Origin of the sequence: Nonomuraea sp. NPDC050663, assembly GCF_044456985.1 — a bacterium.
In the GTDB taxonomy this organism is placed as follows: domain Bacteria; phylum Actinomycetota; class Actinomycetes; order Streptosporangiales; family Streptosporangiaceae; genus Nonomuraea.
Window position 1 is genome coordinate 1 of record NZ_JBITGL010000015.1, and the last position, 54,062, is coordinate 54,062.

The window sequence follows — 54,062 nt, forward strand, 5'->3', positions numbered from 1 at the left end:
CCCGGTGGGCCCGGCGGCCCTCCTCCCACGCGCAGGGGCCGCGACGACGACGGTCCCTCCAAGCCCGAGAAGGCGCGGTGGCGGCGGTTCCTGCCGAGCTGGAAGATCGTCATGGCGGGCGGCGTCATCCTGGTGGCCGGCCTGTTCGGCATGATCGCGGTGGGCTACGCCAACACCCCGGTGCCGGAGAACTACAAGGAGTCGGCGACCGCGCAGGGCAGCATCATCTACTACAACGACGGCAAGACGCCGATCGCCGAGCTGGGGGAGAAGCGGCGCATCGTCCCCTTCTCTGACATCCCCAAGCACCTGCAGGACGCCGTCATCGCCGCGGAGAACCGTGAGTTCTGGGAGGACTCCGGCATCTCCTTCAGCGGCCTGGCCCGCTCGGTGTGGATGACCGCCACCGGACAGCAGATCCAGGGCGCCTCGACCATCACCCAGCAGATGGCGCGTGGGTACTACGAGGGCATCGGCACGGAGGTCTCGCCCAGCCGCAAGATCAAGGAGATCTTCGTCGCGGTCAAGCTCAACAAGAGCAAGCCCAAGGAGTGGATCCTCGAGCAGTACCTGAACACGATCTACTTCGGTCGCGGCGCCAGCGGTGTCGAGGCGGCGGCGAAGGCGTACTTCAACACGAGCGCCAAGGAACTGACCGTGCCGGAGGCCGCCTACCTGGCCGGGCGCATCCAGAACCCCTCGCGCTTCGACGAGGCCGAGGCCAAGGACAACATGGCGCTCACCAAGGAGCGTTTCAACTACGTGATCGGCGGCCTGCAGACCATCGACGCGGCCAAGTACGGCGAGTTCAAGGGCGCCAAGTTCGAGGACCTGAAGTTCGCGTCCTTCAAGCCGAAGGAGGCCTACACCGGGCTCAAGGGCTACATGCTCAACATCGTCGAGCGCGAGCTGGAGTCCAAGTACGGCATCAGCGAGGAAGCGCTCCGGTCGCGCGGTCTGAAGGTCGTCACCACCTTCGACAAGCAGCTCATGATCGAGGCCAAGCGGGTCGTCGACGCGCGCACCCGCACCTTCGGGCCTACCGTGCACGCCACGGTGGCCTCGGTGAACCCGAAGAACGGCCGCGTGGTCGCCTTCTTCAGCGGCGACGACTACACGAAGAACTACACCAACCGGGCCTTCGACACGGTCAAGCAGGCCGCGTCCGCCTTCAAGCCGTACGTCCTGGCCGCCTGGCTGGAGCAGGGCTGGTCCCTCGACAGCTACATCGAGGGCATGAAGACCTACAAGGCTCCGGGCACCAAGGACATCAGCAACGCCGGCAACAGCGCCTATGGCTCGATCAACCTCGCCACCGCCACGGCGAAGTCCGTCAACACGGTCTTCGTGCAGATGGGCGAGAAGGTCGGCATGGACAAGGTCGCAGAGATCGCCAAGAGCGCCGGAGTCGGCGAGCGGGCGCAGTCCGCTTACAGCAAGGGCATCGACTGGGCCGTCGGCGAGCACAACTACGCCGTGACCATCGGCAGCGCCTCGGTCACGGCCGTGGAGCAGGCGGCGGGCTACTCCATCTTCGCCAACGGCGGCAAGTACACCCCGTGGCACACGGTCATCTCAATCACCACCTTCGACGGCACGAAGGTCGGCGAGGAGAGCAAGGCCTCCAGGACGGTCCTCACCGAGGGCGTGGCCGCCGACGCGACCTACGCGCTGCAGCAGGTCGTCAAGGCCGGTACCGGCGGCGCCGCCAACATCGGCCGCCCGGTGGCGGGCAAGACCGGTACGAACAACGAGTCCAAGGACGCCTGGTTCGTCGGCTTCACTCCGCAGCTCTCGACCGCTGTCGGCATGTACAAGGAAATGCCGTTCACTACGAACTGCAAGAAGGAACTGAAGTACGACAAGTACGGCAACCCGCTCATCCACAAGAAGAACCCCAAGTACGAGGTCTGCTGGAGGGAAGTGTCGCTGCCCGGCGCCATCGGCGGTGGCGGCCTGCCCACGCAGATCTGGCACGACTTCATGGCCGCCGCCATGGACGGCAGGAAGGTCGAGGACTTCCCCGCCAAGGCCGGCACCGGCGTGCCGAACAACCTGGCGCCCAAGCCCGAGCCCAAGCCCGAGAAGACCGAGGACCCCTTCGGCGACGACGGGAGCATGGACAACTGCGTGCTCGGCATCTGCACCGAGGACGACGGCGTGCCTGAGTACGGCGACGGTGGCGACGGCGGCGAATTCGATGAGGGTGGCGGCGACGCCACGAACGAAGATCCGTCCACAATGGGTGGCCAGACCGTGCCATCGCCACCCGCCGGAGCCGCGAGTGTGCCCGAATCGACCCGTGAGGACGAATGACAACCTCCACGGAGGTGCGCTTCCCGCTCTACACGCGGGCGGTGCCGTACCTGCCCCTGGGGCTCTTCGCAGCCCTGGGGGCGATTCTCGCCTACGTCCAGAAACTGCCCTGCCGTACGGGCGGCTGGAACGCGGGTCAGACGACCTACACGAACTTCTGCTACACCGACATCTTCCCGCTGTACTTCGCGCGGCAGCTCGCCACCCAGAACCCCTACTTCGCCAACGTGCCGCCCGACCAGCACGTGGAGTACCCGGTGGTGCTGGGCGAGGTCATGCAGTTCTTCGCGCTGATCGCGCGCAGGCTGGCGCCCGGTAACGAGTACGAGCAGGGCGTCTGGTTCTACGACCTGACCGTCATCCTGCTGGGCCTGTGCCTGGTGATCGGCGTGCTGCTCATGGCCGCCGTCGCCGGCCCGACGCGGCGCTGGGACGCGCTCTGGTACGCCCTGGCGCCCGGCGTGATCCTGGCCGCCTACATCAACTGGGACCTGATCGCCGGCGCGTTGTCGATGGGCTTCCTGCTCGCGTGGGCCCGCCAGAAGCACGTGCTCGCGGGCGTGCTGCTCGGCCTGGCCATCGCGACCAAGTTCTACCCGCTGATGTTCATCGGCGCGCTGTTCCTGCTGACGGTGCGGACCATGAAGTGGCGGCCGTTCCTGGTGGCGGCCGGCTCGGCGGGCGGCGCGTGGCTGCTGGTCAACCTGCCCTTCATGATCCTGGCCTGGGACGGCTGGCGCCGGTTCTACGCCTTCTCCTCCGAGCGCGGCGTCGACTGGGGCTCGCCCTGGCTGTTCTTCCAGAACAAGGGCTGGCCGGTCCTCGGCACGACAGACGTCAGCATCCTGGGCATGGTCTCGCTGGCCATCCTGTGCCTGGGGATCGCCGTCCTGACGGTCATGGCGCCGCAGCGTCCGCGGCTGGCGCAGATCTGCTTCCTTGCGCTGGCCGCCTTCATGATGACCAACAAGGTCTGGTCACCGCAGTTCGTGTTGTGGCTGGTGCCGTTCGCGGTGCTGGCCCGTCCGAACTGGAAACCGCTGGCGTTGTGGCAGATCGCGGAGATCTGGTACTTCATGGCGATCTGGCTCTACCTGCTCTACCAGGACGAGGCCACCAAGTCGCTGGGCATCGGCGACGACACGTACTTCACGGCCGTGTGGGGACGGATCATCACGATCGGGATCATGATGGCCTTCGTCGTGCGCGACATCCTGCGTCCGGACAAGGACGTCGTACGGCAGGCGGGCATCGATGACCAGGGCGGAGGCGTCTTCGACCGCGCCCCCGACCGGTTCCCCGCGTTCCGATGACGTAAACCTTCCGTCATCCAGAAATGTTATCCACAGGCTGTGGAGTAACAGAGGTTCTTCCGCGGTATCAGAGGTTCTTCCGAAGGAAGGCGATGTCCTCGGCCTGACCCTCGGCGGGCGTCTCGACCACGATCGGGGCGCCTGCCGTACGGCAGACCTCCAGGATCAGCTCGGGGTCGATCTGGCCGTTGCGGAGATTGGCGTGACGGTCGGCCCCCGAGTCGAAGGCGTCACGCGAGTCGTTGCAGTGGATCAGGTCGATGCGGCCCGTGATGGCCTTGACCCGCTCCACCAGGCCGACCAGCTCCTCTCCTCCCGCGTGGGCGTGGCAGGTGTCGAGGCAGAAACCGACGTCGAAGCCGTCGAGGGTCTCCCACAGGCGGGCGATGCTGTCGAGCCTGCGCGCCATGGCGTTGTCGCCGCCGGCGGTGTTCTCGATCAGCACCGGGATGGGCTGCTCCAGGCGCTCGAAGACCTTGCGCCAGTTGTCGAAGCCCTTCTGCGGGTCTTCGTCCTTGCCCAGGTGGCCGCCGTGGACGATCAGGCCCTTGGCTCCGATCTGGGCGGCCGCGTCGAGATGCTGCTGCAGGAGCTTGCGGCTGGGGATGCGGATGCGGTTGTTCGTCGTGGCGACGTTGACCAGGTAGGGCGCATGGACGTAGACGTCGACGCCCTCGACCGGCTTCTCGGGCAGGACAGGCGCCTTGTAGCCCTGCGGGTCGCCGAGGAAGAACTGCACCACCTCGGCGCCGACGGCCTCGGCGTGGGCGGCGGGGTCGTCGTTGTGGACGTGAGCTCCGATGCGCACCATGGCACCGAGCCTATCTGTTTGCCGGGCACGCAAAAGGGAAGTCGGTGTTCGCCCCCTGGCATCCAAGGAGACCCGATATGGCGTACTACCGTCGAGGCATCAGCCTCGTGTTCCTGATCTACATACTGATCGGCATCTACGTGGCCTGGGTGTACGACTACATCACCCCGGCGCTGCTGCGCGAGGTGGCCGAGGCTCTGCTGGCGATCTTCCTCTGGTTCCTCCCCCTGCTGGGAGTCGACCTCAATCTCAGCTAGAGGGGTCCGTCAGAGGAACCCACCACGGGCGATCCCCAGCGTGACGCCGACGAACGCGGCGACGATGCCGATGATGTTGACCGAGCGCTGGGTGGTTGTCTCGGAGACGTACTGGGAGTAGAGGCCGACGCCGAAGCCGAGAGCGCCCGCCCACGACGCGATGATGTGGCCGCCCTCGAAGAAGGTGGCGACGAACGAGACGAGTCCGAGCACCAGCGTGGCGATCGCCAGCCTGCCCTCGATGCTCTTGGCGCCGAGATCGAACTGCTGGCTCTGGCTCTCCGACGGTTGGAAGACGTGCGGCACAGCTGATCACCCCCAATGGGTTTTCCTACTGGCCTTCCCATCGGTTCGCTGCTGGTAACCTGGCAAAGCTGCGTTGTGACCTCCCGCGGGCCGAAAGGGGCCCGGTGCTGGAGAAACGTCAGCGTCCTCCTGCCACGGCACAGGGTCGTGGCCGCAAGAGTCCAGAGGAGGTTGGAGTCCCGTATGCGTCGTTACGAAGTAATGGTCATCCTGGACCCTTCGCTCGATGAGCGCACGGTCGCACCGTCCCTCGACCAGTTCCTCACTGTCGTCCGCACCGACGGCGGCACCGTGGAGAAGGTCGACGTCTGGGGCCGTCGTCGTCTGTCCTACGACATCAACAAGAAGTCCGAGGGCATCTACGCCGTCATCGACCTGACCGCGACCCCGGCCACGGTCAAGGAGCTCGATCGGCAGATGAACCTCAACGAGGCCATCATGCGGACCAAGGTCCTCCGCCCCGAGCTGCACTAACTCCCCGATTTTGTCGGCGGAGAGCCGTACTCTGAGCCATAACCCAGAGACCGCAGGAAGGCAAGGCCATGGCAGCAGGTGACACCGTCATCACCATCGTCGGCAACCTCGTCGACGACCCGGAGCTTCGCTTCACCCCTACCGGGCAAGCCGTGGCCCGGTTCCGCATCGCATCCACTCCGCGGTTCATGGATCGCCAGACCAACGAGTGGAAAGACGGCGAGAGTCTCTTCCTGACCTGCAACGTGTGGCGTCAGGCGGCGGAAAACGTCGCCGAGTCGCTGCAGCGTGGCATGCGGGTCATCGTTCAGGGACGGCTCAAGCAGCGGTCTTACGAGACCAAGGAAGGCGAGAAGCGCACCGTCTACGAGGTCGAGGTCGACGAGGTCGGCCCGTCCCTTCGTAACGCGACCGCCAAGGTCAACCGCAGCTCCCGTCAGGGTGGCGGCGGTGGCGGCGGCGGTTTCGGTGGCGGTCCCGCCGACGACCCGTGGGCCTCTGCCTCGCCCGCCCCGTCCCAGGGCGGCGGCGGTTACGGCGGCGGTGGCGGCTACGGCGGAGGCGGTGGCGGCCAGCAGCAGGGTGGTGGCGGCGGCTTCGGCGGCGGCAACGACTTCAGCGACGAGCCTCCCTTCTAATTCCACAGTCCATTTCGGCCCATTCCCGCTTCACGGCGGGGCTCTGAAAGGAGCACCACGATGGCTAAGCCGGCACTGCGCAAGCCCAAGAAGAAGGTTTGCCTGTTCTGCCACGAGAAGATCTCCTACGTCGACTACAAGGACACGGCGCTGCTGCGGAAGTTCATCTCCGACCGCGGCAAGATCCGTGCGCGCCGGGTGACGGGCAACTGCACCCAGCACCAGCGCGACGTGGCCACCGCGATCAAGAATGCCCGTGAGGTGGCTCTGCTGCCTTACACGAGCACCGCGCGCTAAGGGAGGTTTCTCGAAATGAAGCTCATCCTCACCACCGAGGTCTCCGGCCTCGGCGCCCCCGGTGACGTCGTTGAGGTCAAGGACGGCTACGGCCGTAACTTCCTCCTGCCCCGCGGCTTCGCGATCCTGTGGACGCGCGGCGGCGAGAAGCAGATCGACTCGATCAAGAAGGCTCGCGACGCCCGCGAGATCCGCGACCTCGGCACCGCCAAGGAAGTCGCCGGCCAGCTCGGCGGCCTCCGGGTCAAGCTGACCACCCGCGCGGGCGACGCTGGTCGCCTCTTCGGCTCCGTCACCACCGGTGACATCGCCGACGCGGTCAAGAAGGCCGGCGGGCCGCTGCTCGACCGTCGCCGGATCGAGATCGTCAACCCGATCAAGAGCGTCGGCAGCCACCGGGTCAGCGTCAAGCTGCACCCTGAGGTTTCTGCCAACCTCGACGTCGAGGTTGTCGCCGGCTGACACCGGCACCTGCTTTGACAGGCCCCCGTCCGAGCATTCGGGCGGGGGTTTGTGCTTCCCGCCGGAAGGCTTGGGCCTCCCAAGATCGCGCGCTTCGCGCTGGGCGGGTCGGGCTGTGCTGCGTGGGGGGCCGAGCCCCCCACACCCCCTGCCGAGGCTGCCGCCCCGGGCCCCGCATGGTTGCCGTTGTTGGTGAGGGGGAGTGTTGCCTTGGCCGAGGCCGTTGATTGAGGGGTGGCGAGGGGGCTCAACCGCCGACGGGCGCGAGGTGCCGGAGGTGGTGCGAGGCGCTCGTGCGGTGCTGCGAGGCGCTCGTGCGGTGGTGCGATGTGAGCGCTCTTGGGAGGCGTTCCGACGCGAGGCGACCCTGGCGGAGGGCCGGGGCGGGACGAGGCATCCTCCTCCGCCGGACTGACCGTGAGCGACGGCACTACCGAAGTCGGGAGCCCCGACACGCCGCCTGTCATTCCTTGAAGACCATCCTCCCGGTGGAGCGACCGCTCCCCCGCTCAGCTCACCAGGTCTTCCCCGCCTGCTCCCGGATCGTGTGGTTGATCCGGTTGAAGAAGTTCGTCAAAGCGATCTCCAAAATGACCGCATTCAACTCCCCCTCCGAAAGCACCCCCGCCACCCCCTCCCAGATCTCGTCCGTCACCCCAGGCGCCCCGTCCTGGATCCTGGTGGCCGCCTCGGTCAGGGCGAGTGCCGCCCGTTCCTCGTCCGTGAAGAACGGCGTCTCCCTCCATGCGGCCACGCTGTGTAGCCGTTGGTCCGTCTCGCCGTCGCGCTTGCCCGCCTGCACCGACGCGAAGACGCACGGGCTGCAGCCGTTGATCTGGCTGGTGCGGAGGTGGACGAGTGTCAGCAGGCGGCTGTCGACGCCCGCTGAGGCGATCACCTTGTAGAGCTGCTGGATCGCCTGGGTGACCTCGGGACTGCCCGAGCTCTTGAGTCGTGCTTGCATCGTTGCTGCTCCCTCATCGGTTACGTGTGCCCGTCCGGGCTCGTCATCCTCATGACGGAGCAGAATCGAGGAAGGTAACACCATGTCCGACACCACACCCGCTGATGTGCTGGCCGAGGCGTTCGCGCGCAGCGTGAGCGGTTGCGGGCGGTCGCCTATCGGGTGCTGGGGTCGTATGCGGACGCCGACGACGTGGTGCAGGAGGCGTGGTTGCGGCTCGCGCGTCAGGATGCGGAGACGATCGGCAATCTCGCCGGCTGGTTGACCACGGTGGTGGGGCGGATCAGCCTGGACGTCCTGCGGTCGCGGCAGATTCGGCCGGAAGCCTCCCTGGACGAGCGGCTGCCTGAGCTTGTGGTGACGTTCGACGACGGGGTCGCGCCTGAGGATGACGTGGCGCTGGCTGATTCGGTCGCGGTCGCGTTGCTGGTCGTTCTGGATTCGCTGGGGCCGGGGGAGCGGCTGGCGTTCGTGTTGCACGACATGTTCGCGGTGCCGTTCGAGGAGATCGGGCGGATTCTTGGCAGGTCGGGTGATGCGGCGAAGATGCTGGCCAGCCGGGCTCGGCGGAAGGTGCAGGCGGCTGAGCGGCCGGCGGGTGCGCGGCGGGAGCAGCGGGCTGTGGTGCGGGCGTTTCTGAAGGCGGCGCGGTTCGGGGATTTCGAGGGGCTGTTGCAGGTGCTCGATCCTGAGGTGCGGTTGAGCGACGACACGGGGGAGGGGGTCGTCGTCACGCTGGGGGCTACTCAGGTCGCTGCCGGGGTGCGCATGCCGAGCGAGCCGGGCGCGCGTGGGCGTGCGGTGCTGGTCAACGGGGGGCCTGGGTTCATGGCTTGGCGGGGGGATGGGTCTGCGCTGTCGCTGCTGGCGTTCACGGTGGCCGGGGGGGCGGATCGTGGAGATCTCGGTGGTGTCGGATCCGGGGAAGCTGGCGCTGATCGACCTGCCGAGTCCAGCTTGAGACCCCGCCCAAGCTGGGACGCGGAAGGCTGCACGAGCCCGGAGACGGAAGGCTTCACGCCCGGGCTCTCAGCCCCTTCACCACCCCCACCACCGGCCCCACGGCCAGCACCACCGCCAGCACCGCATACCCACCGGAAAGCCCCACCACCGTCGCAACCCCGGCCACCACCAACGGCCCCCCAGCGTCCCCCAGTTCCCGCCCCAGCTCCGCCGCCCCCATCGTCTGACCCATCCGCTCGTCCGGCGTCCGGGCGGCCAGCGCCGCGAACCCCAGCGGCGTGATCAACCCGGTCCCCACCCCGATCAACACGGCCGCGGCGAGCATCCCCACCACCCCGGGCAGCGCCGCGCACCCCAGCCCCGCGGCCGTGATCGCCAGCCCCCACAACATCCCCGCGCGCACGGACAACCGCCCAGCGTCCAGGGCACGCCCGGCCCTGGGCTGAACGACGGCGGCGCAGGCCGCGAGGACGGACACCGCTGCGCCGGTGGCGACGGTGCCCAGCCCGGCGACACTCCCGGACACGGGCAGGAACCCGACCCCGACCGACAGCGCGGCGGTGGCGCCGGCGAGGGCGGCGGTGGGCAGCAGGAAGGCGGGGTCGGCCAGCCGCCTGGCCAGGTCGAGCACCGTCTGCCTGGCCTTGGGCAGCGGTGGTACGGCGGGTACGGCCAGGGCCGCCCAGATGCAGACCGCGACGCCGAGGAACGCCAGCACCGCGAACAGCAGCCGCAGCCCGCCCGCCCACACCAGGACGCCGCCGAGCAGGGGGCCGAGGGTGTAGCCGATCGACTTGTAGAAGCCGTAGCTGCCGAAGGCCCGGCCCAGCTTGGCGGCGGGGTTGAGGCGGGCGACCAGCGCGGAGGCCGACGGGGAGAAGGCGGAGGCGGCGGCGCCCTGGCCGAGGCGGGCGGCCCACAACCAGCCGGGGCTGTCGGCGATGACGTACGCGAGGGAGGCGAGGGCGAAGGCGATCAGGCCGCCGAGCAGGACGGGGCGCGCGCCGATGCGGTCGGCGAGGGTTCCGAACAGCGGTTTGAGCAGCACTTCTGCGCCGTCGTAGAGGGCGAGCAGGCCGCCGAGGACGAGGAGTGAGGTGACGGCGTCGTCGGAGAAGCCGCCGAGGTTGGCGGCGATGCCGTGCGCGCCGAAGGCGGTGGTGAAGCCCGCGGCGTACAGGGGCCACATCTGGTGGGGGACCGTGGCCTGGGTGCCGCCTGCCTGGGTCATCGAGCTCCTCTGCCTGGTGTCATCAAGGCCATGACCCCCAAACCCAACCAATCTGAGTTACAGCAGGTCAACCCACCCCCTCCCGAATGATTCCCTATCCAGTTGCCGTAGAATGCGCCCAGTTCCCTCGCTAGTACTCCGGAGGCATGATCATGGCCCGTCCCTCGCTGCTGCTCGCGACCGGCGCACTCGCGCTGGCGGCCGTGGCCTGTGCCCCCGCCGACAACACCACGAGTTCCACCACCGCCGCCTCGCCCGCCGGCAGCGCGAGCGCTCCCGCCACGGCCTGCACCAAGGAGCAGCTCAAGCTGATCACCCCGGGCACGCTGACGATCGGCACCGACAAGCCCGCCTACGAGCCGTGGTTCAAGGACGACGACCCCACCAACGGCCAGGGGTTCGAGAGCGCGGTCGCCTACGCCGTCGCCGGCGAGCTGGGTTTCGACCGCAGCGAGGTCAAGTGGGAGACGGTCAAGTTCGACACCGCCTTCGCGCCGGGCCCGAAGAAGTTCGACTTCGACATCAACCAGGTCTCCATCAGCCCCGAGCGGGCCAAGGCGGTCGACTTCAGCAACGGCTACTACACCGTCAAGCAGGCGGTCGTCGCGATCAAGGGCGGTAAGTTCGCCGCGGCGAAGTCGCTGGCCGAGCTCAAGGACGCCAAGATCGGCGTGCAGGTCGGCACCACCTCGCTGGAGGCCGTCACCAGCGTGATCCAGCCGGGTGCGCAGCCGCGCGTCTACAACGACCAGATCGACGCGGTGAACGCCCTGAAGAACAAGCAGGTCGACGCGATCGTCGTGGACCTGCCGACCGCGTTCTACGTGACCGCGGCGCAGGTCGAGAACTCCGCGATCGTCGGCCAGTTCAGCGCGACGGGCAGCACGCCGGAGGAGTTCGGCCTGGTGATGGAGAAGGGCAACACGTTGAAGAGCTGCGTCGACAAGGCCGTCGACGCGCTCAAGAGCAAGGGCGAGCTCGACAAGATCGAGCAGGAGTGGCTGAGCGCCGCCGCGGGCGCGCCCGAACTCCAGTAGCAGAGGGCGAAGAGCGCGCACGTGAGCTACGTCAAGAGCGAGCGCCAGGCCGAGCGCGAGAAGATCCGCAAGTCGCGGACCCTCCGCTCGGCCTCCACAGCCACGATCTCGACGATCATCTTCCTGGTCCTCGTCGTCTACGTCGTGACCAACGCCCCCGGCTGGCAGCGGGTCGAGGAGACGTTCTTCAGCTGGGAGAACTTCACCAAGGCCCTCCCTGACGTGGCCGAGGGCTTCCTGATCAACATCAAGATCTTCTTGATCGCCGAACCGTTGATCCTGATCGTCGGTCTCCTGGTGGCGCTGGTCAGGGGCCTGAAGTCGCCGGTCTTCTTCCCCTTGCGCGCCCTGGCGATCGCCTACACCGACCTCTTCCGCGGCATCCCCACCCTGCTCCTGGTCCTGCTCATCGGTTTCGGCCTGCCCGCGCTGAACCTCCAGGGCACCCCCAACGACCCGGTGACGCTGGGCATCATCGCGCTGACGTTGTCGTACGGCGCCTACGTGGCCGAGGTGTTCAGGTCGGGCATCGAGTCGGTCCACCCGAGCCAGGTGGCCGCCGCGCGGAGCCTCGGCCTGCCGTACGGCAAGACGATGCGGTTCGTGGTTCTCCCGCAGGCGGTCAGGCGGGTGATCCCGCCCCTGCTGAACGACTTCGTCGCCCTGCAGAAGGAGACCTCGCTGGTCGCCACGATCGGCGTGGTCGAGGCGGTCAGGCAGGCGCAGATCCACGTCGCCAAGACCTTCAACTACACCCCCTACCTGGTCGCGGCGCTGCTGTTCGTGCTGCTGACCATCCCGATGGCCAGGTTCACCGACTACCTGGCGGCCAGATCGCAGCGGAGGCGGGGGGCATGAACGTCCTGACCATCGAGGGCCTGTGGAAGGGCTACCGGGGCCGCCACGTGCTGAAGGGCATCGATCTGGAGGTGGCCCCGCACGAGGTGGTCTGCCTGATCGGCGCCTCGGGGTCCGGCAAGTCGACGCTGCTGCGATGCGTCAACCTGCTGGAAGAGGTCGACGACGGCACGATCCACCTGGAGGGCGTGGAGATCACCGACCCCCGGGCGAACGCCGACGACGTGCGCAAGCGGCTCGGCATCGTCTTCCAGGCGTTCAACCTGTTCCCGCACATGTCGGTGCTCGACAACATCACGCTCGCCCCGCGCCAGGTGCACAAGGTGCCGCGCGCGCAGGCCGAGCAGCAGGCGCGCGACCTGCTGGAGAGGTTCGGGCTGGGCGATCGGGCGACCGCCTATCCCGACCAGCTCTCCGGCGGCCAGCAGCAGCGCGTGGCGATCATCCGCGCGGTGGCGACGCAGCCGAAGCTGCTGCTCCTCGACGAGGTCACCTCGGCGCTGGACCCGGAGCTGGTCGTGGAGGTGCTCGGCGTCATCAAGGAGCTCAAGAGCGCCGGCATGACGATGGTCATGACTACCCACGAGATGGGCTTCTGCCGGGAGATCGCCGACACCGTCTGCTTCCTCGACAACGGCGTGCTGATCGAGAAGGGGCCGCCTTCGCAGATCTTCACCGACCCGCGGGAGCCGCGCACCCGCGAGTTCCTGCGCAGCGTCATGGAATCGGGCCGCTTCTGAGAAGGACTAGCGCCGGTGCCGCCCTCCCTTCGGAGGAGCCGCGGCAAGGAGGCTGTGCCGCCTGCCGTACAGCAAGTAGACGAGCAGTCCGAAGGCCATCCACAACGCGAACCACCCCCAGGTCAGCACCTTGAGGTTCAGCATCAGCCACAACGTCGCCAGCATCGAGAGCGCGGGTACGGCAGGCGTCAGGGGCACGCTGAAGCCGCGCGGCAGGTCAGGGCGGCTGCGCCGCAGCACCACCACGCCCGCCGCGACGAACAGGAACGCGAAGAGGGTCCCCATCACCACCAGTTCCTCGAGCGTGAGCACGGGAACGAGCACCGCCACCAGTGTCGTGATCACGCCGAGCACCACGGTGGTGCGCGCGGGGGAGTGGAAACGCCGGCTGATCCGCGCCAGCCCGGATGGCAGCAGCCCGTCGCGCGCCATTGAGAACAGCACCCGCGTCTGGCCGACGAGCAGCACCAGGATCACCGTCGTGAGCCCGAGTATCGCGCCGACGTCGATCACGTGCACCATCCACCCCTGACCGACCTGGGTGAAGGCGCTGGCCAGCGGCGCGTCGGGCGAGATGGCCGTGTAGGGCGCCATGCCCACCATGACGACGGCCACCGCGATGTAGATGACCGTCGCCAGCCCGAGGCTGCGGATCATGCCCTTGGGTACGGCACGCGGCGCGTTGGAGGTCTCCTCGGCGGTCGTGGCCACGATGTCGAAGCCCAGGTAGGCGAAGGCGATCGCGGGAGCGGCCGCGAAGACGCCCAGGTACCCGAAGTTGTGACTCTGCCCGAGCAGCACGTCGATCACGGTGTCGGGCGGCGACGTCGAGGGTTGCGGGTCGGCGACGAAGTCGCCCAGGTTGGCCGGGTCGAAGTGCATGAAGCCCACGACGATCACGGCGAGGATGGCCGCCAGCTTGGCGATCACCATGATCCACAAAGCCCGCAACCCGATGCGCGCGCCCAGGGCGACGACCCCGGTGAGCAGCAGCAGGATCAGGGCGGTGCCGACGTTCTCGTGCACGGGTACGGCGAGCGCGCGCGTGGCGAACATCGACCACACGTGCGCGACCACGGCGGCGGCGAGCAGCATCTCCAGGAGCAGGGCCCAGCCGATGACCCAGGCCCACACCTCACCGAAGATCACATACGTGAACGTGTAAGCGCTTCCCGAGGCGGGGATGGTCGACGACAGTTCGGCGTAACACAGACACGCCAGCATGCAGGCGATGCCCGCGATCATGAAGGAGATGATCACACCGGGCCCGGCGGTGGTGGCCGCCTGGCGTCCGGCGATGCTGAAAATGCCCGCGCCGATCATCACGCCCAGACCGAGGATGACCAGGTCGGCTGGGCGGTAGACCTCCGCCAGCCGGTGCCTGGCCCCGGTGCGTAAACCGGTGGCCTCGGCGGGCGGCAGGCGTCGCAGAATGGTGGTCACGACACACTCCCGGCCATGCTTCGCTTGTGGCTCAGGTGGACAGTGCCTTACCACCAGGCCAACCCACAAGCACGGTCCGGTTACGCCCCCGTAACCAGCCAGGCGCTGCCGTACGCCCTTGTCCCCAGAGCCACCAGGCGCGCCACCATCCACACGCCGAGCGCGCACCACAGCAGCACCAGATCGGGCGCGAACAGGGCCGCGGGCAGGAAGACGATGGTGTTCCAGACACCCGCCCAGGCCAGGTATCTCTGGTCGCCCGCGCCGATCAGCACGCCGTCGAGCACGAAGACGATGCCGCAGATCGGCTGCAGGAGGGCCACCGGCCACAGGACGGCCAGCAGCTCGGCGGTGACCTGCGGGTCGGCGGCGAACAGGCCGGGGATGACCGGCCGGGCCGCGATCACCAGCAGGCCGAGGACCACGCCCGACCACAGGCCCCACTGCACCATGCGCTTGGTGGCCGCCCTCGTCTCGGCGATGTCGCCCGCGCCCAGCGCGCGGCCGGTCAGCGCCTGGCCGGCGATCGCGATGGCGTCGAGGGCGAAGGCCATCAGGGTCCAGATCTGCGAGGCGAGCGCGAACGCGGCCAGCTCGGCCGAGCCCATCCTGGTGGCCACGGCGGTCGCCACGAGCAGCACGATGCGCAGGCAGACGGTCCTGATGAGGAGGGCGATCCCGGCCGTGCCCGCCCTGCGGATGCCGGACAGATCGGGCCTGAGGCCGATCCCCAGCCGCGCGGCGCCCTTGGCCACCGCGACCAGGTAGACCGCTGCCCCGGCGCTCTGCGCGATCACCGTCCCCCACGCGGAACCCGCGATGCCCCAGTCCATCCCCAGCACGAACCAGGCGTTGAGCACCGCGTTGAGCGCGAACGACGCCACCGCGACCACCAGCGGGGTCATCGTGTCCTGCAGCCCCCTGAGCACGCCCGTTCCGGCCAGCACCAGCAGCATGGCGGGAGTGCCGAGCAGGCTGATGCGCAGGTACGTCACCGCCATCTCGCTCTGCTCAGGCGCGGCGCCGAACAGCTCCACCACGGCCGGGGCCAGCGGCCAGCCCACCACGATCAGCGCCACCCCGATGCCCAGCGCCAGCCACATGCCGTCGACGCCGCTGCGCATCGCCTCCCGGTGCCTGCCCGCCCCCGTCTGCCGCGCCACCGACGCCGTCGTGCCGTACGCCAGGAAGACGCACAGGTTGATCAGCGTGGTCAGCACCGCGCCCGCCACCCCGAGCGCGCCGACCGCCGTCGTCCCCAGACCGTGGCCGACGATCGCGTAGTCGGCGACCAGGAACAGCGGCTCGGCGACGAGGGCCCCGAAGGCGGGTACGGCGAGCCGCAGGATCTCTCGATCTCGGGGGGTAATGGGCATCTTCAGATTATGGACCTTACCGGCACCAACTTTCTTTCCTCCACAGGCGGTGGATGACCAGTCCGCAGTTCACCCCCGGTTTTCCACTGACCCCTCCGACTTATCCACAGCCGTCGTCCACAGTCCTCCACAGCGTGTTCCACAGGCCGTCCCCAGCGTTGGACACAACCTTGTCCACAGCCCATGTTGCTGTTGACCTGCAAAGACGTCAGACTGTCAGACCGGTAGGCTAGGCTTTGCTTTCGAAAGGGGGTTCGAATGAGTCTCGAGATTGTGGACGAGCCCGCGGGCCCATCCTTCGAGCGCACACCCCCACACAACATCGAGGCCGAGCAGTCCGTTCTCGGCGGCATGATCCTCTCCAAGGACGCCGTCGCCGACGTCGTCGAGATCATCCGCGCCGAAGACTTCTATCGTCCGGCCCACCAGATGATCTACGAGGTCATCACCGACCTCTACGGCCGCGGCGAGCCCGCCGACGCCGTCACCGTCTTCGGCGAGCTCCAGAAGCGCGGCGAGATGGCCCGCGTCGGCGGCGCCGCCTACCTCCACACCCTCACCGCCGTCGTCCCCACCGCCGCCAACGCGGGCTACTACGCCAAGATCGTCCGCGAGCAGGCCATCCTCCGCCGCCTCATCGAGGCCGGCACCCGCATCGTCTCCTACGGCTACGGCGGCCAGAACGAAGAGGTCGACGACCTCGTCGACCGCGCCCAGGCCGAGATCTACAAGGTCACCGAGCGCCGCACCTCCGAGGACTACCGGCCCCTGTCGGAGATCATGCCCGGCGCCCTCGACGAACTCGAGGCCATCGGCAGCCGCACCGGCCAGATGGTCGGCGTCCCCACCGGCTTCGCCGACCTCGACCAGCTCACCAACGGCCTGCACCCGGGCCAGATGATCGTCGTCGCCGCCCGGCCCGCGATGGGCAAAAGTACCCTAGGACTAGATTTCGCCCGATCTGCGGCGATTAAGAACGGTATGACCACCGTCATCTTCTCGCTGGAAATGTCCCGCAACGAGATCACGATGCGTCTCCTCTCCGCCGAGGCCCGCGTGGCGCTCCACGCCATGCGCTCGGGCATGATGACCGACGACGACTGGACCAGGCTCGCCCGCCGCATGAGCGAGGTCGCCGAGGCCCCGCTGTTCATCGACGACTCGCCCAACATGTCGATGATGGAGATCCGCGCCAAGTGCCGCCGCCTCAAGCAGCGCCACGACCTGCGCTTCGTCATCATCGACTACCTCCAGCTGATGAGCTCGCCGAAGAAGACCGAGAGCCGCCAGAACGAGGTGTCCGAGATCTCTCGTGGCATCAAGCTGCTGGCCAAGGAGCTCGAGGTGCCGGTCATCGCGATGTCGCAGCTGAACCGTGGTCCGGAACAAAGGACCGACAAACGCCCACAAGTGAGCGACCTTCGCGAATCGGGCAGCATCGAGCAGGACGCCGACATGGTCATCCTGCTCCACCGCGAAGACGCCTACGAGAAGGAGTCACCCCGTGCCGGTGAAGCCGACCTGATCGTGGGCAAGCACCGTAACGGCCCCACGGCGACCGTCACCGTCGCCTTCCAGGGCCACTACTCCCGCTTCGTCGACATGGCCCAGCACTAGTAGCAGATTTCCCCCGAGACTCACAGACTCCTCCTGCCCGCCCGGCAGGACTAGCCTCCCAAGGCACGACGGGCCAGAACGGGGAAGGTTGGGGTCAGGTGAGTGATTCATTCGTCCATCTGCACGTGCACACCGAGTACTCAATGCTCGACGGAGCGGCGAAGGTCAAGCCGCTGGTAGGCGAGGCCGCGCGGCTGGAGATGCCGGCGATCGCGATGTCCGATCACGGCAACATGTTCGGCGCCTACGAGTTCTACCACGCCGCCAAGGGCGGCCCGGTGAAGCCGATCATCGGGATCGAGGCGTACGTCGCTCCCGAGAACAGGTTCGTGAAGAAGCCGGTCTTCTGGGGCCAGCGGGCCGAGACCGGCGTGGCCGACGCCGAGGGCGGCAAGGACGTGTCGGGCGGCGGCCGTTTCACGCACATGACGATGTGGGCGAAGGACGCCCGCGGGTTGCGCAACCTGTTCCGGTTGTCGTCGCTGGCCTCCTTCGAGGGCTACTACTCCAAGCCGCGCATGGACAGGGAGTTGATCGCCCAGCACGCCGAGGGGATCGTCGCGACGACGGGGTGTCCTTCAGGGGCGGTGCAGACGCGGATCAGGCTGGGGCAGTACGACGAGGCGGTGAGGGTCGCCGCCGACTACCAGGAGATGTTCGGCAAGGAGAACTATTTCCTGGAGCTGATGGATCACGGCATCGACATCGAGCGCGACGTGCGTGACGATCTGCTGCGCCTGGCCAAGCAGCTCGCCATCCCGCTGCTGGTGACGAACGACTCGCATTACGTCACCGAGGACCAGGCCGACGCCCACGACAGCCTGCTGTGCGTGGGCGTGGGCAAGAACAAGGACGATCCGAACCGGTTCCGGTTCAACGGCTCCGGCTACTACCTCAAGCCGGCGCAGGAGATGCGTTCCCTGTTCTCCGAGTTGCCCGAGGCGTGCGACAACACGCTGCTGGTGGCCGAGATGGTGGGCGACTACGACGACGTGTTCACCTATGTCGACAGGATGCCGCAGTTCCCCGGCGTGCCGGAGGGGGAGACGCAGGAGTCGTGGTTGCGCAAGGAGGTGGTGGAGGGCCTGGAGATGAGGTACGGCTCGCCGGTGCCCGACCATGTGATGGATCGCTACGAGACCGAGATGAAGATCATCGGTCCGATGGGTTTCTCGTCGTACTTCCTCGTGGTCGCCGACATCTGCCGTTATGCCCGTGAGAACGGGATCCCCGTGGGCCCCGGCCGTGGCAGCGCCACCGGCTCGATCGTCGCCTACGCGACGCGCATCACCGAGTTGTGTCCTCTGGAGCACGGCCTGCTGTTCGAGCGGTTCCTCAACCCTGAGCGCATCAGCCCGCCCGACATCGACCTCGACTTCGACGACCGCCAGCGTGACCGCATGGTCCGCTACGTCACCGACAAGTACGGCACCGAGATGACCGCCCAGGTCAACACGTTCGGCACGATCAAGGCGAAGGCCGCCGTCAAGGACGCCTCGCGCATCCTCGGGTACCCGTTCGCGGTCGGCGACAAGATCACCAAGGCGATGCCGCCTGACGTCATGGGCAAGGGCGTGCCGCTGGCCAAGCTGTTCGACGAGGGTCACCCGCGCTACGTCGAGGGCGGGGAGATCCGCTCGCTGTACGACAACGACGTCGATGTGCGCAAGGTCATCGACACCGGGATGGGCATCGAGGGCCTGATCCGCGGCACGGGCGTGCACGCGGCGGCCGTGATCCTGTCGTCGGCGCCGCTGCTCGACCTCATCCCCATGCACATGCGCGACAAGGACAAGGTGGTCATCACCGGGTTCGACTATCCGTCGTGCGAGGAAATGGGCCTGATCAAGATGGACTTCCTGGGTCTGCGGAACCTGGGCATCATCGATCACGCCATGAAGATCATCGAGCAGAACCGCGGCATCAAGCTCGACACCCTGACGATCCCGCTCGACGACGCGACCACCTACCGGCTCATGGCGCGCGGCGACACCCTGGGCGTCTTCCAGCTCGACGGCGGGCCGATGCGCCAGCTGCTGCGGCTCATGGAGCCCACCAGGTTCGAGGACATCGCGGCCGTGCTCGCCCTCTACCGCCCCGGTCCGATGGCGGCCAACGCCCACACCAACTACGCCCACCGCAAGAACGCCCGCCAGGACATCGACCCGATCCACCCCGAGCTGAAGGAGGCGCTCGAACCCATCCTGGGCACCACCTACCACCTGCTGGTCTACCAGGAGCAGATCATGGCCATCGCCCGCGAACTGGCGGGCTACACCCTCGGCGGCGCCGACCTGCTGCGCCGGGCCATGGGCAAGAAGAAGCCCGAGATCCTGGCCAAGGAGTTCGTCAACTTCCAGGCGGGCATGCGCGACAACAAGTTCTCCGACGCGGCGATCCAGGCGTTGTGGGACGTCATGCTGCCCTTCTCGGGCTACGCCTTCAACAAGTCGCACACCGCCGGATACGGGCTGGTCGCCTACTGGACCGCCTATCTCAAGGCCAACTACCCGGCCGAGTACATGGCGGCGCTGCTCACCAGCGTCGGCGACGACAAGGACAAGGCCGCCGTCTACCTGGCCGAGTGCCGCAAGATGGGCATCCAGGTGCTGGCGCCGTGCGTGAATGAGTCGCATCTCGACTTCGTCGCGGTCGGCGACGACACGGTGCGCTTCGGCCTAGGCGCAGTGCGCAACGTGGGGGAGAACGTCGTCGAGGGCATCGTCGCCGGACGCGACAAGGGCGCCTACAACGACTTCAACGACTTCCTCGACAAGGTGCCGCTGGTGGTGTGCAACAAGCGGGTCACCGAATCCCTGATCAAGGCCGGCGGCTTCGACTCGATGCGTCACCCGCGCAAGGGCCTGCTGGCCGTACACGAGCAGGCCGTCGACTCGGTCATCGGCATCAAGAAGAACGAGGCCCACGGCCAGGACTCCTTGTTCGGGGCGGTCGACGAGGTCGAGAGCTCCTTCTCCATCGCGGTGCCGGAGACCGAGTGGGACAAGAAGACCAAGCTCGACTTCGAGCGCGAGATGCTCGGGCTGTACGTCTCCGACCACCCGCTGGCCGGCACCGAGCGGCTGCTGGCGCGCAACCGCGACACCACCATCGCCGACCTGCTGGAGAGCGGCAGGGAGGACCGGGGCGACGTGAAGGTGTGCGGTCTGATCACCAAGGTGGAGCGGCGGGTCAACAAGGCGGGCAACCTGTGGGCGATCGCGACGGTCGAGGACATGGACGCCGCCATCGAGTGCCTGTTCTTCCCCAAGAGCTACGAGCTGTACGCTCCCGAGCTGCGCGGCGACGTGGTGGTCGCGGTGTCGGGGCAGATCAACAACCGCGACGGCGCCATCTCGGTCTTCGCCAACGATCTCACCCCGATCGACGTCTCGGGCATCTCCAGCGACAGCGGGCATCCGGTCACGCTGCAGCTGCGCGAGGAGCGGATCACTCCGCAGCTCGTGGAGGAGCTCAGGCAGGTGCTGATCGCGCACGCGGGTACGGTGCCCGTACGAGTCCAGCTGCGGCGCTTGACGGGCAAAATGGTGCTGCTGGCGTTGCCCGAGTATCCCGTCAGCCCTGAGCCGTCGTTCGTCGCCGACGTCAAGACCCTGCTGGGGCCGCATGCGATCTCCCTGTGAGCCCCCGGCTACCGTGGCCGGGTGACGCTCAAGGGAATCCTGTTCGACATCGACGACACGATCTTCGACTACACCGGCTCTGAACGGCAGCGCGTGCTCAGGCATCTGGCGGACGAAGGGTTGCTCGACCGGTTCGGCACGCCGGAGCACGCGCTGGAGCGGTGGCGGACGATCATGGAGGAGGAGTACGCCAGGTTCCTCGCCGGTGAGCTCGCCTTCGAGGAGCAGCAGCTGCGCCGGGTCGTGAGATTTCTGGACGAGGTGGGCGTCGTCCCGGACGACCCGGCTGCCTGGTTCGCCCGATACGCGGCGGGCAGGGAGGCCTGGTGGGCGCCCTTCCCCGACGCCGCCCCGGTCCTGAAGGAACTGAGCGAGCGGTTCGTCCTGGGCGTGGTGTCGAACTCAGCCCTCGACCACCAGATGCGCAAGCTCAGGGCGATCGGCCTCGTCGACCACTTCGGCGAGGCGATCGTCTGCTCGCAGGAACACGGTTGCGCCAAGCCCGATCCCACGATCTTCCTGGCCGGATGCGCCAGGCTCGGGCTGGAGCCGTACGAGACCGCCTATGTGGGCGACAAGTACGACGTCGATGCGATCGGCGCCCGCGACGCCGGGCTGACGGCCTTCTGGCTGGACCGGAACAAGAGCGCCAGGCCTCCGGAGGACGGCATCCGCGTGATCCATTCGCTCACCGAGTTGCTGGATGTCACATCGCGGCTCTGAGCTCCGTCCATAGGGCATGAGCCGATTCGTCAATGCAGTCGTCGCCCTGGGCGCGTTGTTCTTCCTGGCCGGTGGGGCGTGGGCCTTCCTCTGGCCGCACAGCTTCTACACCACGGTCGCCACCTTCCCGCCGTTCAACCTGCACCTGTTCCACGACGCCGGAGCCTTCCAGCTCGGCATCGGCGCCGCCCTGCTGGCCGCGCTGTTCACCAGGGACGCGCTGCTGGTGGGCCTGGTCGGGGGCGCAGCCGGTGCGGTCGTGCACGCGATCTCGCACGTCGTCGACCGCAACCTGGGCGGCAACCCCAGCGACCCGTGGACGCTCAGCGGCCTGGCGCTGCTGCTGGTGGTGGCGACGGTCCTGCGGGCCAGGAGTGAGCTATCAGACACCGCCAGGCGGAAACAAACCTGATCAATCAGGAGCTGTACTGAGCATGAGTATTTTGATCGCGTATGACGGTTCCAGCGACGCCAAGGCCGCCGTCGAGTTCGCCGCCAAGCACTTCAAGGACGCCCCGGCCGTGGTCGTCTCCGTCTGGGAGCCCCTTCTCGTCCAGCTGAGGCACTACCCGGCCGCGGGCCCCGCGCTCCTGGTCGACGACCCCTCTCCTGAGGCCCAGGCACTGGCCGAGAAGTACGCCCAGGAGGGCGCCGACCTGGCCAGGGCGGCGGGCTTGTCCGAGGTGAGCCATCGGGCGGTGGCCGACACGGAGTCAATCTGGAAGACCATCGTGGAGGTGGCCGACGAGCTCGGCTCCGACGTGATCGTGATCGGCTCGCGCGGTTTGAAGGGCATCCCCTCACTCCTGCTCGGCAGCGTGTCGAACCACGTGTTGCACCACTCGAAGCGGCCGACGCTCATCGTGAAGGGGGATTGAGCCTGGTGTCGATCCGGCGGGCGCCCGGCCCCTGTCCGCCCAGCCAGTCGTGCGGGTTGGCCAGGGCGCAGGAGTTGAGTGACAGGCACCCGCAGCCGATGCAGTCGGTCAGGTTGTCGCGCAGCCGCTGAAGCTGGACGATGCGGTCGTCGAGCTCGGTCTTCCAGGCTGCCGACAGCTTGGCCCAGTCGTCACGGTTGGGCGTGCGCCCGTCGGGGAGCGTCGCCAGGGCCTCCTTGATGGTCGCCAGCGGGATCCCGAGGCGCTGCGAGAGCCGGACGAACGAGACCCTGCGCAGCGTGTCGCGGTGGTAGCGCCGCTGGTTGCCGGCGGTGCGCCTGCTGGAGATCAGCCCCTTGGCCTCGTAGAAGTGCAGCGCGGAGACGGCGACGCCGCTGCGCTCCGCGAGCTGGCCGACGGTCAGCTCCTTGCTGTTCCACGGGACCGTCGACATCACGGGACCGGCCGGAAGTGGGTGACGAGCCTGCCGCCGGTGAAGATGTGCAGGGCGTAGGCGGGGGGCAGGTCGTACGACACGGGGATCTTCGGCGCGTTCTCGAAGGGCGTCAGGCCGGTCGAGATCACTCCGGGCGCGACGACCACGGGACGCCCGGCGAACGTGCCGGTCGCGGCGGTGTGGGCGTGCCCGACCAGCAGGCCGGCGATGTGCGGGTGGCGCTCGACGACCGCGGCGAGCCGGTCGACCGACTGGAGCATGATCTCGTCGACGTACGGGATGCCCAGCTCGATCGGCGGGTGGTGGAAGCCCACGAAGGCGGGGACGTCGGGACGTTCCGACAGCACCTCGTCCAGCCACGACAACGTCGCGTCGCCCAGGTAGCCCTCGTTGCGCCCCGGAATGCTGGAATCGGCCAGCGCGATGGTCACATCGGGCAGCCGCAGGGCCTGGTTGACCGGTCCGAGCACCTTCTCGAACAGCTCGGGCTGGTAGTCGTGGTTGCCGGGACAGATGATCAGCGGGATCTCGGTCTCCAGCAGCGACCGCACCGTCTCGTACTCCTCCAGGAGCGAGTGGTCGGCGATGTCGCCCGTCACGATGATCGCATCGACGGGGAACATCCTGAGCTGGTTCATCACCCGGGTCGTGCGCTCGACGCTGTCCGCGGAGCCCCCGATGTGGATGTCGCTGATATGCGCAATAACCGCCACTATCGCACTCTAGTACGGTTACCAGAATGGAGACCATCAAAGCCCGCTTCGAGCTGCTCGACCCGCGTTTCGAAGGGGTGGGCGGCGACGAGTGCATGGAGCGCATCGCCACGGGCTGCCGATGGGCCGAGGGCCCGACCTACGTCCCCGCGGGCCGCTACCTGGTGTGGAGCGACATCCCCAACGACCGCATGCTGCGCTGGGACGAGATGACCGGCCACGTCGGCCTGTTCAGGAGCCCCGCCGGCTACACCAACGGTCACACGCTCGACCGCCAGGGCAGGCTGGTCTCCTGCGAGCAGGGCAACCGCCGGCTGAGCCGTACGGAGCACGACGGCTCCATCACGGTCCTGGCCGATCGCTGGGAGGGCAAGCGGTTCAACAGCCCCAACGACGTGGTGGTCAGGTCCGACGGCTCCATCTGGTTCACCGATCCGCGCTACGGCATCACCAGCGACTACGAGGGCAACCGGGCCGAGAGCGAGATCGGCAACGACCAGGTCTACCGGCTCGACCCGGAGACCGGGACCGTCGAAGTCGTCGCCGACGACTTCGTGCGCCCCAACGGCCTGGCCTTCTCGGCCGACGAGTCGCTGCTCTACGTGGTCGACACCCGGCGTAAGCACCTGCGGGTCTTCGAGGTTCACGGCGACCGCCTCAAGAACGGCCGGGTGGTCGCGGAGTGCGCGGCCGGCAGCTTCGACGGGATCAGGCTCGACGACGCCGGCCGGATCTGGGCCGCCACCCACGAGGGGGTGCACTGCTTCGATCCGGACGGCACGCTCATCGGCAAGCTCCACATCCCGGAGAAGGTCTCCAACCTGGTCTTCGGCGGACTCAAGCGCAACTGGCTGTTCATCACGGCCTCGACCTCCGTCTACTCGATCATGACCAACGTGCGCGGGGTGGTCACTGCCAGCGGAACAGGCGGACGGCCAGGGCGCTGAAGGCCGCCAGGCCGACGACGATCACGGCGATGCTGCCGAGCGAGGGAGCATCGCCCGCCCAGGTGTCACGCATGGCCTGCACGATCGGGCCCCCGACCGAATAGTCGCTGATCGTGCGCAGCACAGGCGGCATGGTCTCGCGCGGGATCCACATGCCCGCCAGGAACAACATCGGGAACATGATCACGTTGCCGATGAGCGGCGCCGACTTGGCGTTCGGCGCGAGGGCGGCGATCAGCAGCCCGATCGACATCAGCGCGGCGGTGCCGAGCACGAAGACCGGGACGAACGCCCAGTGCGAGGGGATCGGCGAGCCGTGTACCAGGCGCGCGCCAAGGATGAGGACCACCGCCGCGATCACCGCCATGCCCAGGTTGATGATCAGCTGGACCGACAACATCGAGGCGGGGCTGACCGGCGTGGTCGACATGCGCCGCAGCACACCCTGGTGGCGGTAGGTCGCCAGCACGGCGGGCAACACGGTCAGCGCGACCGTGGTCAGCGCCAGCAACAACATCGTGGCGGGCAGCTGGGTGTCGACGAACCGTTCCCCGCCCAGGTCGGCGTTGGGCTTGCCGAGATCGGGGATGTTGCCGATCACGATCAGCAGCAGCAGCGGCAGGGCGATGATGAACAACATCGACCAGGAGTCGCGCAGGTGCAGCTTGGTCTCTACGGCGAGGATCTTCTTCATGCCAGCTTCCTTCCGGTGAGCGCGAGGAACGCGTCGTCGAGGGTGGCCTGCTCGATGCGCAGGTCGGTGGGGATGACGCCGTCGGCGGCCAGGGCGAGGGTCACGGCATGCGGCAGGTTGCCGGTGCCGGTGACCACGACCTGCTCACCGGACCTGGAGACCTCGGTGACCTCGGGCAGGGCACGCAGGATCTCCTCGGAGAAGGGACCGCTCGGGCGGAAGCGCAGCCGCTGCTCGTCGTCGACCATCGAGACGAGCCCGGACGGGGTGTCGGTGGCGACGACCCGGCCCGCGTCGATGAGGGCCAGGCGGTCGCACAGCCGCTCGGCCTCCTCCATGAAGTGCGTGACCAGCACGATCGTCACGCCGTCGTTGCGCACCTGCTCGATCAGCTCCCAGGTGTCGCGGCGCGCCTGCGGGTCGAGCCCGGTGGTCAGCTCGTCCAGGATGGCGATACGCGGCCCGCCGACCAGAGCCAGCGCGATCGACAGCCGCTGCTTCTGGCCGCCGGACAACTTGCCGAAGTAGGTGTCGCGCTTCTCGGTCAGGCCGACGCGCTCCAGCAGGTCGCCCGAGGTGCGGCCGTAGAAGGAGGCGTAGAGGTCGAGCGCCTCCCACACCTTCAGCTTCTCGGGCAGCTCCGCGCTCTGGAGCTGGACTCCCATGATGCGCTTGAGCGAGTCGCCGTCGTCGGCTCCGGCGATCTTGATCGTGCCGCGGTCGGGCTCGCGCAGCCCTGACAGGCACTCGACCGTCGTGGTCTTGCCGGCGCCGTTGGGGCCGAGGATGCCGAAGATCTCGCCCTCGGCCACGGAGAAGCTGACGTCGTCGACGGCTACGTGCTTGCCGTACCGCTTGTGAAGGTTCGTGACCTCGATGACTTTCATGGTGTAGACGCTAGAAATCCCGGCGCCCGCGCAGAATCCGCTTGGGTGCACAGCAGGGGTGTACCTAGGTGCAATGGTCAGGAAGTCACCCGATCGCCGACACTGGGACCATGGTGCGACGGATCGCGGTGTTGCTCGGGATGACGATCGTGCAGGTGACGGTCTTCCTGCTGACGATCCCTGTCCTGGTGCTCTCGTTCGGACTGGGACTGGTGCCGATCTTCCCGCCGCACATGCGCCTGATCAGGAGACTGGCCGAGACGACCAGGCGGGTCGTGGAGATCGACTCGCCGTACCTTCCGCCGCCCCCGCCGCCCAGGCCGGGGCCCGACGGGTTGTACCGGTCGGACAGGACCCTCTACAAGAGCCCGCGCATCCCCGCCTGGAACGACCGCTGGAAGTGGCTGTTCAGCGACCCGGCGACCTGGCGGGACGCGATCTGGCTGCTGCTGGATCCGCTGGTCAAGGTGCTGCTCCTGCCGGTGTTCCTGGTGATGCCGCGGCGCGCGCTGCGTGTGTACACCGCCTGGGCGGCCATGCTGCTCGCCCCGACGGCCGCCAGGCAGCTGGAGGGCCAGGTGGAGTACCTGACCCAGATCCGCAGCATGGCCGTCGACAACCAGGCGGCCGAGATGCGCCGGATCGAGCGTGACCTGCACGACGGCGCCCAGGCCCGGCTGGTCGCGCTCGGCATGACGCTGGGCGCGGTCGAGGAGCTCGTCGAGAAGGACCCGGGCGCGGCCAGGGCGCTGCTGCGCAAGGCGCGCGAGGTCTCCTCCGACGCGCTGACCGAGCTGCGCCAGGTGGTGCGGGGCATCCACCCGCCGGTGCTGGCGGAGCGCGGGCTCGAGGACGCCGTCAGGGCGATGGCCATGGACAGCCCGCTGCGGGTCAAGGTCGACGCCGACCTGCCGCACCGGGCGGAGTCGCCGGTCGAGGCGGCCGTCTACTTCGCCATCAGCGAGCTGCTCTCGAACGCCGCGCGGCACGGAGGCGCGACCGAGGCGCTGATCGACATCAGCCACGTGGGCCGCGACCTGCGGGTGACCGTCGCCGACAACGGCATGGGCGGGGCCGACCCGTCGAAGGGCAGCGGGCTGTACGGCATCGAGCGTCGCCTGTCGGTGTTCGACGGCGTGGTCGCCCTGCACAGCCCGCCCGGCGGCCCGACGACCGTCACCCTGCACGTGCCCAAGGTGCTGCCGGAGCACTGGGCCGGCGACGCCAAGATGCCGCGGTGGAAGACGGCCGCCGTGATCCTGCTGTGGGGCACCGCCTGGTGCCCGCTGTTCCCGCAGGGCATCGTCGGCGCCATCATGCTCATTCTGGGCAAACAAGACTTCTCTTGGTTTCTGGTCACTTACCTCCCGCCGAGCTGGCAGTGGCCGACGTGTATCTTCCTGATCATGCTGGGCACGCTCATGTACGTCTTGGCCATCCTGCTGCCACTCCAGCACTCCAAGGAGGCCCGGCTGGCCGGGATGACCCCGCGAGGGCTGGGGCTGGGACGATGCTGAACAGGGTTCTGATCGCCGAGGACCTCTATCTGCTGCGCGACGGCCTGGTGCACCTGCTCCAGGCGCACGGCTTCACCGTGGTCGCCGCCGTCGAGAGCGGCCCCGAGCTGCTGAAGGCGCTGATCGAGCTCAAGCCCGACGTCTCGATCGTCGACGTACGGCTCCCGCCGACCTTCACCGACGAGGGGCTCCAGGCGTCGCTGGAGGCCCGCAGGCAGATCCCCGGGCTGCCGATCCTCATCCTCTCCCAGCACGTCGAGCAGCTGTACGCCCAGGAGCTCCTGGCCGACGGCACCGGCGCCATCGGCTACCTGCTGAAGGACCGGGTCTTCAACTCCGAGCAGTTCATCGACGCGGTCAGGCGGGTGGGGGCGGGCGGCACGGCGATGGACCCCGAGGTGATCGCCAAGCTGCTCGCGAGCAACGTACGGCACGAGCCGCTCGGCCGGCTGACTCCCCGCGAGCGCGAGGTGCTGGAGGCGATGGCGGAGGGGCGCTCGAACGCGGCGATCTCGCAGCGGCTGTTCCTGAGCGAGAGCGCGGTGGCCAAGCACACGGCCTCGATCTTCGCCAAGCTGGATCTGTCGCCTTCCGACGACGACAACCGGCGGGTTCTGGCCGTTCTGGCCTACCTGAACGCGGCCAAGGGAGGCTGAGCGCGCACTCTGCTCCGGGGTTGATGGCCCGTTCTGTCGGTGGGGCCAGATACTTTTACCCCATAGACCCGCGGGACGAAGGGGTGTTTAGGGTGAAATTTCGGGTGAACCGTGATGTGCTGGCCGAGGCCGTGGCTTGGGCAGCACGGGTGTTGCCCAGCAGGCCGGCCGCTCCTGTCCTGTCCGGGCTCCTCCTGGAGGCCGGGGAAGACCTCACCCTGTCCGCCTTCGACTACGACGTCTCCGCCCAGGCCACGATCGAGGCCGACGTGTCGGAGCCGGGCAGCGTGCTGATCCCCGGCCGGCTGCTGGCCGAGATCACCAGAGCCCTTCCCGGCGAGCAGGTCGAGCTGGTCACCGAGGGCGCCGAAGCGATCCTGACCTGCGGAAGCGCGGAGTTCGCCCTGGTCACGATGCCGGTCGAAGACTTCCCGACCATGCCCAAGATGCCCCCGGTCATCGGCGCCATCGGCGGCGGCGTGTTCGCCTCCGCGGTCGGCCAGGTCGCCCCCGCGGCCAGCCGCGACGACACCCTGCCCATGCTGACCGGCATCCGGGTCGACATCGAGGGCGAGCAGGTGGCGATGGCCGCGACCGACCGCTACCGCATCGCCGCGCGCGACTTCGCCTGGCGCCCGGCCCAGCCCGACACCAACGTGTCGGCGATGGTGCCGGCGCGGGTGCTCGTCGAGGTGGCCAAGTCGTTGCGCGGCGGCGAGGTGGCCATCGCCATGGGCGGCGGCGTGGCCGGCTTCGAGAGCGTGGGGCGCAGCACCACCGTGCGCCTGCTCGACGAGCAGTTCATCGACTACCGCTCGCGGCTCACCAACGACTGGTCGATCAAGGCCGACGTGCGGGTGCAGCCGTTCATCGACGCCATCAAGCGGGTGGCGCTGGTGGCCGAGCGCAACACCGCGATCCGCCTGACCTTCACCGAGGGCCAGGTCAAGATCCAGGCCGGGGGAGGGGAACTGGGCCGCGGGGTCGAGGTGCTCGACTGCGAGCTGCGCGGCGAGCCGCTGCAGATCGGGTTCCAGTCTCACTTCCTGCTCGACGGCCTGGCCGGGGTCGACTCGGAGTACGCCAGGCTCAACATGGACTCGCCGACGCGCCCCGCGCTGATCACCAACGTGCCCGGCGACGCCGAGCCCGCATTCCGCTACCTGGTCATGTCGCTGCGCCTGGGCTGATCTCCGAGATCTTCCTCAGCGTCGCCTTGAACGCGGCGAACTCCTGCTCACCCACCGCTTCGGCGTAGCGCCGCTCGATCGCGGCCACCACCTCGTCGGAGCGGTGCATCCTCTCCAGGCCCCGGTCCGTCGGCACCACCAGCTTGGCGCGCCGGTCGCTGGGATCCGGCTGCCGCTCCACGAAGCCCATCTCCACCAGCTCGTCGACCAGCGTGCCGATGACCTGCTTGTGCTGCCCCGAGAGCGTCGCCAGGTCGGTCGCCCTGCTGCCCTCCTCGTCGAGGTAGGCCAGCACCGCTCCGTGCTTGGGCTGCGGCCCTGTCTTGTCGAGGCCCAGGTCGCGCATCATGGCGCGCTGCACCCTGAACAACGCCCTGGCGACCAGGATGCCCAGGTCCGGGTCGGTCTGCTTGCGTTCGCTGCGCTTCAAATTAGTCACCAATCTTGACAGTCACTAGTGCTGACTATATCTTCTCATGCATGAGCACGGTTGAACTCACCCGGTTCCGCGCCGCCGACGCGGATGCCCTGCTGGCCGCCCGGCCGGCCATGGTGGCCGACTTCCTGGCCGATCGCGCGGGCTTCATCGGCGCCCGCCTGGTGCGCCTGCCCGGCGACGAGTGGCTGGACATCGTGGAGTGGCGCGGCGAGGAGGACTTCGCCGCCTCGCGCTCCAAGGGCGCCAACCTGCCCGGGATCAAGACCTTTTTCGCCGCCATCGACTCGCTTGTGTCATCTGAGACTGGAGAACTGTCATGACCATTCTGATCACCGGAGCCACCGGAAACGTCTCTTCCGCCCTGCTGCGCGCCCTGCCTTCCACAGAGAATGTACGAGTCCTGGTGCGTGATCCCGCCAAGGCGCCCGAGGGCGTCGAGGTGTTCGCGGGCGACCTGGACCACCCGGAGACGCTGACGGAGGCCTTCGCCGGGGTCGACACCCTGTGGCTGCTGACCGCCATGGGACCGCAGGCGCCCCATGCTTCGGGCAACGCCGTGTGGGCCGCCCGCCAGGCAGGCGTGAAGCACATCGTCCGGTTGTCCGCCATCGGCGCCTCCCACGACGCCCCCACCCGCAACGGCCGCCTGCACGCCCTGTCGGACCTCGAACTCCAGGCCTCCGGCATCCCGTGGACCATCATCAGGCCCGCGTTCTTCATGCAGAACCTCTTCGGCTCCGTCAACGGCGACACCCTGTACGGCGGGCTCGGCGAGGGCCGGGTCGGCTTCATCGACATCCGGGACATCGCCGAGTTCGGCGCCCGCATCCTGACCGACCCCGCGCCCCACGCCGGGAAGGTCTACACCCTGACGGGACCCGAGAGCATCTCCCTGCACGAGGCCGCGGCGGCGGCAGGGGCGCGCTACCAGCAGGTCCCCGAGGACGCGGTGCTCCAGGCGATGCTCGACGCCGGCTTCCCCGAGTGGGACGCCAAGGTCTCGGTGGAGTACGGCAGGGCGTACGCGCGCAACTGGGGCGACTACACGACGGGCGACTTCACCGAGGTGGTCGGCAGGAGGGCGCGCACCTTCGCCGACTTCGCCGGCGACCACGCCGCCCAGCTCCGCCCCTGAGAAAACCAGGCGAAGTCCTCAAGAGGTCTTTGGTACCGTCGCGTCCATGGAGGTCCACCAGCGCACTCTGGCCGCAGCCGCACGAGCTACCCGCTCGTCGGTTGCCGCTGCCTGACCTCCCCACCATCACCGGCGACCGGAAACGGCCGCCGGTTTCCTTTTTCTGACGCTGGTCTTTTCCGGTCCCTCCATGAAGGGCCCACGCACATGAACGTCGACCAGACCGTCTCCACCTTCATCGATTTCTACGTCGAACGAGGCCATCGCCGCATCACGGGCAGCTCGCTCATCCCGCCGCCCGGCGACCCTGTGCTGTTCACGACCTCGGGCATGCACCCGCTCACCCCCTACCTGGAGGGCCGCCCGCACCCGCTCGGCAGCCGCCTGGTCAACCTGCAACGCTGCCTGCGCACGACCGACCTCGAGGAGGTCGGCGACCCCACCCACCTGACCGTCTTCGAGATGCTGGGCTCCTGGTCGCTGGGCGACTACGACCACCAGCAGAGCCTGCGATGGGGCTACGAGCTGCTCCGCGACGGCCTCGGCATCCCGCGTGACCGGCTGCACGTCACGGTGTTCGGCGGCGACGGCCAGGTCGGCCAGGACACGCCCTCGCTGGAGACGTGGAGCGAGCTGGGCGTCCCGGTGGAGCTGACCGGCGACGACAACTGGTGGTCCAACGGCCCGACGGGCCCGTGCGGCCCCGACTCGGAGATCTTCGTGTGGACCGGGGAAGGGCCGCCGCAGGGCACCCCTACCGGCGACGAGCGGTGGGTGGAGGTGTGGAACCACGTGCTGATGAGCTACCGCCGCCACGAGGACGGCAGCCTCGAACCGCTGCCCCAGCGCAACATCGACACCGGCATGGGCCTGGAGAGGATCCTCACGGTCCTGCAGGGCAAGGACTCCGTCTTCGACATCGACGTGTTCGAGCCGTGGACGCGCGGCGTCTCGGGGCTGTGGGAGCTCGACCGGGACTCGCTCCGGGTCGTCGTCGACCACCTGCGCTCGAGCACCATGATCGTGGACGACGGGGTGACGCCCTCGTCCACGGGGCGGGGGTACGTGTTGCGCCGCCTCGTCCGCAGGGTGCTGACGACGTTGTGGCGCGACGACCCGACCCGCACTCTGTCGGACCTGCCGACGGAGCTGCGCAGGGATGTGGTGCTGGAGGAGGAGCTGCGATTCGTCGGCCTGCTAGAACGCGGCAGGAAGGTGCGCTCACGCTTCGGGGAGCGGCTGACGGAGGAGGACTACGACTACCTCCACCAGACCCACGGCCTGCCGAGGGAACTGGTGGACCTGCTCTCGTGACGACGCCGTGTACGGCGGGCGGGGGTCGCCCCCGCCTGCCGTACGAGAGGATCACTCCTGGTCGGTCAGCGCGATCAGGATGTGTTCCATGCACGCGTGGCCGGCGCGCTCCGCCGCCGTGGCGTCGCCGGCGGCGATGGCGCGGGCGATGGCGTCGTGCGGGATGTAGCTCTTGTTCAGCGATGTGCCCGCGGCCGTGATGCTGGCGCGCAGGGCCGCGGAGAAGTCTTCGTACAGGTCGATGAGGACGAGGTTGTGCGTGGCGTGCACGACCGCCATGTGGAAGGCGAGGTCGGCCTCCACGAACTCCTCGGCCGTCCCCGACTCCCACGCGCGGTCACGCGCCGACAGCGCGGCCTCGATGCGCACGATGTCGTCGTCGTTGCGGCGGGTGGCCGCCAGGCGCGCCGACTCGACCTCCAGTGCGCGGCGCACCTCGAGGATCTCGAGCTGCTCGGCCTGGCGCAGCCGCCGGAGCATGGCTCCGGACAGCTCGCTGGTCGCCCGGACGTAGGTGCCGTCGCCCTGCCGGCACTCGAGCAGCCCCGCGTGCGTCAGCGCGCGAACGGCCTCGCGCACGGTGTTGCGTCCGACACCGAGCTGCTCAGCCAGGACAGTCTCGGTGGGGATCTTGCGGTTCATCGCCCACGAACCAGAGGTGATCTGCTCTTTGAGCTGGTCGATCACCTGGTCGACGAGCGAAGCCCGCTGCGCCGTACGCAGACTCACAGTCCGCCTCCTCCGGGGAAACCAGTCATCCTATGAGTCAATGACTGGTAGACCCTAATTATTCCAGGGCCCAAAAGACAAATCCGGAGGTCAGCGGCTGATAGAAGCCTCGATCGTCACTCCCGCCATGGCGGAGCGGACCCCGGCAGCCTCGAGCGCTCTACGATACGCCGCCGTCTGGTCTGCTCGAACACCCGCCCGGCCGAACAGGTCACCCAGCTCACGCCACGCGCGAGCCGCCTGCCTGTCGGAGCCGAAGACCGGGCCGTCGAGCGCGGCGAGCAGGTCGCGAGCGGCCCGCAGAGCAGCCGTGGCGTCGGCGCCGAGATCCAGGGCGACCTGGGCGAGCACGAGGTGCGCCTGCGCGGGCAGAGTGCCGGGAGCCCCGTCGAGGAGCGTCAGCCCGGCAGAGGCGAGTTCGCCCGCCCTGACCGGGTCGCCGGCCCGCATCCGCACGCGAGCGTGGACGACCTTGGTCTGGCCGAGCTCGATGCGGGTGGCGGTGAAGACGGAGAACGCCTTCGCGGCGGCGGTGACGTGCTGCTCGGCCTCCTCGACCGGGCAGGTCTCCAGCTGCGCGAAGTGCATGGCCGCGCGGGCCAGCTGCAGCGCCAGCCGGGCCGGGCGGCCCGCGGCGATGGCGTCGTCGGCCAGCCGGACGGCGAGCGCCGAATCCTCACCCGCGGCGGCCGACTTGCTGGCCTCCCACAGGGTGCGAATCTCAGCGGAACGGTCCACAACCTCAGGAACGCCACTGACCGTGAGCACCCGTCTGACGAACGCGAGCTCGCTCTCGCCGCCGGTGGGCAGCTCGATCAGCGCGGCCGCCAGGTCGACGGCGAGTTCGCCCTGGTCGATGGAGAGCCTGGCCATCTGCTCCAGCGCGGCCAGTCCGAGGTCGCGGGCACGCAACCGGTCGCCCGCCCGCTGGTAGCAGCGGCTCAGCGCGACGGTCAGCGGCAGGTCGGCCAGCCGCTCGGGGTGCGCGGCGGCTTCGGTGCGCAGTCGCTCCATGGCCTCGACGGCCTGGCCGAGGCGGCCCTGCTCCTCAAGGGCGCGGGCGCGGCCCAGGCGGGCCTGGGAGGCGAGCATGGCGTTCTCTTCGCCGACCGCCTTGACGATCTCGGAGAACCGTTCTGCGGCGGACACCGGGTCGCCGTGACGGAGCTCGAGCTCGGCGTGTCGCAGACCCAGCTCGGTGTCGATGCGCTGACGCGGCTCGATCCCGTGCAGCAAGAACTCGGTCGTGCAGCCGAGGCGTTCGGCCAGCAGCCGCGCGACGACCGGGGTCGGGGTGCGCTTGCCCGACTCGATGAGTGAGACATAACTGTCCGACAGGTCGGGTCCGGCCAGCTGGGCCTGAGACATCCGCCTGTTCAGCCGCAGTCCGCGGACGCGGTCACCGATGGTTCCCTGACTCGGCATCTCATCTCTCAGGGCGGGGAAGGGTCAACAACACGCAATGATTGCATGAAGTGGCCGAATGGGGTATCCCCAGCTGAGAAAAGCCGATTAATCGTCACCCTTGTCGTCACTCGGGAATAGCATCGCGCACACCTCCAGATAGAGGGTTTCGGGGTACGGGATGTACTCCACGGTCGACAGGGCCTGATCTTGACCCGCCGACTCCAGGATGAACTCGCCGTAGCCCAGCATGCGGCCCATGAGGGAGCGCTGGAAGCTCATGTCGGTGACCTTGGTCAGCGGCATCATCGCGACTTTACGGGTGATGAGCCCCGTAGTGAGCAAGATGCGCTTTGAGGTCACGACGAAGTAGTCAACCGACCATTCGGCGACTTTCCAGACAAACCGGATCAAGAGCAGCAGCCAGAGCCACCAGACGACGACCAGAGCCGTGCCGTTGTCACCACCGCCGAAGAACCTGCTGAGGAGCCCGGCGATGATCAGGCCGCCGAAGACCTCGGCGACCGGACGCAACAGCACGGCTGGGTGTCGCCGTACCATGATGTGCTGTGTTTCGTGGGGGAGTAGGTAGCGGTTGACCGACGACGGGGCAGCGTCCCCGTGGGTCACAAGTCTCATGCGATGCTGGTCACAAATTGCGCGAGAGAGTCGGCCGCGTTGAACACTGTGTCGAGAGCGCCCCTGACGGCATCTGCCGCATCAGCGGGCCTCGCGAAGAGGAAGTAGGCGACAAACGCCACGCCTCCCCAGATGAGCCACTTTTTGACCTGCACTGTCGCCTCCGTGCCCACTTACCCACTACACCCGCCGAATACATTACCCACGCAGGTGGCGGGGTAAAGCGTAACTTCGCCGGTAAGTCTCGATCTTCTTTAACCGCGTTCGCTCGCGACCAGCGCGAGGACGTGAAGGTGCTTGCGCGCGATGCGCTCCACGAGGCCAGGGTGGGCATAACCGGTGACCTCAAGCGCGCCGTAGTGCGCCGCCTCGACACAGCGGGTGACCGTGGAGGCGGAGTGAACGCCCGCGAACTCGTCGCGCAGCGCTGACTCAACCTCCACGTACGGATTGGTATCCGCTTCGATTCGCTCGCTCATCGTGCTTCCTTAGATCCGCGCCGGAGACGCGGAGAGATGCCTTCGTTACTCTAAGTACCCACACAACCACAGCATGTAACGAACAAGCGAGCCAGTTCAAGGAAAAGGATTACTTAGACAACGCCATAGAGACGGTCTCCTGCGTCCCCAAGACCGGGAACGATGTAACCGTGCTCGTTCAGCCTCTCGTCGAGGGCGGCGGTCACGACCCTGATCGGCTTGCCGGAGTTGGCGAACTCCTTGTCCATGAACGCCAGGCCCTCGGGGGCGGCGAGCAGGCAGAGCGCCGTCACGTCGACCGCGCCGCGGTCGAACAGGAAGTGGATGGCGGCCGCGAGGGTGCCGCCCGTGGCGAGCATCGGGTCGAGCACGTAGCACTGCCGGCCGGACAGGTCGTCGGGCAGGCGCGTGGCATAGGTCTCGGCCTGGAGGGTCTCCTCGTTGCGGATCATGCCCAGGAAGCCCACCTCGGCGGTGGGCAGCAGCCGGGTCATGCCGTCGAGCATGCCAAGACCCGCGCGCAGGATCGGCACCACCAGCGGCTTGGGCGTCGCCAGCCGTACGCCATGGGCCTCGGCCACCGGAGACTGGACGGTCACCTCCGTCACCCTCACGTCGCGCGTGGCCTCGTAGGCCAGCAGGGTCACCAGCTCATCCGCCAGGCGGCGGAAGGTGGGCGAGTCGGTGTTGACGTCGCGCAGGGTGGTCAGCTTGTGGGCCACGAGCGGGTGATCGACGACAAGGGTCTCCATAAGGGACAACGCTATCGTCTGGGGGAGGGACCGGCACGTCCGGTACCTGGTTTTGATCACAATTTGGCAGGAGCGGCCCACGTCGGGTGGTCGATTCTGAAACCATTCGCACAGGGGGTGGGCAATGACCGACGAGGATGCGCTCGACTTCGCCATCGTGATTTACCGCGAGGACGAGTGCTGGGATGCCGAACTGCTTCCGGTGGCGCTCACCTCCGATCTCCACGGGCTCATCCACGCCCTGAGACAGCAGCCCAGCGAGAGCGGCACGATCGGGCTGATCGCCGTGGGTGACGAGTTCTTCGTGGCGCTGCGCGTGCTGGGCGACCGGGTCGACGTGTTCCTGTCCGACATCGCCGCCGCGCTCGACTTCCCGCTGGCCCAGCAGGTGCTGGAATACCTTGACGTCCCGATCCCCGACGAGGACGAGCTCGACGAGATCCTCGACGAGGACACCGTGCTCCCGGCGGGAGACCTCTCGATCTTCGTCGACCTCGGGTTGGACGAGATGGAGCTGGGCATCCTCTCCGGTGACATTGACCTTCATCCCGAGGACGTGCTGTCCAGCATCGCCTCTCGGCTGGGTTTCTCCGAGCCCTTCGAGCGGGCGATCGACTCCGTCTTCGGCTGAACCGGGAGCTCGGCCATGCCCTCCAGCGCTGTCTTCGCCGCCGCGTTCGTCCGCACCCCCGACGGCTGGTCGGGCGCGGAGGTGGACCTCGGCGGCGCCGAGATCGTCGACGACCTCGGCGACGCCGTGAGTGAGGCCCTGCGGCTGTCGGGCGACGAGCTGGCCCTGCTGTGCGTCGAGGTCGAGGACGAATGGTTCGCCATCGCCCGCTACACCGGCGACGTCGAGGCCAGGGTCTTCCTGTCCGACGGCAACGCGATCGGCCCCGACCCGCTGGGCGAGCTGTTCGCCGAGTTCGCCGGGGTGGTGCCCGACAAGGAGTCGACCGAGCTCGGCGTGCGCCCCTCCGGCGACATCGACCTGCTCGGCGACCTCGGCATGAGCCCCGAGGAACTGCTGGAGCTGGCCATGGAGGAGGGCACTCTGCCCGCCGACATCCTGTCGGTCATCGCCGAGAAGCTCGGCTTCGCCGACGAGCTCGACAGGCTGCGGTGACCACGCCCGACCGTTTCGACGAGGCGATGCGCCAGGCCCTGGCCCAGGCGCGGCTCGCCGCCGACCGCGGCGAGATCCCCATCGGCGCCGTCGTCGTCTCCGGCGAGGGCGTCATCGGCGCCGCCGGCAACGACCGCGAGGCCTCCCACGACCCCACCGGCCACGCCGAGATCCTCGCCCTGCGCCAGGCCGCCCTGGCCACGCGGAGCTGGCGCCTGACCGGCTGCACACTGGTCGTCACGCTGGAGCCGTGCACCATGTGCGCCGGGGCCGCGGTGCAGTCGCGGGTCGACAGGATCGTGTACGGCGCGCAGGACCTGAAGGGCGGCGCCGTGGGCTCGTTGTGGGACGTGGTCAGGGACCGGCGGCTCAACCACCGGCCCGAGGTGATCGCGGGAATTCTGGAAGACGACTGTTCTGTGATCCTCAAGGAGTTCTTCGCACTGCGCAGGATCCGGTAAGCTTCTCTGCGGTGGTGTCGCCTAGTGGCCGATGGCGCGCGCCTCGAAAGCGCGTAAGGGGGCAACTCCTTCGAGAGTTCAAATCTCTCCACCACCGCCAGATGAACGAAGGGCCCCTGACCAGGTCAGGGGCCCTTCGTCGTTTTCTCTACGGGATCTCCAGGACCCTGGCGTGCAGGATCGAGCGCTGATGCAGGGCGGCACGCAGCGCCCGGTGCAGGCCGTCCTCCAGGTACAGCTCGCCCTTCCACTGCACGACGTGCGGGAACAGGTCGCCGTAGAAGGTGGAGTCGGCGGCGAGTAGGGAATGCAGGTCGAGCATCGCCTTTGTGGTGACCAGCGAATCGAGTCTCACCTGCCGTGGCGGTATCTGCGCCCACTCCCGATGGGTGAGCCCGTGTTCGGGATAGGGGCGTCCGTCGCCGACCAACTTGAAAATCACCTCATCGAGTCTAGGAGAGATCCGCCCTTACTGCAGCTTGCCGGGATCGCACGAGTTCGGGTCGCCGCTGTCGTAGCCGGTCTGGAAGGCCGCGACCCGTTGCTTGGAACTGCCGTGGGTGAACGACTCGGGGTCGACGCGGCCCTGGGTGCGCTCCTGGATGCGGTCGTCGCCGACCGCCGCCGCGGCGTCCATCGCCTCGGCGATCTGCGCGGCGGTGAACTCCTTCTCGTAGAAGCCCGTCTTGACCGCCTGCTTGGTCCACACGCCGCCGTAGCAGTCGGCCTGGAGCTCGGTGCCGACCGAGCTGCCGCCCTGGAGCTGGCCGGAGAGGTTCTGCACGTGGTGACCGTACTCATGGGCGATGACGTAGGCCTGGGCGAACGGGCCGCCTTTCGCGCCGAACTGGCTCTGCAGCTGCTCGAAGAAGCTGAGGTCGAGATAGATCTGGCGGTCGTTGGGGCAGTAGAACGGGCCGACGGCCGAGGTGGCGTCGCCGCAGCCGGTCTGCACCCCGCCCTCGAAGAGCACGGTGTCGGCCTGCTCGTAGCCCTGGAGGGTCTCGCCCCAGTAGGCCTGGATGCTGTTGACCACGCCGACGACTTCGCACTTGGGGTCCTGTTCCGCGTCGGCGCCGGTCTTGCAGCGGTCGGCCAGGTTGGAGGTGGGCTGCAGCCCCGGGGCTTCCTGCCCGCCGCCGCCTCCTCCGATGTTGCCGAGTACGAGTGCGACGACCAGGGCGATGAGGCCGGTGATGCCTCCGCCGATGGCTATGGGTCCGCCCCGGAAGCCGCCGCCGCCACGGCCGGCATCCTGGACCTGCGAGCTGTCAAGTTGAGCGTCGTCCCTGAAGTCCATGCATGGACAACTGCCCTAGATGGCGCCCGTGAACGTGTCGCAACGGCTTGGATCACCTGACTGGTAGCCGACGCTGAACCACTTCTCGCGCTGGGCGGAGGTGCCGTGGCTGAAGCTGTCGGGCACGACCATGCCCTGGGTGCGGCGCTGGATGCTGTCGTCGCCGACCGCGGCGGCCGCCTGGAGTGCCTCGTCGATGTCGGCCTGGGTGAACGGCTCGGAGTAGAAGCCCGTCTTGACGGCGTTGTTGGCCCACACGCCCGCGTAGCAGTCGGCCTGCAGTTCCAGGCGCACCGCCGCGCTGTTGGCGCCCCGGCGGTCGTTGCCGACCCTGTTCATGGTGCCGAGCAGGTTCTGCACGTGGTGACCGTACTCATGGGCGATGACGTACGCCTGGGCGAACGGGCCGTTCTTGGCGCCGAACTGGCTCTGCAGCGTGTTGAAGAACGACAGGTCGAGGTAGACCTTCTGGTCGCCGGGACAGTAGAAGGGCCCGACGTTGGAGTCGGCGGCGCCGCAGGCGGTGCGGACGGCGTTGGAGAACAGCACCGTCTTGGCCGGGGTGTAGGCCGTGCGGCCCCTGGCGTCGAAGGCCTGCTTCCAGTAGCTCTGGATGCTGTTGACGGTGCCGACGATGCGGCAGTCCTCCGACTGGTCGGCGTCGGCTCCCGTGCGGCAGCGGTCGGCCAGGTTCCCGCCGGCCTGGCCGCCCTGGGCGGTGGGCTGCGGCGTCTCCTCCGGGCTGTCGGTGAAGGGGGTCGGCACCAGCTTGAACAGGAAGAGCGCGGCGACGGCCACCAGGAGCAGCAGGCAGCCGCCTCCCTTGCCGCCGATGGGGATCGCGCAGCCGCCGGGCATGCCGCCGCCGCCACGCCGGCCGGGTCTGCCGCCGCTGGCCCTTACATCCTCGACCTGCGACGGATCGAGTTTGGCGTCGTCGTCGAACTGCATGTGGTGCGTCTGCCCGCCGCAAAGATTGGCTACTCTCTGTAATTCGTTACGCTTTTCCTATGTTGAGCGGCATGGTGGGTATTGCACTGGTTTCCCTGGGCATGGTGCTGACGCCAGGGCCGAACATGATCTATCTGATCTCTCGCTCGATCACCCAGGGCCGCCGAGCAGGGCTGATCTCGCTGACCGGCGTGGTGCTCGGCTTCACCCTCTACCTGGCGGCCACCTGCCTCGGCCTCACGGCGATCTTCGCCCTGGTCCCTGCGGCCTACACCGCCCTGAAGATCGGCGGCGCCTGCTACCTGGCCTGGATGGCCTGGCAGGCGCTCAAGCCCGGCGGCGGCTCCGTCTTCCAGCCCCGCGACCTGGAACCCGCCTCCAACACCAGGCTCTTCTCCATGGGCCTGGTGACCTGCCTGCTCAACCCCAAGATCGCCATCATCTACCTGTCGCTGCTGCCGCAGTTCATCGACCCGGCGGGCAACGTGCTCGGGCAGAGCCTGGCGTTCGGCTCCGTGCAGATCGTCGTCGCCACCACGGTCAACGGCCTGATCGCCCTGTCGGCCAGCAGCCTGGCCGCCTTCTTCGCCGCCCGCCCCGCCTGGCTGCGCATCCAGCGCTACGCCATGGGGACCATCCTCGGCATCATGGCCATCCGCATGGCCACCGACCGCTCCAAGGCCGTCATGGCTTGAGTAGGGCTTACTCAGGCGCGTTCGTGCCCACGGGCGAACACTCGGGGGCATGACTGCGGAAACCATCCCCACGCCCGTGGCGAAATCGGTCGCCCTGACGGACGCGCTGGCCAGGGTGGCCCTGCTCAGCGCCGACCAGAAACGCCTGATCGTACGGCAGGCGCTCCTCGTGCTGGAGCAGCACTACGTCAACCTCCCGCTCAAGGTGGCGCGCTACGGGATCAACCCGGTCGCCCGCCTGCGCCTGCTGCTCACCCGGCTGGAGCGCTCGGAGGACATCTCCGAATGGGAGCTGCACTCCGAGCTCATCGAGATCTTCAACTCCGTCCGCGACCTGCACACCCGCTACGCGCTGCCCGGCGTGTTCGAGGGCGACGTGGCCGTGCTGCCCTTCACCGTCAAGGCCTTCGCCGACGGCGAGCGGCGCCGCTACCTGGTCGCGCCGGAGAAGGAGGGCGCGCCGCCGGTGCTCACCGGGGCCTTCCGCCCCGGCGCCGAGATCATCCGGTGGAACGGGGTGCCGATGGCGCGTGCCGTACAGCAGCTGGCCGACCGGCTGCCCGGAGCCAACCCCGCCGCCCGGCACGCGCGGGCCGTCGAGAAGATGACCACCCGGGCGCTGGCCTTCACCGGGCCGCCCGACGAGCAGCAGATCCTCATCGACTTCGCCTCCCCCGACGGACAGGCGGGTACGGCACGCACGAGCTGGACGGTGCCCACCGACCTCATCCTGCTGCTGCAGAGCCTCGGCGACGACACCAGCCTGGCCATCGACCAGGAGGCGATGCTGGAGTCGCGGGCCAGGACCCTGCTGTTCGCGCCGCACGTGCTGGACCAGCAGGCGGCCGGTGAGCCCGTCAGGGCCGCGCCCGACAGCCTCCCGGTCAGGCCCGAGGTGGCCACGGCCTTCGAGGCGCGGGTCCTCGGCGAGTTCGGCTACATCAGGATCAGGGAGTTCCTGTCGGCCGACCGCTCCGTCGAGACCTTCGTCAACGAGTTCATCAAGCTGCTCGGCCGGCTACCGCCCGGCGGCGTCGTGATCGACGTGCGGGGCAACCGCGGCGGCAACATCCTCATGGCCGAGCTGAGCCTCCAGGCGCTGACCGCGCGGCGCATCGAGCCGATGCCGGCGCAGTTCCTCAGCACCCCGCTGAACCTGCGCATCTGCCGCAACCAGCGATCGATGGAGCCCTGGCTGCGCTCGATGGAGCAGGCCATGGAGACGGGGGCGCCCTTCTCCGCGGGCATCCCGTTCACTCCCGCGAGCCGGCTCGCCCGGGTGCCGCAGAGCTACTTCGGGCCGAGCGTGCTGGTGACCGACGCGCGCTGCTACTCCTCGGGCGACGTGTTCGCCGCCGGGTACCAGGACCACGGGATCGGCGACGTGCTCGGCGTCGACGACACCACCGGAGCCGGCGGCGCCAACGTGTGGGAGTTCCCGCTGCTCATGCAGCTCGCCAGCGGTGACGGCGACTTCCCCTACCGCCCACTGCCCGAGGGTGTCGGGCTCCGGGTGGCGATCAGGCGGCTGCTGCGCGTCGGGCCCAACGCCGGCGTGAGCGTCGAGGACTTCGGGGTGCGGTCGGAGACGATCCACCCGGTCACGCGCGACGACATCATGCACGGCGACAGGGACCTCCTGGCAGCGGCCTTCGCGCTGCTGCGCGAGGGGCGGCGGCGGGAGTTCGAGGTGACGCTCGACCCGGTGCGGGTGCGCGGCGTCAACGTCGACAGGGCCGACTTCATCACCGACGGCCGGCCACGCGCCTCGGTGGACCTGGACGGCGACACGGCCGAGGTGACGGTCCCGGGACTGGCCCAGGCCAGGGTCGTCAGGGTCGAGGGGTACGCGGGCGGGGAGCTGGTGGCGGCGCGGCTATTCCGCGACGGCCGGCCCGTCACACTCTTCGGGTGACGATGTAGACGCGGGCCAGGACTCCCCGTTTTGGTGCGACGCCGCGAGGTGGATCCGGCTGAGTACGCGTCAGCCCACCCACGGGGAGAGCCCGGCAAGAAACGTGCGGAAGTCCGGGGCCAGGACCAGCTCGGTCTCGAGCTCGACGTCGAACCACGTGACGCAGGGCTCGCCCTCCCGATAGTCAAGCGCGACCCACGTGTGCCCGTCACCGGCGAGCAGAACCGAAGGCGACGGCATCCCCCACTCCTTGACCAGGTAAGGAGTGTCCAGAATCGTCAGATCACGCCCGGGCGGGGCCGATCCCCATCAAGTGGTCGAACGGGATGGGCTCCTCACCCGGCACAGGGAAGGCGTTCCAGCGCTCACTCACCGCGCCGCCGTTCTGGACACGCAGCAGCCGCAGCAGCTCGACCGGCAACCTCACCCCGAGGAGTTCTTCGGCGTCGTGGACCATGCCCGGCGTCAACGGCGACAGAACGCCGTAGTCGCCCGGCCCCCAGAAGCTCGCCATCACCTTGCCGACCTGTGCCATCCCCGAAGCCTAGAAGCCGATCAAGGGACAGACATAACGCGTTGTGTCACCTACCATGCCGCCATGTCTGGACGAAGCCTGATCGTGGTGGCGGTTCTGCTCCTTGCCGCAGTGCTGGTCGTTGTGATCTGGCGGCGGCGCAACCGGGTGACGGTCAGAGTCGAGATCCCGTTGTTCATGCCCGTCGAGGTCCAGGCTGAGGCGCACGACCTCATCGAGGCGGGAGAGTTCGACCAGGCGGTCGCCCTGATCCGCAAAGCCGGCCAGGTCGGCCGCTTCGAGGCGTGGCAGACCGCGAGCATGCTACGAGACGGCTTCGTCGGACACGATTTCCCCGCCCGCTGGCCGGAGGACCTGACGGAGCCCGTGAGGCGATTCCTCGACGAGGGTCGCCGCAAGGCGGCAGTCTTCCTGGTGCGTATCGAGAAGGGAGCGGACGCGGAGCAGGCTGAGCAGTTCGTGTCCGCCATCGAGTCGCCCCGCTAGGAGCACGAGGCCTCAGCTGGTCTTGGACGGAGGATTGACCTGCCGGTTGGTCCAATCCACCTCGGTGCTGGCCATGGCGATGAACTCCTCGACGGCAGCGCGGACGTCATCGCCGCGCTTGACCAGCGCGGGCTGATCCTTGGCGTCGTGCATGTCGCCCACGAGTGCCATCGCCTTCTCCGCGAGCTCCTTGACCTCGGACCGGTCGGCGATGAGGCGGACACGGTAGAGCGCCTGCCAGGCGACGACACGCAGCCTGTGGGACGTCGCCCTGGCTTCCACGTGCTCGGCGCTGTCCTCGCCCTCGAAGCCGCGAAAGGCGCGGTTGTACTGGGCAGATCGGAGTTCGAGGATGGTGCCCGCGAAGCCGCTGTACACGGTCATCCGCTCTTCCCGGAGGCGAGCCGAGATCGTGAACTTCTCAGCACGCGCGACGGATCGGCTCTGGAAGAGGTGCGTCACGAAGGAACCTAACAAAGTACCGGCGATGGCGATCAACCCGGCAATGATGGCTACTTCCATGGCGTCAGTGGATCACAGTTCCGGGCTCGTCCATGAGGGGAACGCAAGAAGGCTCATGCCGTTGATCTCGGCATGAGCCTTCTGAGCTGGCGGAGGATAGGGGATTTGAACCCCTGATAGGTTGCCCTATACACGCTTTCCAAGCGTGCGCCCTCGGCCACTAGGCGAATCCTCCGTCGACGAGCTTACCGGACTCGGAACGTTGAAGAGACCACGATTTCGCGGGAGCGAGCACTGCCGTACGGGGCTAGACTGTCCAAGGACCCCTCGCGCGGCGTCATCCTGTGAACCTCCCCAGGGCCGGAAGGCAGCAAGGATAAGCGGGCTCTGGCGGGTGTGCGGGGGGTCTCTTCGTTGAGCCCCTCGCAGGCGGGATGGTCGCATGAGCCTTGCGCTTTACCGCAAATACCGGCCCGGGACGTTCGCCGAGGTCAAGGGACAGGAGCACGTCACAGATCCGCTGCGTCAGGCACTGCGGACGGGACGTATCAACCACGCTTACCTGTTCTCCGGCCCGCGGGGGTGTGGCAAGACCTCGAGTGCCCGAATTCTGGCGAGAAGTCTTAACTGTGAGAAGGGTCCGACTCCGGAGCCTTGTGGTGAGTGCGAGTCTTGCGTCGCGCTGGCCGCCACGGGGCCGGGGCACCTCGATGTCATCGAGATCGACGCCGCTTCGCATGGTGGTGTCGACGACGCTCGTGATCTGAGGGAGCGGGCCTTCTTCGCGCCGGTGTCGGCGCGCTTCAAGATTTACATCATCGACGAGGCGCACATGGTGACCCGCGAGGGTTTCAACGCGCTGCTCAAGCTCGTCGAGGAGCCGCCGCCGCACCTGAAGTTCATCTTCGCGACGACCGAGCCGGAAAAGGTCATCGGCACGATCAAGTCGCGCACCCACCACTACCCCTTCCGGTTGATGCCGCCCGCGACGTTGCGGGCGCTCCTGGAGGAGATCCTGGTCTCCGAGGACGTGCCCTTCGAGCCGACCGCGTTGCCGCTCGTCGTGCGAGCCGGGGCCGGGTCGGCGCGAGACTCGCTGTCGATCCTGGACCAGCTGCTGGCCGGGGCCGACGACGCGGGCATCACCTACGCTCGCGCGGTCTCGTTGCTGGGGTACACAGATGGGGATCTGCTCGACGAGATCGTCAACGCGTTCGCCGTGCGTGACGGGTCGGCGGTTTTCCAGGCGGTCAATCGGGTCATCGACGGCGGCCACGATCCGCGGCGGTTCGCCACCGATCTGCTGGAGCGGTTCCGCGATCTGGTGATCCTGGCGAACGTGCCCGAGGCGGCCGGCAGCGGGTTGCTCGATCGGCCGGGGGACGAGCTGGAGCGGCTGGTGCAGCAGGCTGCTGCGATGGGGCCTGCTGAGCTCACCCGGGCCGCGGAGTTGTTCAACGCGGGGCTGACCGAGATGCGGGGGGCTACCTCGCCGCGGTTGTTGCTCGAGCTGATGTGCGCTCGGGTGTTGCTGCCGGGGGCTGGGCAGGGGGAGGCCTCGCTGCTGGCTCGGCTGGAGCGGCTGGAGCGGGGCGGGGTGGTCGCGCAGATGGCTGCGCGTGCCCCGCAGGCCGCCGCCGCACCGCCTGCCGCGCCTGCTGTGACGTCTGCGCCCGCCGCCGCTGCTCCGCCTGTTGCCGCTCCTCCGTCGGTTGCCCCCGGTCCGCAAGCTGCCGGTCCGCAAGCTGCCGGTCCGCAAGCTGCCGGTCCGCAAGCTGCCGGTCCGCAGGCCGCCGGTCCGCAGGCCACTGGTCCGCAGGCCACTGCGCCGCAGGCCGCCGCGCCTGTGCAGGCTCAAGCGCCGGCTGCCGGTGGTGGCACCAGTTCGGCGGCCGCCCAGGGCGGAGCTGATTGGCCGGAGGCGGCCAAGCCCGGTGCTCCTGTCGCGCAGGCAGCCGCTCCGGCTGCTGCGGCGGCTGCGCCCGCGGGTGGTGGCGGGAGTTCCGTCGTCTACCAGCAGTGGCCGGCCATCCTCGACCGGATGAAGGTCGAGCAGCGCGTCGCGTGGATGATCGTGAGCAACCAGGCCACGCTCATGGGCGTCGACGGCAACCTCGTCACCCTTGGCTTCGACAAGCCCGGCGACATGAAGGGCTTCCTGACCGGCAAACGTGATGCCGCCGTGGCCGACGCGATCGGCAAGGTCGTGGGTGGTGACTGGCGGGTCGAGGCGGTTGTGGGCGGGTCGCCTTCGCCTGGTCGTGGCGGTGTTCGCGCGCCTGGTGGTGGTCCGGGCGGGGGCGAGTCCGGAGGTGGATCACGCGGCGGGCATGCGGGTCCTGGGCAGGGCGGCCAGGAACAGGGTGGTGCAGGTCCTGGGCAGGACGCGACCGGCGCCGTTGGCGGGAGCGGCGCTCAGGGGAGTGGCGCAAGTTCTGGTGACTCCAGTACGGCAGGCGGCGGGCATGGTGGCGGATCCTCGTCCCAGGCGGTGGGCACCGCTGGGGGAGCGGTCGCCCAGGCGGGTGGCGCGGGGACGCATGCAGCAGGCCAGGCATCAGGCGCAGAACAGGCAGCCGGTGCAGGACAGGCAGCCGGTGCAGGACAGGCAGCCGGTGCAGGACAGGCAGCCGGTGTGAGCCAAGCGCCTGGCGCGGGCCAGGCATCCGGTGCGGGACAGGTGTCCAACGCGGGACAGACCTCCAACGCAGGACAGACCTCGGGCGCAAGCCAAGCAGCGGCCGGTGGTCCCGGGCAGGTAGCGGGTGGTGGGGCCGGGCGGGCGGTTCAGACGACGGACGAGTCCTGGCCCGACGCCCCCGACGACCCGATCCCCGCCCCCCCGTCCCCTTCCCCCACGGGCCTGTCCGCGGCGCGTTCGGCGGCCAAGGCGGCGGCTCAGGCGGCCGCGCAGGCGGGTCCGCGTGCTCCCGCGCCCAGGCACGGCGGCAGTGCGGCCTGGCCGGACGCGGTTCCGGGCAAGGGGCCGGAGTCCGACGAGGTGGATCCGCTCAACGACGCCGACGCCGATGTCGACGCGTCGGGCGGGATGGCGCTGCTCCAGCGCGAGCTCGGCGCTCAGGTGATCGGGGAGATCGACCACACCTGACCCACACCTGACCCACACCTGACCGGGTCTGTTCCAGGAGCCCGGCGGTCAGTCGCCCACGCTGAGCCGTAGGTGGGCCGCCAGTGCCCGGGGATCTCCCGGCGGAAGCACGGTGACCAGCTGCTCCAGCACCTCGTAGTCTCCGCGCCCGTTCGCCGTCTGCGCGTAGGCCCACAGATCGTCGGGCGTGCCGTACCGGAGCAAGCACGTGCGCACCTGGACCTCCAGTTCGTCCCGCTCGCGCCGTAGCGTCGGTGACTCCGAGCGCGGCAGCAGCGGCCCGCCGTACACCTTGGCGGCGCCGGCGTGGTCGCGGTCGGCGAGCAGGTGCCTGACGGTGAGGAAGTCGGCCTGCACGGTGGTGGTCAGGCGGTACGGCTTGGCGGCGATGGTGCCGCCGAGCTGGGCGCGCAGCCGGTGGATCTCGGCGCGGATGGTGACGGGGTTGCCGTCGTCGCCGTACAGGTGGAACGAGAGTTGCTCGGCGGTGAGCCCGTGGGGGTGGAGCGCGAGCAGGGCGAGGATCTCGGCGTGACGGAGCGACAGGGCCAGGTTGCGGTCGCCGATGTAGACGCTGGGCGTGCCGTCGCCGAGGAGGTTGAGCCGGACGGGCTGGCGCTCGCCCTCGGCGGCGGAGGTGTGCAGGAGGTAGCCGCCGTGGAAGGGCTCCAGCATGCCGATGCGGCCGTCGGGCAGCGTGGTGAAGCCGGAGGTGCCGGTGACGGAGATGCGCGGGCCGAGGCTGCCGGTGGAGTCGCCGGCGATGACGCGGCCGGTCGCGGTGATCAGGACTCCCGTGCGGTGCCGGAGGGCGTCGTGGTGGGCGCGCAGGCGGTGGTCGCGTTCGTGCATGCGTACGGCGAGCTGGCTCTCCGCGAGCCTGCCGACGGTCTCGACGAGGGCGACGGTCGCCGGATGGAGCGTCTCGCTGGTGCCGCTGACGTCGATGCAGCCGAGCACCTCGTCGGTGTCGGGGTCGATGATGGGCGCCCCGCTGCACGACCAGACGTGCAGGGCGCGCATGATGTGCTCTTCTGAATAGACGTGGACGGGTTTGCGGGTGGCCAGGGCGGTTCCGATGCCGTTGGTGCCGACGGAGCCCTCGGCCCAGATGTGGCCGTCGCTGAGGCCGACGCGGTCGGCGGCGCGTTTGGTGGCCGAGTGGCCCTCGCGCCACAGGATCCGGCCGTGGGCGTCGGTGACGATGAGGATGTGGGCGCTCTCGTCGGCCATGCGCTTGAGCATGTTGATGATCATGGGCGTCAGGGGATCGAGCGGGTGCGCGCGGCGGATGTCGCGGATCGCTCCGTGCTCGTAGACGAGGGGGGCGGCGGCGATGTCGACGTCGATGCCGGCGCTGAAGGAGCGGCCCCAAGACTCGCAGATCTCCTTGCGTGCGCCGGAGGACCACCGCCCGGCTTCGCGTGCCTCGCGCAGCCGACGTGAGTACCTGTCCAGCTCGGCGTTACCCATCGGCCACTCCAAGTAGTCACCACCGCAAGACGAGCATCACTCGTACGGCACGCGCGCGCAACCGATTCGGGGATTGCGGGGGGTGATTGATTGAGTGCAACGTGTGCGCAACGTTGACCTGACTACGTTCTGCTGTGGGCGCGTCGGCATGGTGCGGCCGCTCCGGCCGACGCTTTGGCCGGGTTCCGGACGCTGGAGGGGGGCCGGGACCCGGTCAAACAACAAGCCCGCATCCAGACACATCGAGGCCGCAGTGCATGACGGCGTCCAAACACCGTAGGCTCGTGGCAGTTGGAGCTATCACCAGCCACGAGGAGCGCACACCGGTGAACCCAGGGGATGTCAACCTGCAGCAGCTGCTGGAACAGGCCGCGGTCATGCAGCAGCAGCTCGTGAACGCCCAGCAGGAGCTCAACGACGCGCAGATCGAGGGCTCTTCGGGTGGCGGGCTGGTGAAGGCCGTGGTCAACGGCTCCGGCGAGCTGCTCGAGCTGAAGATCGACCCGAGCGTCATCGACGCCGCGGACCCGCAGGAGACCGCCGACACGATCTCCGATCTCGTCATCGCCGCCATCCGCGACGCCGTTCGCGCCGCCGCCGACCTGCAGCAGGAGAAGCTCGGTCCGCTCGCCCAGGGTCTGGGTGGCGGGCTCGGCGGACAGCTGCCGGGGTTCTAGACGATGTACGAGGGGGTCGTCCAGAACCTGATCGACGAGCTCGGCATGCTGCCGGGCGTCGGTCCCAAGAGCGCGCAACGCATCGCGTTCCACCTGCTGGCGGCCGATCCCGCTGACGTCAAGCGGCTGGCGCACGCGCTGCTGGAGGTCAAGGAGAAGGTCCGCTTCTGCCGGACGTGCGGCAACGTCGCCTCCGAGGAGGAGTGCCGCATCTGCCGCGACCAGCGGCGCGACACGCACGTGATCTGCGTCGTGGAGGAGCCCAAGGACGTCGTCGCGATCGAGAAGACGCGCGAGTTCCGCGGCACCTACCACGTGCTGGGCGGCGCGATCAGCCCGATCGACGGCGTCGGCCCCGATGACCTGCGTATTCGCGAGCTCATGGTTCGTCTGGCCGACGGACGGGTAACCGAGCTGATCATCGCGACGGACCCCAACCTGGAAGGCGAAGCGACGGCCACCTACCTGGCCCGTCTCATCAAACCTATGGGCATCAAAGTGACACGGTTGGCCAGTGGACTGCCGGTGGGCGGCGACCTCGAATACGCTGACGAGGTCACGCTGGGTCGAGCGTTCGAAGGACGGAGGCTGCTGGATGTCTGACCACTGGAGCGCTCTCGCAGAGGAGACCGCGGGGCACGCACAAGACTTCGTCGACGGCCTGACCAGAGTGGCCTGCGGCGAGGGCGGCGACGCCATCTGGTCGCTGCTGCTGGTCGAGGTGGCGCAGGTCAGCCTCGCGGGCGCGAAACTGGGCGCCAGCAAGGACGTCATCCTGTCGGGCAACCTCGAGCCGGCGATCGGCGAGGACCCCGACCTCGACGGGGTGCGCACCGCCCTGGCCGAGCGTCTGGGCGCGGTCGACGACTACGCCGAGGTGTTCGACCCGTACAAGGACACGAGCGTCACGCCGTACCGCCTGTCCGACGACCTGACGGCGGTGGCCGCCGACCTGATCCACGGGCTGCGCCACTTCCGCGCCGGACGGCCGCACGAGGCCCTGTGGTGGTGGCAGTACTCCTACTTCAACACCTGGGGCAACCACGCCGGCGCGGCCATGAGAGCGCTACAGGCGCTGGCCGCCCACACCCGGCTTGACGTGGCGGAAGAGGCCTTGTCCACATAGTGGTCGCGCCCAGCGGGCTCATCAGACGTCCCCGGTAGACTGGCCCCTCACAGTCCAAACCGGGAGACTCTCGTGGCGCTCGTTGTGCAAAAGTACGGTGGTTCGTCCGTCGCCGACGCGTCCTGCATCAAGCGGGTCGCGCAGCGGATCGTCGCGACGAAAAAAGCCGGCAACGACGTCGTCGTGATCGTCTCCGCGATGGGCGACACGACGGACGAACTCCTCGACCTGGCCGAGCAGGTCTCGCCGCTGCCTCCGGGCCGCGAGCTCGACATGCTGCTGACCGCCGGCGAGCGCATCTCCATGGCGCTGCTGGCGATGGCCATCGCCAACCTGGGCAGCGAGGCGCGCTCGTTCACCGGCTCGCAGGCCGGTGTCATCACCACGTCCACGCACGGCAAGGCGCGCATCATCGATGTGACGCCGAGCCGCATCCAGGAGGCCCTGACCGAGGGCCAGATCGCGATCGTGGCCGGCTTCCAGGGTGTCTCGCAGGACACCAAGGACATCACCACCCTCGGCCGCGGTGGCTCCGACACCACGGCCGTGGCTCTCGCCGCCGCGCTCAGCGCCGACGTGTGCGAGATCTACACCGACGTCGACGGCATCTTCACCGCCGACCCCCGCGTCGTGCCGCTGGCCCAGAAGGTCGACAAGATCTCCTACGAGGAGATGCTCGAACTCGCGGCGAGCGGTTCCAAGATCCTCCACCTGCGGTGCGTCGAGTACGCCCGTCGTTTCAACCTGCCGATCCATGTCCGTTCCTCCTTCTCCACGAAGGAGGGCACCTGGGTCGTGTCCAACCCTTACAGCGAAGGAACCGAGATGGAGCAGCCGATCATCTCCGGCGTCGCGCACGACAGGAGCGAGGCCAAAATCACCGTTGTCGGCGTGCCCGACAAGGTCGGCGAGGCTGCCACGATCTTCAAAACGCTGGCTGACGCCGAAGTCAACATCGACATGATCGTGCAGAACGTCTCGGCCGCAGCCACGGGCCGCACTGACATCTCCTTCACGCTTCCCGCCACCGACAGCCAGACCGCGCTGTCCGTGCTGAAGAAGATCCAGCAGCAGGTCGGCTTCGAGTCGCTGCAGTACGACGACCAGATCGGCAAGATCTCGCTGATCGGTGCGGGCATGCGTTCGCACCCGGGCGTCACGGCGACGTTCTTCGCGGCTCTCGCCAACGCGGGGGTCAACATCGAGATGATCTCCACCTCGGAGATCCGCATCTCGGTCATCGTGGGTCAGGGCGACGTGGACACCGCCGTGCAGGCGGCCCACAAGGCCTTCGACCTCGACGCGGACCAGGTTGAAGCAGTGGTGTACGGAGGTAGTGGAAGATGAGCCGCAAGCCCACCCTCGCTCTCGTCGGCGCGACCGGTGCTGTCGGCACCGTGATGCGTGAGCTCGTCTCGACGCGCGACGACATCTGGGGCGAGATCCGTCTCGTCGCCTCGGCCCGCAGCGCCGGCAAGCTGCTGCCGGTCCGCGGCGAGGACGTGGTCGTCCAGGCCCTGACCCCCGAGGTCTTCGACGGCGTCGACATCGCCATCTTCGACGTCCCCGACGAGGTCTCGGCCGAGTGGGTGCCGATCGCCGCCTCCCGCGGCCCGATCGTCATCGACAAGTCGGGCACCTTCCGCATGAACCCCGACGTGCCGCTGGTGGTGCCCGAGGTGAACCCGCGCGACGCGTTCAACCGCCCGCGCAACATCATCTCGACGCCCAACTGCACCACCCTGTCGATGATGGCCGGCATCGGGGCGCTGCACGCCGAGTTCACCCTCACCGAGCTCGTCGTCGCCTCCTACCAGGCCGTCTCCGGCGCCGGGGTGGCCGGTCCCGCCCGGCTCTACGACGAGATCGAGGCGCTGGCGGGCGACCGCACCGTGGGCTCCGCGGTGGGCGACGTGCGCAAGGCGCTGGCCAACAAGCTCTCCGACGACTCGCCGTTCCCCGCGCCGATCGCGTTCAACGTGATCCCGTGGGCGGGCTCCTACAAGGAGGGCGGCTGGGCCTCCGAGGAGCTCAAGCTGCGCAACGAGTCGCGCAAGATCCTGGGCATCCCCGACCTGAAGGTCTCGGCGACCTGCGTGCGGGTGCCGGTCGTGACCACGCACTCCCTGGCGGTCCACGCCCGCTTCGAGCGCGAGATCACCGTGGCCGACGCCCACCGCATCCTGGAGGCCGCGCCGACCGTGGTGCTGGTCGACGACCCGCAGAACGGCGTCTGGCCGACGCCGATCGACGTGGTGGGCACCGACCCGACCTACATCGGGCGCATCCGCCAGGCGATCGACTTCCCGAACACGCTCGACCTGTTCGTGTGCGGTGACAACCTGCGCAAGGGCGCGGCGCTCAACGCCGCCGAGATCGCCGAGCTGGTGGCCTCGGAGCTCTGACGCTTGGTCGACGAAAGCCCGGCGCCTCGACGGTGGTGTCGGGCTTTTCGTTATTTGAAAAGAATGTCCCAATGGTCGAACTCGTCCGCGAATATGGTTCCGCCGGGGGCGCGATAGAGAGTTGCACCGTCGCGTCGCATTCCGCTCTTTGGATGATTCTTCGTGATATAGCGGTCAATGCAGGCGTTATGGAGAATGTCCAGCTTGTAGCCCCGGGCGTGGCTGAAAAAGCCAGGCGCGTGTCCCGCCTCGGTGCCTCCCGTCACCATGATGGGGCACCGGCTCACCCGCTTGAGCGCGATGACGTCGTGAATGGTCTCCGACCGCACGGCCTCCAGCGAGGTGCACACGCGCACCCGCCGGTCGATGCAGTGTCCCGACGACTTCCAGCGCAGTCCCGCCGTGGTCAGGGCGTTGACGGCGCGGCGGTGGGACACGCGCGCCGGACGGGCGGGGCGCTGACGCTCGGACGGCGTCTCGGCCCTGGGCGCCGATTCGGTGTACCAGCGTGCCGTCTGCAGCACGCCGTCGAATTCGTAGGTGCGAACAATGGGTGATGGTGCATGCCGTACCGGATCCTTCACCGAAGAGGTGGGTGTTGCCGAAGCGGCGCTGGCCATCGCATTGATGGAAATCACCATGCCAAGCGTCGCGACTCCAAAGAGTCGTATCCACATATTAATGCCTTCTCGCGGACAAGCCCTTCCGCCAGAATGATCAATGCCACTGATGAATCCCGCTCATCCCTCCTGGATGTGGATCTTTGCCGGGTGATGCCGATCTGATGACCTTGGGTAGGCTGAATGGCGTGTCCCAACCCCGAGGGAACAGCCGTGAGGTTATCGTCGAGACGGCGTTGCGCCTGTTCAGGGAGCGTGGTTACGAGGCGACCACGATGCGGGCGATCGCCGCGGAGGCCGGAGTCTCCGTGGGCAACGCCTACTACTACTTCGCCTCCAAGGAAGCTCTCATCCAGGCGTACTACGACCGCGCCCAGGCGGCGCACGAAGAGGCCTGCCGTGAGCTGCTGGCGACCGAGGC

The 54,062-nt window shown here is 68.3% G+C and carries 59 protein-coding genes, 2 tRNA genes, 1 other RNA gene and 1 pseudogene (1 of these 63 running past the window's edge); 38 read left to right on the forward strand and 25 right to left on the reverse strand.

Features of this window, described 5'->3' with window-relative positions:
* Together ACIBH1_RS35450 and ACIBH1_RS35455 are read left to right on the forward strand one after the other, a co-directional pair.
* Positions 1-2,316, forward strand: a 2,316-nt coding sequence (locus ACIBH1_RS35450; RefSeq protein ID WP_397318388.1) for a transglycosylase domain-containing protein, incomplete at its 5' end; no start/stop codon positions are given.
* Entirely contained in the window at positions 2,313-3,629 is a 1,317-nt protein-coding gene (locus tag ACIBH1_RS35455; protein ID WP_397318389.1) for a glycosyltransferase family 87 protein, read from the forward strand. The genes ACIBH1_RS35450 and ACIBH1_RS35455, both read left to right, overlap by 4 nt.
* Positions 3,630-3,696: 67 nt before the next feature.
* On the opposite strand, the gene ACIBH1_RS35460 is transcribed toward ACIBH1_RS35455, so the two are convergent.
* The gene (locus ACIBH1_RS35460; protein WP_397318390.1) at positions 3,697-4,440 is read right to left on the reverse strand and encodes a deoxyribonuclease IV; all 744 of its coding nucleotides are present in this window, start codon (positions 4,438-4,440) and stop codon (positions 3,697-3,699) included.
* Between the two features lie 77 nt (positions 4,441-4,517).
* Here ACIBH1_RS35460 and ACIBH1_RS35465 point away from each other — a divergent pair, with 77 nt between their 5' ends.
* Positions 4,518-4,697, forward strand: a complete 180-nt coding sequence (locus ACIBH1_RS35465; RefSeq protein WP_397318391.1) for a hypothetical protein — start codon at positions 4,518-4,520, stop codon at positions 4,695-4,697.
* A gap of 9 nt (positions 4,698-4,706) precedes the next feature.
* Here the strand turns inward: ACIBH1_RS35465 and ACIBH1_RS35470 are convergent, their stop codons facing one another.
* A complete protein-coding gene (locus ACIBH1_RS35470) occupies positions 4,707-5,003 on the reverse strand; it encodes a hypothetical protein (protein WP_397318392.1) in 297 nt (98 codons plus the stop codon).
* A 183-nt stretch (positions 5,004-5,186) separates the two neighbouring features.
* Here ACIBH1_RS35470 and rpsF point away from each other — a divergent pair, with 183 nt between their 5' ends.
* From rpsF to rplI, 4 genes are all read left to right on the forward strand, one after another.
* Positions 5,187-5,477: a 30S ribosomal protein S6 gene (gene rpsF, locus ACIBH1_RS35475; RefSeq protein WP_181610610.1), complete on the forward strand. Its 291-nt coding sequence runs from the start codon at positions 5,187-5,189 to the stop codon at positions 5,475-5,477.
* A 68-nt stretch (positions 5,478-5,545) separates the two neighbouring features.
* Complete coding sequence (locus ACIBH1_RS35480) at positions 5,546-6,115, forward strand: single-stranded DNA-binding protein (RefSeq protein WP_181610611.1); 570 nt, start codon at positions 5,546-5,548, stop codon at positions 6,113-6,115.
* A gap of 60 nt (positions 6,116-6,175) precedes the next feature.
* Positions 6,176-6,412, forward strand: coding sequence for a 30S ribosomal protein S18 (gene rpsR, locus ACIBH1_RS35485; protein WP_084955402.1), 237 nt, complete (start codon positions 6,176-6,178; stop codon positions 6,410-6,412).
* Between the two features lie 15 nt (positions 6,413-6,427).
* A complete protein-coding gene (gene rplI / locus ACIBH1_RS35490; protein WP_397318393.1) occupies positions 6,428-6,874 on the forward strand; it encodes a 50S ribosomal protein L9 in 447 nt (148 codons plus the stop codon).
* A gap of 514 nt (positions 6,875-7,388) precedes the next feature.
* Here rplI and ACIBH1_RS35495 read toward each other — a convergent pair.
* A complete protein-coding gene (locus ACIBH1_RS35495; protein WP_397318624.1) occupies positions 7,389-7,922 on the reverse strand; it encodes a carboxymuconolactone decarboxylase family protein in 534 nt (177 codons plus the stop codon).
* Positions 7,923-8,000: 78 nt separating this feature from the next.
* Here ACIBH1_RS35495 and ACIBH1_RS35500 point away from each other — a divergent pair.
* Positions 8,001-8,357: pseudogene (locus ACIBH1_RS35500) on the forward strand (sigma factor); the annotation flags it as partial.
* A 496-nt stretch (positions 8,358-8,853) separates the two neighbouring features.
* On the opposite strand, the gene ACIBH1_RS35505 reads toward ACIBH1_RS35500, so the two are convergent.
* A complete protein-coding gene (locus tag ACIBH1_RS35505; RefSeq protein ID WP_397318394.1) occupies positions 8,854-10,032 on the reverse strand; it encodes an MFS transporter in 1,179 nt (392 codons plus the stop codon).
* A gap of 146 nt (positions 10,033-10,178) precedes the next feature.
* On the opposite strand from ACIBH1_RS35505, the gene ACIBH1_RS35510 reads away from it, so the two are divergent.
* Genes ACIBH1_RS35510 through ACIBH1_RS35520 form a run of 3 tightly spaced genes read left to right on the forward strand, consistent with a single transcriptional unit; the run spans position 10,179 to position 12,667 of the window.
* Positions 10,179-11,069, forward strand: coding sequence for an ABC transporter substrate-binding protein (locus ACIBH1_RS35510; RefSeq protein WP_397318395.1), 891 nt, complete (start codon positions 10,179-10,181; stop codon positions 11,067-11,069).
* 21 nt (positions 11,070-11,090) lie between these two features.
* Entirely contained in the window at positions 11,091-11,927 is an 837-nt protein-coding gene (locus ACIBH1_RS35515; protein WP_397318396.1) for an amino acid ABC transporter permease, read from the forward strand.
* The gene (locus tag ACIBH1_RS35520) at positions 11,924-12,667 is read left to right on the forward strand and encodes an amino acid ABC transporter ATP-binding protein (RefSeq protein WP_397318397.1); all 744 of its coding nucleotides are present in this window, start codon (positions 11,924-11,926) and stop codon (positions 12,665-12,667) included. The genes ACIBH1_RS35515 and ACIBH1_RS35520 overlap by 4 nt, the downstream gene beginning before the upstream one ends.
* A gap of 6 nt (positions 12,668-12,673) precedes the next feature.
* On the opposite strand, the gene ACIBH1_RS35525 is transcribed toward ACIBH1_RS35520, so the two are convergent.
* A complete protein-coding gene (locus ACIBH1_RS35525) occupies positions 12,674-14,110 on the reverse strand; it encodes an APC family permease (RefSeq protein ID WP_397318398.1) in 1,437 nt (478 codons plus the stop codon).
* A gap of 80 nt (positions 14,111-14,190) precedes the next feature.
* Positions 14,191-15,486, reverse strand: coding sequence for an MATE family efflux transporter (locus ACIBH1_RS35530; protein ID WP_397318399.1), 1,296 nt, complete (start codon positions 15,484-15,486; stop codon positions 14,191-14,193).
* Between the two features lie 258 nt (positions 15,487-15,744).
* Here ACIBH1_RS35530 and dnaB point away from each other — a divergent pair, with 258 nt between their 5' ends.
* From dnaB to ACIBH1_RS35555, 5 genes are all read left to right on the forward strand, one after another.
* A complete protein-coding gene (gene dnaB / locus ACIBH1_RS35535) occupies positions 15,745-17,103 on the forward strand; it encodes a replicative DNA helicase (protein ID WP_397318400.1) in 1,359 nt (452 codons plus the stop codon).
* Positions 17,104-17,201: 98 nt separating this feature from the next.
* A complete protein-coding gene (gene dnaE, locus ACIBH1_RS35540) occupies positions 17,202-20,747 on the forward strand; it encodes a DNA polymerase III subunit alpha (protein WP_397318401.1) in 3,546 nt (1,181 codons plus the stop codon).
* A gap of 21 nt (positions 20,748-20,768) precedes the next feature.
* Positions 20,769-21,470, forward strand: coding sequence for an HAD family hydrolase (locus tag ACIBH1_RS35545; RefSeq protein WP_397318402.1), 702 nt, complete (start codon positions 20,769-20,771; stop codon positions 21,468-21,470).
* Between the two features lie 16 nt (positions 21,471-21,486).
* On the forward strand, positions 21,487-21,882 hold the full coding sequence (locus ACIBH1_RS35550) for a hypothetical protein (RefSeq protein WP_397318403.1): 396 nt from the start codon (positions 21,487-21,489) through the stop codon (positions 21,880-21,882).
* A gap of 22 nt (positions 21,883-21,904) precedes the next feature.
* Entirely contained in the window at positions 21,905-22,348 is a 444-nt protein-coding gene (locus tag ACIBH1_RS35555; protein WP_397318404.1) for a universal stress protein, read from the forward strand.
* On the opposite strand, the gene soxR is transcribed toward ACIBH1_RS35555, so the two are convergent.
* On the reverse strand, positions 22,329-22,802 hold the full coding sequence (gene soxR / locus ACIBH1_RS35560) for a redox-sensitive transcriptional activator SoxR (protein WP_397318405.1): 474 nt from the start codon (positions 22,800-22,802) through the stop codon (positions 22,329-22,331). The two genes, ACIBH1_RS35555 and soxR, sit on opposite strands and share 20 nt — an antisense overlap.
* Positions 22,802-23,518, reverse strand: coding sequence for a metallophosphoesterase (locus ACIBH1_RS35565; RefSeq protein WP_397318406.1), 717 nt, complete (start codon positions 23,516-23,518; stop codon positions 22,802-22,804). The genes soxR and ACIBH1_RS35565 overlap by 1 nt, the downstream gene beginning before the upstream one ends.
* Before the next feature lie 26 nt (positions 23,519-23,544).
* On the opposite strand from ACIBH1_RS35565, the gene ACIBH1_RS35570 reads away from it, so the two are divergent.
* Complete coding sequence (locus tag ACIBH1_RS35570; protein WP_397318407.1) at positions 23,545-24,465, forward strand: SMP-30/gluconolactonase/LRE family protein; 921 nt, start codon at positions 23,545-23,547, stop codon at positions 24,463-24,465.
* Here the strand turns inward: ACIBH1_RS35570 and ACIBH1_RS35575 are convergent.
* Both ACIBH1_RS35575 and ACIBH1_RS35580 read right to left on the reverse strand, forming a co-directional pair.
* On the reverse strand, positions 24,428-25,159 hold the full coding sequence (locus ACIBH1_RS35575) for an ABC transporter permease (RefSeq protein WP_397318409.1): 732 nt from the start codon (positions 25,157-25,159) through the stop codon (positions 24,428-24,430). The genes ACIBH1_RS35570 and ACIBH1_RS35575 overlap by 38 nt on opposite strands.
* Positions 25,156-26,046, reverse strand: coding sequence for an ABC transporter ATP-binding protein (locus ACIBH1_RS35580; RefSeq protein ID WP_397318410.1), 891 nt, complete (start codon positions 26,044-26,046; stop codon positions 25,156-25,158). Before ACIBH1_RS35580 ends, ACIBH1_RS35575 begins: the two co-directional genes overlap by 4 nt.
* A gap of 110 nt (positions 26,047-26,156) precedes the next feature.
* Here ACIBH1_RS35580 and ACIBH1_RS35585 point away from each other — a divergent pair, with 110 nt between their 5' ends.
* The 3 genes from ACIBH1_RS35585 (at position 26,157) to dnaN (ending at position 29,409) form a co-directional block, all read left to right on the forward strand.
* Positions 26,157-27,563, forward strand: coding sequence for a sensor histidine kinase (locus tag ACIBH1_RS35585; RefSeq protein WP_397318411.1), 1,407 nt, complete (start codon positions 26,157-26,159; stop codon positions 27,561-27,563).
* On the forward strand, positions 27,557-28,219 hold the full coding sequence (locus ACIBH1_RS35590) for a response regulator (protein WP_397318412.1): 663 nt from the start codon (positions 27,557-27,559) through the stop codon (positions 28,217-28,219). The genes ACIBH1_RS35585 and ACIBH1_RS35590 overlap by 7 nt, the downstream gene beginning before the upstream one ends.
* A 92-nt stretch (positions 28,220-28,311) precedes the next feature.
* Positions 28,312-29,409: a DNA polymerase III subunit beta gene (gene dnaN / locus ACIBH1_RS35595; protein WP_397318413.1), complete on the forward strand. Its 1,098-nt coding sequence runs from the start codon at positions 28,312-28,314 to the stop codon at positions 29,407-29,409.
* On the opposite strand, the gene ACIBH1_RS35600 is transcribed toward dnaN, so the two are convergent.
* Positions 29,387-29,848, reverse strand: coding sequence for a MarR family winged helix-turn-helix transcriptional regulator (locus tag ACIBH1_RS35600; protein WP_397318415.1), 462 nt, complete (start codon positions 29,846-29,848; stop codon positions 29,387-29,389). The two genes, dnaN and ACIBH1_RS35600, sit on opposite strands and share 23 nt — an antisense overlap.
* A gap of 41 nt (positions 29,849-29,889) precedes the next feature.
* Between ACIBH1_RS35600 and ACIBH1_RS35605 the strand changes: the two genes are divergently transcribed.
* The 3 genes from ACIBH1_RS35605 to ACIBH1_RS35615 all read left to right on the forward strand — a co-directional run bounded on the left by ACIBH1_RS35605 (position 29,890) and on the right by ACIBH1_RS35615 (position 32,297).
* Positions 29,890-30,168, forward strand: a complete 279-nt coding sequence (locus tag ACIBH1_RS35605) for a hypothetical protein (RefSeq protein WP_397318416.1) — start codon at positions 29,890-29,892, stop codon at positions 30,166-30,168.
* Entirely contained in the window at positions 30,165-30,983 is an 819-nt protein-coding gene (locus ACIBH1_RS35610) for an SDR family oxidoreductase (RefSeq protein ID WP_397318417.1), read from the forward strand. The genes ACIBH1_RS35605 and ACIBH1_RS35610 overlap by 4 nt, the downstream gene beginning before the upstream one ends.
* 207 nt (positions 30,984-31,190) lie before the next feature.
* The gene (locus ACIBH1_RS35615) at positions 31,191-32,297 is read left to right on the forward strand and encodes an alanine--tRNA ligase-related protein (protein WP_397318418.1); all 1,107 of its coding nucleotides are present in this window, start codon (positions 31,191-31,193) and stop codon (positions 32,295-32,297) included.
* A gap of 51 nt (positions 32,298-32,348) precedes the next feature.
* Here ACIBH1_RS35615 and ACIBH1_RS35620 read toward each other — a convergent pair whose 3' ends face one another.
* The 5 genes from ACIBH1_RS35620 to upp all read right to left on the reverse strand — a co-directional run bounded on the left by ACIBH1_RS35620 (position 32,349) and on the right by upp (position 36,300).
* The gene (locus tag ACIBH1_RS35620; RefSeq protein ID WP_181610637.1) at positions 32,349-33,026 is read right to left on the reverse strand and encodes an FCD domain-containing protein; all 678 of its coding nucleotides are present in this window, start codon (positions 33,024-33,026) and stop codon (positions 32,349-32,351) included.
* Between the two features lie 90 nt (positions 33,027-33,116).
* Positions 33,117-34,451 (reverse strand): helix-turn-helix domain-containing protein, encoded by a 1,335-nt coding sequence (locus ACIBH1_RS35625; RefSeq protein WP_397318419.1) that lies wholly within the window; start codon positions 34,449-34,451, stop codon positions 33,117-33,119.
* Positions 34,452-34,538: 87 nt separating this feature from the next.
* The gene (locus ACIBH1_RS35630) at positions 34,539-35,069 is read right to left on the reverse strand and encodes a PH domain-containing protein (protein ID WP_181610639.1); all 531 of its coding nucleotides are present in this window, start codon (positions 35,067-35,069) and stop codon (positions 34,539-34,541) included.
* A 254-nt stretch (positions 35,070-35,323) separates the two neighbouring features.
* Positions 35,324-35,548 (reverse strand): hypothetical protein, encoded by a 225-nt coding sequence (locus ACIBH1_RS35635; protein WP_397318420.1) that lies wholly within the window; start codon positions 35,546-35,548, stop codon positions 35,324-35,326.
* 113 nt (positions 35,549-35,661) lie between these two features.
* Complete coding sequence (gene upp / locus ACIBH1_RS35640) at positions 35,662-36,300, reverse strand: uracil phosphoribosyltransferase (protein ID WP_397318421.1); 639 nt, start codon at positions 36,298-36,300, stop codon at positions 35,662-35,664.
* A 124-nt stretch (positions 36,301-36,424) separates the two neighbouring features.
* On the opposite strand from upp, the gene ACIBH1_RS35645 reads away from it, so the two are divergent.
* From ACIBH1_RS35645 to ACIBH1_RS35660, 4 genes are all read left to right on the forward strand, one after another.
* Positions 36,425-36,931, forward strand: a complete 507-nt coding sequence (locus tag ACIBH1_RS35645; RefSeq protein WP_397318422.1) for a tRNA adenosine deaminase-associated protein — start codon at positions 36,425-36,427, stop codon at positions 36,929-36,931.
* Positions 36,932-36,946: 15 nt separating this feature from the next.
* Positions 36,947-37,426, forward strand: coding sequence for a tRNA adenosine deaminase-associated protein (locus ACIBH1_RS35650; protein ID WP_397318423.1), 480 nt, complete (start codon positions 36,947-36,949; stop codon positions 37,424-37,426).
* Entirely contained in the window at positions 37,423-37,887 is a 465-nt protein-coding gene (gene tadA / locus ACIBH1_RS35655; protein ID WP_397318424.1) for a tRNA adenosine(34) deaminase TadA, read from the forward strand. Before ACIBH1_RS35650 ends, tadA begins: the two co-directional genes overlap by 4 nt.
* 10 nt (positions 37,888-37,897) lie before the next feature.
* A tRNA-Ser gene (locus ACIBH1_RS35660) sits at positions 37,898-37,987 on the forward strand.
* Positions 37,988-38,035: 48 nt separating this feature from the next.
* On the opposite strand, the gene ACIBH1_RS35665 is transcribed toward ACIBH1_RS35660, so the two are convergent.
* Genes ACIBH1_RS35665 through ACIBH1_RS35675 form a run of 3 tightly spaced genes read right to left on the reverse strand, consistent with a single transcriptional unit; the run spans position 38,036 to position 40,138 of the window.
* Positions 38,036-38,329 (reverse strand): type II toxin-antitoxin system VapB family antitoxin, encoded by a 294-nt coding sequence (locus tag ACIBH1_RS35665; RefSeq protein ID WP_181610644.1) that lies wholly within the window; start codon positions 38,327-38,329, stop codon positions 38,036-38,038.
* A gap of 27 nt (positions 38,330-38,356) precedes the next feature.
* Positions 38,357-39,187 (reverse strand): neutral zinc metallopeptidase, encoded by an 831-nt coding sequence (locus tag ACIBH1_RS35670; RefSeq protein WP_397318425.1) that lies wholly within the window; start codon positions 39,185-39,187, stop codon positions 38,357-38,359.
* A 15-nt stretch (positions 39,188-39,202) separates the two neighbouring features.
* Positions 39,203-40,138, reverse strand: coding sequence for a neutral zinc metallopeptidase (locus tag ACIBH1_RS35675; protein WP_397318426.1), 936 nt, complete (start codon positions 40,136-40,138; stop codon positions 39,203-39,205).
* 71 nt (positions 40,139-40,209) lie between these two features.
* On the opposite strand from ACIBH1_RS35675, the gene ACIBH1_RS35680 reads away from it, so the two are divergent.
* Complete coding sequence (locus ACIBH1_RS35680; RefSeq protein WP_397318427.1) at positions 40,210-40,833, forward strand: LysE family translocator; 624 nt, start codon at positions 40,210-40,212, stop codon at positions 40,831-40,833.
* 49 nt (positions 40,834-40,882) lie between these two features.
* Entirely contained in the window at positions 40,883-42,748 is a 1,866-nt protein-coding gene (locus ACIBH1_RS35685; RefSeq protein ID WP_397318428.1) for a S41 family peptidase, read from the forward strand.
* Positions 42,749-42,817: 69 nt separating this feature from the next.
* Here the strand turns inward: ACIBH1_RS35685 and ACIBH1_RS35690 are convergent, their stop codons facing one another.
* Both ACIBH1_RS35690 and ACIBH1_RS35695 read right to left on the reverse strand, forming a co-directional pair.
* Entirely contained in the window at positions 42,818-42,988 is a 171-nt protein-coding gene (locus ACIBH1_RS35690) for a hypothetical protein (protein ID WP_397318429.1), read from the reverse strand.
* Positions 42,989-43,031: 43 nt separating this feature from the next.
* Positions 43,032-43,283 (reverse strand): SMI1/KNR4 family protein, encoded by a 252-nt coding sequence (locus tag ACIBH1_RS35695; protein WP_397318430.1) that lies wholly within the window; start codon positions 43,281-43,283, stop codon positions 43,032-43,034.
* A gap of 63 nt (positions 43,284-43,346) precedes the next feature.
* On the opposite strand from ACIBH1_RS35695, the gene ACIBH1_RS35700 reads away from it, so the two are divergent.
* Complete coding sequence (locus ACIBH1_RS35700; protein ID WP_397318431.1) at positions 43,347-43,769, forward strand: hypothetical protein; 423 nt, start codon at positions 43,347-43,349, stop codon at positions 43,767-43,769.
* A gap of 12 nt (positions 43,770-43,781) precedes the next feature.
* Here ACIBH1_RS35700 and ACIBH1_RS35705 read toward each other — a convergent pair whose 3' ends face one another.
* A complete protein-coding gene (locus ACIBH1_RS35705) occupies positions 43,782-44,291 on the reverse strand; it encodes a hypothetical protein (RefSeq protein ID WP_397318432.1) in 510 nt (169 codons plus the stop codon).
* 87 nt (positions 44,292-44,378) lie between these two features.
* A tRNA-Ser gene (locus ACIBH1_RS35710) sits at positions 44,379-44,466 on the reverse strand.
* A gap of 83 nt (positions 44,467-44,549) precedes the next feature.
* On the opposite strand from ACIBH1_RS35710, the gene ffs reads away from it, so the two are divergent.
* Positions 44,550-44,645: signal recognition particle sRNA small type (gene ffs, locus ACIBH1_RS35715), an RNA gene on the forward strand.
* A 28-nt stretch (positions 44,646-44,673) separates the two neighbouring features.
* Positions 44,674-47,340, forward strand: coding sequence for a DNA polymerase III subunit gamma and tau (locus tag ACIBH1_RS35720; RefSeq protein WP_397318433.1), 2,667 nt, complete (start codon positions 44,674-44,676; stop codon positions 47,338-47,340).
* Positions 47,341-47,388: 48 nt separating this feature from the next.
* On the opposite strand, the gene ACIBH1_RS35725 is transcribed toward ACIBH1_RS35720, so the two are convergent.
* The gene (locus ACIBH1_RS35725; RefSeq protein WP_397318434.1) at positions 47,389-48,813 is read right to left on the reverse strand and encodes a GAF domain-containing protein; all 1,425 of its coding nucleotides are present in this window, start codon (positions 48,811-48,813) and stop codon (positions 47,389-47,391) included.
* A 326-nt stretch (positions 48,814-49,139) separates the two neighbouring features.
* Between ACIBH1_RS35725 and ACIBH1_RS35730 the strand changes: the two genes are divergently transcribed.
* From ACIBH1_RS35730 to ACIBH1_RS35750, 5 genes are all read left to right on the forward strand, one after another.
* The gene (locus tag ACIBH1_RS35730) at positions 49,140-49,490 is read left to right on the forward strand and encodes a YbaB/EbfC family nucleoid-associated protein (RefSeq protein WP_397318435.1); all 351 of its coding nucleotides are present in this window, start codon (positions 49,140-49,142) and stop codon (positions 49,488-49,490) included.
* Positions 49,491-49,493: 3 nt separating this feature from the next.
* A complete protein-coding gene (gene recR, locus ACIBH1_RS35735; protein ID WP_397318436.1) occupies positions 49,494-50,093 on the forward strand; it encodes a recombination mediator RecR in 600 nt (199 codons plus the stop codon).
* The gene (locus ACIBH1_RS35740) at positions 50,086-50,616 is read left to right on the forward strand and encodes a DUF5063 domain-containing protein (RefSeq protein ID WP_397318437.1); all 531 of its coding nucleotides are present in this window, start codon (positions 50,086-50,088) and stop codon (positions 50,614-50,616) included. Before recR ends, ACIBH1_RS35740 begins: the two co-directional genes overlap by 8 nt.
* A gap of 72 nt (positions 50,617-50,688) precedes the next feature.
* Positions 50,689-51,963, forward strand: a complete 1,275-nt coding sequence (locus tag ACIBH1_RS35745) for an aspartate kinase (protein ID WP_397318438.1) — start codon at positions 50,689-50,691, stop codon at positions 51,961-51,963.
* On the forward strand, positions 51,960-53,021 hold the full coding sequence (locus tag ACIBH1_RS35750) for an aspartate-semialdehyde dehydrogenase (RefSeq protein ID WP_397318439.1): 1,062 nt from the start codon (positions 51,960-51,962) through the stop codon (positions 53,019-53,021). The genes ACIBH1_RS35745 and ACIBH1_RS35750 overlap by 4 nt, the downstream gene beginning before the upstream one ends.
* A gap of 50 nt (positions 53,022-53,071) precedes the next feature.
* Here the strand turns inward: ACIBH1_RS35750 and ACIBH1_RS35755 are convergent, their stop codons facing one another.
* Complete coding sequence (locus ACIBH1_RS35755) at positions 53,072-53,662, reverse strand: hypothetical protein (RefSeq protein WP_397318441.1); 591 nt, start codon at positions 53,660-53,662, stop codon at positions 53,072-53,074.
* 167 nt (positions 53,663-53,829) lie between these two features.
* Between ACIBH1_RS35755 and ACIBH1_RS35760 the strand changes: the two genes are divergently transcribed.
* On the forward strand, positions 53,830-54,062 hold the 5' end (the start) of the coding sequence (locus ACIBH1_RS35760; RefSeq protein WP_397318442.1) for a TetR family transcriptional regulator. 424 nt of this gene lie beyond the right edge of the window; only the first 233 of its 657 coding nucleotides appear in the window; the start codon lies at positions 53,830-53,832; the stop codon falls past the right edge of the window.

Coding starts and splice junctions, on each gene's coding strand:
- ACIBH1_RS35530 (WP_397318399.1), bottom strand. CDS start 15,486: ATGCCCATTACCCCCCGAGATCGAGAGATCCTGCGGCTCGCCGTACCC.
- ACIBH1_RS35505 (WP_397318394.1), bottom strand. CDS start 10,032: ATGACCCAGGCAGGCGGCACCCAGGCCACGGTCCCCCACCAGATGTGG.
- ACIBH1_RS35520 (WP_397318397.1), top strand. CDS start 11,924: ATGAACGTCCTGACCATCGAGGGCCTGTGGAAGGGCTACCGGGGCCGC.
- ACIBH1_RS35580 (WP_397318410.1), bottom strand. CDS start 26,046: ATGAAAGTCATCGAGGTCACGAACCTTCACAAGCGGTACGGCAAGCAC.
- ACIBH1_RS35755 (WP_397318441.1), bottom strand. CDS start 53,662: ATGGTGATTTCCATCAATGCGATGGCCAGCGCCGCTTCGGCAACACCC.
- ACIBH1_RS35465 (WP_397318391.1), top strand. CDS start 4,518: ATGGCGTACTACCGTCGAGGCATCAGCCTCGTGTTCCTGATCTACATA.
- ACIBH1_RS35630 (WP_181610639.1), bottom strand. CDS start 35,069: ATGAGACTTGTGACCCACGGGGACGCTGCCCCGTCGTCGGTCAACCGC.
- ACIBH1_RS35705 (WP_397318432.1), bottom strand. CDS start 44,291: ATGGAAGTAGCCATCATTGCCGGGTTGATCGCCATCGCCGGTACTTTG.
- ACIBH1_RS35575 (WP_397318409.1), bottom strand. CDS start 25,159: ATGAAGAAGATCCTCGCCGTAGAGACCAAGCTGCACCTGCGCGACTCC.
- rpsR (WP_084955402.1), top strand. CDS start 6,176: ATGGCTAAGCCGGCACTGCGCAAGCCCAAGAAGAAGGTTTGCCTGTTC.
- ACIBH1_RS35635 (WP_397318420.1), bottom strand. CDS start 35,548: ATGAGCGAGCGAATCGAAGCGGATACCAATCCGTACGTGGAGGTTGAG.
- ACIBH1_RS35670 (WP_397318425.1), bottom strand. CDS start 39,187: ATGGACTTCAGGGACGACGCTCAACTTGACAGCTCGCAGGTCCAGGAT.
- ACIBH1_RS35555 (WP_397318404.1), top strand. CDS start 21,905: ATGAGTATTTTGATCGCGTATGACGGTTCCAGCGACGCCAAGGCCGCC.
- ACIBH1_RS35455 (WP_397318389.1), top strand. CDS start 2,313: ATGACAACCTCCACGGAGGTGCGCTTCCCGCTCTACACGCGGGCGGTG.
- ACIBH1_RS35690 (WP_397318429.1), bottom strand. CDS start 42,988: ATGCCGTCGCCTTCGGTTCTGCTCGCCGGTGACGGGCACACGTGGGTC.
- soxR (WP_397318405.1), bottom strand. CDS start 22,802: ATGTCGACGGTCCCGTGGAACAGCAAGGAGCTGACCGTCGGCCAGCTC.
- upp (WP_397318421.1), bottom strand. CDS start 36,300: ATGGAGACCCTTGTCGTCGATCACCCGCTCGTGGCCCACAAGCTGACC.
- ACIBH1_RS35720 (WP_397318433.1), top strand. CDS start 44,674: ATGAGCCTTGCGCTTTACCGCAAATACCGGCCCGGGACGTTCGCCGAG.
- ACIBH1_RS35650 (WP_397318423.1), top strand. CDS start 36,947: ATGCCCTCCAGCGCTGTCTTCGCCGCCGCGTTCGTCCGCACCCCCGAC.
- rplI (WP_397318393.1), top strand. CDS start 6,428: ATGAAGCTCATCCTCACCACCGAGGTCTCCGGCCTCGGCGCCCCCGGT.
- ACIBH1_RS35675 (WP_397318426.1), bottom strand. CDS start 40,138: ATGCAGTTCGACGACGACGCCAAACTCGATCCGTCGCAGGTCGAGGAT.
- ACIBH1_RS35645 (WP_397318422.1), top strand. CDS start 36,425: ATGACCGACGAGGATGCGCTCGACTTCGCCATCGTGATTTACCGCGAG.
- ACIBH1_RS35550 (WP_397318403.1), top strand. CDS start 21,487: ATGAGCCGATTCGTCAATGCAGTCGTCGCCCTGGGCGCGTTGTTCTTC.
- ACIBH1_RS35460 (WP_397318390.1), bottom strand. CDS start 4,440: ATGGTGCGCATCGGAGCTCACGTCCACAACGACGACCCCGCCGCCCAC.
- ACIBH1_RS35615 (WP_397318418.1), top strand. CDS start 31,191: ATGAACGTCGACCAGACCGTCTCCACCTTCATCGATTTCTACGTCGAA.
- rpsF (WP_181610610.1), top strand. CDS start 5,187: ATGCGTCGTTACGAAGTAATGGTCATCCTGGACCCTTCGCTCGATGAG.
- ACIBH1_RS35495 (WP_397318624.1), bottom strand. CDS start 7,922: ATGGTGTTACCTTCCTCGATTCTGCTCCGTCATGAGGATGACGAGCCC.
- ACIBH1_RS35680 (WP_397318427.1), top strand. CDS start 40,210: ATGGTGGGTATTGCACTGGTTTCCCTGGGCATGGTGCTGACGCCAGGG.
- ACIBH1_RS35685 (WP_397318428.1), top strand. CDS start 40,883: ATGACTGCGGAAACCATCCCCACGCCCGTGGCGAAATCGGTCGCCCTG.
- ACIBH1_RS35590 (WP_397318412.1), top strand. CDS start 27,557: ATGCTGAACAGGGTTCTGATCGCCGAGGACCTCTATCTGCTGCGCGAC.
- ACIBH1_RS35480 (WP_181610611.1), top strand. CDS start 5,546: ATGGCAGCAGGTGACACCGTCATCACCATCGTCGGCAACCTCGTCGAC.
- dnaB (WP_397318400.1), top strand. CDS start 15,745: ATGAGTCTCGAGATTGTGGACGAGCCCGCGGGCCCATCCTTCGAGCGC.
- ACIBH1_RS35510 (WP_397318395.1), top strand. CDS start 10,179: ATGATCATGGCCCGTCCCTCGCTGCTGCTCGCGACCGGCGCACTCGCG.
- ACIBH1_RS35585 (WP_397318411.1), top strand. CDS start 26,157: ATGGTGCGACGGATCGCGGTGTTGCTCGGGATGACGATCGTGCAGGTG.
- ACIBH1_RS35570 (WP_397318407.1), top strand. CDS start 23,545: ATGGAGACCATCAAAGCCCGCTTCGAGCTGCTCGACCCGCGTTTCGAA.
- ACIBH1_RS35725 (WP_397318434.1), bottom strand. CDS start 48,813: ATGGGTAACGCCGAGCTGGACAGGTACTCACGTCGGCTGCGCGAGGCA.
- ACIBH1_RS35700 (WP_397318431.1), top strand. CDS start 43,347: ATGTCTGGACGAAGCCTGATCGTGGTGGCGGTTCTGCTCCTTGCCGCA.
- ACIBH1_RS35625 (WP_397318419.1), bottom strand. CDS start 34,451: ATGCCGAGTCAGGGAACCATCGGTGACCGCGTCCGCGGACTGCGGCTG.
- ACIBH1_RS35605 (WP_397318416.1), top strand. CDS start 29,890: ATGAGCACGGTTGAACTCACCCGGTTCCGCGCCGCCGACGCGGATGCC.
- ACIBH1_RS35750 (WP_397318439.1), top strand. CDS start 51,960: ATGAGCCGCAAGCCCACCCTCGCTCTCGTCGGCGCGACCGGTGCTGTC.
- ACIBH1_RS35695 (WP_397318430.1), bottom strand. CDS start 43,283: ATGGCACAGGTCGGCAAGGTGATGGCGAGCTTCTGGGGGCCGGGCGAC.
- recR (WP_397318436.1), top strand. CDS start 49,494: ATGTACGAGGGGGTCGTCCAGAACCTGATCGACGAGCTCGGCATGCTG.
- ACIBH1_RS35740 (WP_397318437.1), top strand. CDS start 50,086: ATGTCTGACCACTGGAGCGCTCTCGCAGAGGAGACCGCGGGGCACGCA.
- ACIBH1_RS35610 (WP_397318417.1), top strand. CDS start 30,165: ATGACCATTCTGATCACCGGAGCCACCGGAAACGTCTCTTCCGCCCTG.